This window comes from Brucella pituitosa, from assembly GCF_003049685.1.
In the GTDB taxonomy this organism is placed as follows: Bacteria; Pseudomonadota; Alphaproteobacteria; order Rhizobiales; family Rhizobiaceae; genus Brucella; species Brucella pituitosa.
Map to the genome: position 1 here is coordinate 1255858 of NZ_PYSY02000002.1, position 56236 is coordinate 1312093.

A 56236-nucleotide genomic window follows, 5' to 3' on the forward strand; every position below is an offset into this window, starting at 1 on the left:
TCTGATGATGATGCTTGCCAAGCCATCGGGCCTGTCGCTCGATATTGCCAATCTGGAAGTGCGCTTTCCGGGTCTCGCGTTGCCGGTTCTTTCCATTGAAAAATTCGACCTGATTGCTGGTGGTCATCTGGCAATTACGGGTGCATCCGGCTCGGGTAAAAGCACGCTGGTCAATGCCATAACGGGTCTCGAACCTGTTAAAGCCGGGAAAGTCGTGTGGGGTGAAACGGCAATCAGCAGCCTGTCTTCCTTCAGGCGCGATGCGTTTCGTGCGCGCAACATCGGTCTGGTGATGCAGGATTTTCACCTGTTTCCCGGCCTTTCGGCGCTCGCCAATGTGCTATTGCCGCTCAAGCTGAGTTTTGGGGTGAAGGCTGATGATCGCGCACGCGCTCTTCAATTGCTTCAAACAGTCGGAATAACCCGTCCCGATCAACATATCGAAACGCTGTCGCGCGGTGAGATGCAGCGCGTTGCTATCGCGCGTGCGCTTCTTTCTAAACCCGGCGTGATCGTGGCCGATGAGCCGACTGCAAGTCTTGATCAGAAAACCGGTGCCGATGTTGCCGAGCTCCTGGTGCGGCTCGCGACCGAAGAAAAGGCGACATTGGTTGTCGTCACGCATGATCCGCAGCTGATGCAATATTTGCAGCGCCGCATTCGCCTTGAAGGCGGAAAAATTGCAAGCGACAGCGCGGAGATGGAATTGTCATGATCGCATTCATTCTTGCCGATCTGCGCCGTTTCTGGAGTGGTGCCGTCGCCATCATCGTTCTGCTGGCTTTGTCGGTTGCATTAAGTTCGGTCGTAACTTTGCAGGAGAGGGCTGTGCGGCTTGGCACGGCGCGGGCATCTGACAAGTTTGACCTTGTGATCGGTGCTGCAGGAAGTGACACGCAGCTCACACTTTCGTCGGTCTTTTTGCAGCCATCGCCTCTGCCGCTGATGTCGGGTGCGATGCTGGGCAAACTTGCCAATGACAAGCGCGTGGCCTTCGCAGCACCCATAGGCTTTGGCGACAGCGCGATGGGCTTTCCAATTGTCGGCACGACAACCGGGCTTATTTCCGCCCTGTCACCGCAGCTCGCCGAAGGCACGATGTTCGCACGTCTGGGCGAGGCGGTTATCGGTTCGGCAGTTGATCTGCCAGTGGGTGCCAAAGTCAATCCAATGCATGGTACGGTTGAAACCGGCGGACATGCACATACCGAGGTCAGCTATCATGTAGCTGGCAAAATGGCTCCGACCGGCACTGCATGGGATCGGTCCATTCTGGTTCCCATTCGCACTGTCTGGCAGCTGCATGGCATGGAAGCTCATGAAGAGCACGAGCATGACGACCATGCTGAAAAGCCGGGTAATGGATTTGGTGTGCTTATCAATGAAAAGCCGCATGAGCATGATCACGAAATCGACGTCAACGCGCTGCTTGACGAGACTTTCGATGCCGATACCCCCGGTGTTCCGGCTATTCTTGTAAAGCCAAAGACCATTGCAGATGCCTATCGACTGCGACAGGAATATCGTTCTGATCGCACGTTGGCGATCTTCCCGGCAGAAGTTCTCACAAGGCTCTACTCAACATTGGGTGATGCCCGCAGCCTGCTGCTTGGTATCGCCATTGGTACGCAGGTGATTGTGGTTTTCGCCTTGTTGTTGGTTGCGGTGATGCATATAGGCGCGCGCAAACGTCAGATCGGTGCGCTGCGGGCGCTTGGTGCGCCGGTTCGCTCCATCATGGCGATTGTCTGGGGCGAGCTGTTTTTCCTGCTGCTGCTTGGAATCTTTCTCGGGCTGGCAATTGGTTATGCGGTCGCACACGCCATCACATCATGGCTCACCGCAACAACGGCGGTCAGGATGCCTGTGGAATTTGCGATGAGCGATATCTGGCTTGCGATAGGCTTTATCGCTGTTGCGGCGGTGGTTTCGCTGGTTCCGGCGTTAATGACGCTGCGCATGAGCCCGGCATCTGCTTTACGTGCGTGATCTAAAAAAGTGGCCGCAGCATCATTTCCAGACCAAGCAGCAGCAGACAGATCAGAAAACCGCGTCTGAACATGACGGGACTGATTTTCCTGCGAATGATTTGTCCGGCCCACATTCCAGCGAGTGCTGGAACAATCGCCATGGTGGAGATTGCGAGTTGATCAAAAACCAGCGCTCCTTGAACCCCGAGCCCTAAAGCCAGAGCAATTGTGGACACAGTGAAGGACAGGCCGAGCGCTTGAACGAGTTCGTCTTTTTCAAGTCCAAGTGCTTGCAGATAAGGCACTGCCGGAATCACAAACACGCCAGTCGCTCCCGCAATAAAGCCTGTGATCGCGCCCACGACTGGTGACAACCAGCTCTCAAGCTTCTGAGGAACCTTGAAGGGATGTGCCAGCAGTGTGAAGGCTGCATAGAGGCTGAGACAGGCACCCAATGTACCAGTCGTGATAGTGGTATCACCCTTCGTCAGCCAGGAAACGCCGAGCATTGTGCCGACAATGATTGCGAGCATCATCGGCCATAACCGTCTGACCAGCGCGACCGAATTTGGTCCGGCAATCATTTGCCAGACATTGGTCGTGAAAGACGGCACCAGCAGCAGGCTTGCCGCTGCCAGTGGTGAGATGAGGCTGCCCAGCACGCCCATTGCCAGTGTCGGCAAGCCCATGCCGGTGATGCCTTTGACAATACCGGCAGCAAAGAACGTGGCCGCAATCGTCAATATCAGTGTCGTTGATAAATCGAACATGGCTTTGCATGGACCATCTCAGGCACTGGAACAATGTGGAAGTTCCGCAACATGGCTTCGGCTGGTCCGAAGCCTAATTATACGATAGTCTTGCCTTATGCGCTTTGACCTGACTGACCTTCGTTTGTTTCTCGCTGTGGTAGATGCTGGCAGTATCACCCATGGTGCCGCCGATGTCGGCCTTTCTCTGGCGGCGGCCAGTGAGAGGCTGCGGGATATGGAAACACTCAGCGAAGTGATGTTGCTGGAACGTGGAAGACGCGGCGTCACGACAACCGAAGCTGGCAATGCGCTGGTCCATCATGCGCGTGCGATCCTGCATCAGATTGCGCAGATGCGGGGCGAGCTTGGCGAATATGCAAAAGGTCTGCGCGGGACAATCCGCGTTCTGGCCAACACTGCTGCGATGACGGAGTTTCTTCCGGCGCGGTTTGCTCCCTGGCTCGCACGCAACCCTCAGGCCGATATCGACCTGAAAGAGCGCCAGAGCGTTCAGATCGTCAGAAGTATCGCTGGAGGTTTTGCTGAAATCGGTATTCTGTCCGATGCCGTCGATACCAGCGGATTAGATCTGCAACCCTTTGCCATTGATCGGCTGGTGCTGGTCAGCGCGCGGGATCATCCGCTTGCCCTACGTAACAGCGTCCGGCTCGACGAATTGCTCGACCAGCACTTTATCGCTCTTGGTACAGGCGCGTTACAGGATCACATCGATGCACAGGCTTTAAAAATCGGCCTGCGGCTTAAAACGCGTATCAGATTGCGGACCTTTGAGGGTATCTGCCAGATGGCGGGCGAGGGCGTGGGCGTTGCCATCATACCGGAAACGGCGGCGCGGCGCTTCCGGCGATCTTCTTCGATAGCGATCATCAAGCTCTCCGACAGCTGGACAACACGCCAACTGGCAGTCTGTGTGCGAGATGAGACGACGTTAACGCCTCTGGCAAGGAGCCTGTTTGCACATCTGACCTCAGACAAGCGACAGGCCTGATGTCTTCTGCGAAACAACCGGACTTGGGGCTGTAACCAACCGCTTGCCGGTGTCTGCGCTGAAAAAATGCAGCTTATCGGTGGCTGCCGTCAATTGCATATGATCGCTGATCGGGATGTGAGGCGGAAAGGCTGCAGTTATCCGCTGCTCACCAACCATGCCATGTACAAGCCGCTGGGCACCAAGTTCTTCAACATGATCAAGCGTAAAACTAAGTGCATTCACACGGTCTTGTGCCGGAACAAGATCTTCCGCCCGGATGCCGACCGTCACCGGACCGGATGAGGGAATGCTGTCTGAAAGCTGTAAGGTCGCGTCATCGATCATCAGACGGTTGCCGTCGAGCCGGGCGTTGAGCAGGTTCATGGCTGGTGAGCCGATAAAGCTCGCAACAAAAGTCGAGGCCGGATTGTGATAAACCTCAAGCGGGGTTCCGATCTGCTCGATACTGCCCTTGTTCAACACGACAAGACGATGCGCGAGGGTCATGGCTTCGAGCTGGTCATGCGTTACATAGAGCGAGGTCGTGCCCAGTCGCCTTTGCAATCGCTTGATTTCACCGCGCATGGTAACGCGCAATTTGGCATCGAGATTGGATAGTGGTTCGTCAAAAAGGAAGACGGAAGGCTTGCGCACGATTGCGCGCCCCATGGCAACGCGCTGGCGCTGACCACCAGACAGAGCTTTCGGCTTGCGATCAAGATAGGGCTCGATTTCAAGCATACGTGCTACTTCTGCAACCCGCGCCTCGATTTCGGCTTTTGGCGTTTTGCGGTTACGCAAGCCATAGGCCATATTGTTATAAACGCTCATATGCGGGTAAAGCGCATAGTTCTGGAACACCATTGCGATGTCGCGATCAGCAGGTTCAACGTCGTTGACGGTGCGCCCGCCGATGCTGACTTCACCACCTGAAATGTCTTCAAGACCAGCGACCATACGCAGCAGCGTTGATTTTCCGCAGCCTGACGGCCCGACCAGAACGATGAATTCACCTGCACGGATATCGATGGAAACACCTTTTACGGCTTCCACTCCACCAGCATAGACCTTCTTGAGGTCCTTCATGATGATACCGGCCATTTTTCTCCATTTCCGCAAAGCAAAATGTCACGCGCTTTGCATCTTCAAATTCGAGTTTCCAACGCGGGGCTTAAGCGCTTAATACTTTCCCGATCCCGCTGTTCCAGCCAATCGGCGGTTGCTTTGCTGGCATTGCGCGCAGCATCTTCAATCGCTGCTCCCGCAAGCAGCGCGGATACGAGATTGGCGCTGAAATGATCGCCCGCGCCGATCGTGTTTTTAACAACCGCGCGTTTCATGGGGGTGACATTCCTTATTTGCTCGCCATCATGAATGGTGATGGCGCGCGCACCGTCGGTCATCACGAGATGCTTCAGGCGGGAACCGCAGAAATGCTGTGCTTTGTGCCAGAGCGCATTGTCATCCAATTCCGGAAAATCGCCTTTTGAGCCGATCATGAGATCCGCTGGTCGCGGCACGGAGGTCTCAGATAAGGGAAACTGAGACGCCACCAAACCTATTGAATCGAGCGCTTTAAGGATCGTCGCATCTGGGTTGAAGCAATTGATATAGGCAGCATCGGCTTTGACATCGCCATCAAGCCGAAACAATCGCATCGGCCCCTGGCTCGGTGTTAAAATCGTGCGTTCGCCTGAAGGCTCAAGCAAAATATCCGTGATATGAGTGCCGCTATCGCGTGTCAGTACATGCTGCATGTCGAAGCCGAGTTCTGAGAGCTCATCGCGGGCTGTTTCACCGAGCGCGTCATTGCCAAGCGAACTTACCAGCGCCACCTCATGTCCCAGTGCCAGAAATGGTGAACCGGTGAAATAGCCACCACCGCCGAGCCGTGTCTCACGCTTTCCCCACGAAATGCGTGAGCCGGACTTCAGCGGCCCGTCCAGCTCCCAGATCCGATCATGGTTGAGATGTGCGATTACCAGAACACGCGCCATTATTTCTCTCCTGTGCCAGCAGAGAATGCTTCAACGATGTAACGTTGCGCCAGAAGAAACATGCCGAGTACGGGCAATACGGAGAGAAGGCTGGTCGCCATCAGTGGTCCCCATGGGGTTTCAGCGCCGTCCACATCAGCAAACATGGCAATACCCGTGGTGAGTGTCTTTCGGCCGGTGTCTTCGAGGACGAGTTGCCCCCAAAGATAGATGTTCCACGCGCCCATGAAAGAAATCACGGAAAGAGCGGCAATGGCTGGCAGCACGTTGGGTATGGCCACATCCTTGAACTGCTTCCAGATACCGCAACCATCGATGCGCGCTGCTTCAAACATTTCGTCAGGAAGCGAGCGGAACGACTGTCTGAAATAGAAGACGTAAAAGCCGATATAGGGGATCGAAGGGATGATCATGGCCCAATAGGTATCGAAGGCCTGTATCTTCACCACCGCGATATAGGTGGGAATGATTGCGAGAACCGTCGGAAAGGACATGGTGGCAATCACCACCCAGAACAGGAAATGTTTGCCGCGAAATTCCATTCGGGCAAAGGCATAGCCTGCTGGAAGACTGATGATGAGCTTGCCCAGTGTGATGGCACCCGAGGTGATGACGGAATTAAACAACCACAACCAGATCGGATAACGATCCGCCGCAAGCTGGAAATTCGACAGGGTGATCTCTTCGGGCCAAAACCGCAGCGCTTTTTGCGCAATCAGTTCGTTTGGTGTGAAGGCAGATGTCACCATCCACAGCAATGGAAACAGCGTGATAAGTGACAGGACGATGAGAAGAATGTGAAGGGTGCCACGCTGCAGCGTGGCGCTGAAAGAATTGGCGGTCATTGGTAATGCACCCGCTTTTCGCCGAAGCGGAACTGCGCCCATGTGATGAGAAGAACCGCAACAATGATGACCATGGCGACGGCACTTGCTCTGCCGAATTGGAAGAACTGCAAGCCCTGTTGCCAGAGGAAGTAGAGAAGATTGGAGCTTCGGCCCGCTGGTCCGCCACCCGTTAGAACGTCAACAACGCCCACAATATCGTCGAGCACCGAAAATACCGTTGTGACCGAAATGAAAAACGCGGTCGGGGTAATCAGCGGCAGCTCAATGGTGAAGAAGCGCCGCCATGCGCCAGCGCCATCCAGCCGCGATGCCTCGCGCAAGGATTGCGGAACATTGGCAAGGGCTGCGATCCACAAAAGCATGTTGAGGCCAAAGCTCTTCCAGAAGGTGACGACCGAAACAGACAGAAGCGCAAGATCGGGGTCCATGTGCCACATTGATGTCGGCAAACCAAACCAGACGAGAACTTCATTGAAAAGCCCGTTGACGGGATTGAGCAACCACGACCAGGTCACGCCAGCGACCGAATAGGCCAATATGGTCGGCAGGAAGAAAGCCCCGCGATAGAAGCGTTCGAGTTTAGAGTCCTGCACAGCATGGATCATCACCGCGATGATGAGCGGCAGAATGATCTGTGCTGGAACCAGAATGATGCAGTAAAGCACCGTGTTCCAGGCCGCGAGCCGGAAATCGGCATCGGCAAATATGCTTTTATAATTGTCGAGCCCAACGAAGCTGACATCGGTTGAAAGCAGGTTCCAGTCGACAACCGACAGAACCGCCGAGGCTACAATCGGGCCATAAAGGAAAACAATCACGGAAAGGACGGCTGGCCCCGCGAATATCCACGGGGCCAGTTTTGTAAACAGAGGTTTCGACATTTCGCGTCAGGCATCCACCAGCACGGTTGCAAGTTCGTCGTGAGCCGATTTGAGGCCGGTTTTGATATCTGTCTCTTTCGTCAGCATTCGGGAAACCCATTTGCGCCAGATGTTCTGGCCTTCAAGACCGCGCTTGCCCGGCCAGATGGTTTCGGCGGTCAAACCATCGGTAAGCTGACCCGCAGCGGGTTTCATGAAGTCGTTGATGAGCGGAATATCGTGAACGGAAGTGTTGAGATAGCCAACTTCCGACCAGATCTTCTGTCCTTCAGGCGAGGCGCAGAATTCGAGGAACGCAAGCGAAGCCTTGGCCTGTTCGTCATTTTTTGCATAAACAGCGAGGAAATTTCCGCCGCTGTTCATGTTGCGGGCATGGCCCGGAATGCCAGGGAAGCGAGCGGTGATCGCTTTGGCATTGCCAAACGGGAAGCTGGCAGCGCGTGTCGAGCTTGTGGTGCAGATCGCAAGCGCGCCAGCTTCAAAAGCGGCATCCTGTTCTTTGCCGCTGACGGGTGTCCAGAGGCCCTGATGGGCTGGCTGGCAGAAAAGCTCCATGCCTTTTGCGGCCTCGTCGCTGTTGAGCGCAAGCTTGCCTGAAGGGTCGATGATGTATCCGCCTGCATTCTGGATGAAGGACTGGCTGGTCCATTCATTGTTGGAAAGAGCCAGCGCCGACCGATAGGTCGCGTGTTTGCCCTTGAGCTTTTCATCAAGCGTGCGCGCAGCGTTGTAGAGCCAGTCGGTATCCGGATATTCTGGAAGGTTTGGATCAAGACCGGCTTCCGCCCAAAGAGCGCTGTTGATGAAAGTGATTGGCGTGGACATTGCCCATGGCAGGCCGATCACGGCGTCGTCGATGGTGACCAGCGGCATCAGCGATGGAACGAAGTTCGCGATGATGGCCTTCGCCTTTGCTGCATCGATTTCGTTGAGATCGCGTGCGCCAAGGGTGCGGCGTGCGAAATATCCGAACTTCCAGCCTGTCACCATGATTGCTGGCGGCTTGCCCGCCGCGATACCGGCGAGTGCCTTGGCAGTCGCTGTTTCGTAATCACCATCGAAACGGTTGGTGACGGTAACGCCGGTCTTCAGCGCATTGAAAGCATCAACGACTTTCTGAAACGGTTTGTCTGGCCCCCAGATGCTGGAGATTTCAATTTTGGCATCGGCGGAAAAAGCCGAAGAAATGCCAAAGGTACTTGTGGCTGCCAATGCAGCGGAGGCCGTCAGAAAACTGCGCCTTGAAAGTTCTACCATGTCCGTCACTCCTGTGTCCGATTTGGGCACAAACTATCGGGCATGAATGACATGCGAATTGTGGGTTTCGTCCGGATTTTGCGATAACTGACCGTTTAATGACCATTTGCGTGAAACTTTGTCGTATTCCTGTGAGATAAGCCCTGTAGGCCAGTCGCAGCGCAACAATGACAGGGCCACAGAATGGCACAACGACCTATCCGCCCCTCGGACCGGCAGGACCGGATTCGTGATTGTCTCATCAGACTTGGTGACGCAACCTGCGCAGAACTGGCCGATATGTTTTCGGTTTCAGAAGAAACGATAAGGCGTGATCTCGCTTCGCTGGAGGAAAAGGGGCAGGCGATGCGCGTCCATGGCGGCGCACGAGCGGTAACGGCGAAAGGGCTGCCGCATATCGACCTGCGTATCGGGGCAGACCGCGAAGCCAAAGAGCGCATCGCGCGGCTTGCTCATGGAATGCTTAAACCGGGAATGTCGGTGTTTTTCAGCGGCGGTTCCACCGCATTGGCGACGGCTTGGGAAGCACGTCATGAACCGCCAATCATCGCTACTTCTTTGATGGTCGATATCATGATCGTTCTCGCTATGGGTGGTCAGACGGACCTCACGCTTTGTGGCGGGCAGTTCGACAAGCATTCCCGCGCTTCGTTCGGCTTTGAAGCTATGGAGATTATCTCACGTCGCGTTTTTGATATCGCCTTTATGGGCGCAAGCGGCTTTGATGTGGAGCGTGGTCTGTTGGGGCCTTCAGATCGCCATTTGCAATTGGCGCAGGTTGTGCGGCGTCAGACGAGAAAATTTGTCGTCCTCGCCAGCCATACAGCTCTGCAACGCTCGGACAAGTTTTCTATCCTGCCAACCTCTGGCATCGATCTTGTCATTACAGATCAGCCACCGCCGAGTGCGGTCTATGCCGCGCTGGAGAGAGCAGGTGTAGAGATAATCTATTGATTTCATGAAGAATGCCCGGACCGCAGAGGTCCGGGCAAATTCTTTACGACTGATAATGGCTCACCGGCTTTTCCGCATCCCTGGTTTTCACAAGCGAGACGATGACGCCTGTGCCAAGGATTGCGAAGGTAATGCCCAGCGACCAGGCAGGTGGGAACTTTTCCCAACCCATAAGATCCGCAATGAACATCTTCGAGCCGATGAAGATCAGCAGGATCGACAGCGCATATTTAAGATAGGCGAAGCGATGCAGGATGGCCGATAACGCAAAGAACAGCGCTCTGAGACCAAGAATTGCGAAGATATTCGACGTATAAACGATGAAGGGATCAGTGGTGATGGTGAACACTGCCGGGACAGAGTCGACCGCAAAGATCAAGTCGGCAACTTCGATCATGATGAGCGCCAGAAACAACGGCGTTGCGAAACGTACCATCTTGCCGGTCGAGCTGTCTTTTAATCGAACGAAGAAGGCATTGCCGTGCAACTCATCCGTAACGCGCATGTGTTTGCGGGCAAAGCGCAGCAGCGGATTGCGGCTCATATCCGGCTCGTCATCTTCACGTGAAAACAGCATCTTGATGCCGGTGATGATGAGGAACACCGCGAAGAGATAGAGAACCCAGTGATAGTTAGCGACGATTGTGGCGCCAAGGCCGATCATGATGCCACGCAGAACGATGACACCGAGAATGCCCCAGAAAAGGACGCGGTGCTGATATTTGCGCGGGATAGCGAAGAAGCTGAAAATCAGCGCGATGACAAAGATATTGTCGAGCGCCAGCGTCTTTTCGACCACGAAGGCGGTAAGATACTGCGCCGTCGCCTCGCCGCTTAACTGCCACCAGACGAAGCCGGAAAAAGCCAGTCCGAGTGTGATGTAGAAAGCCGACATTTTCAGGCTTTCAGCGATTCCGATCTCATGGTCTTCCTTGTTGAAGACGCCAAGATCAAGCACCAGCAAAGCCAGAACAATGCCGATAAACACCAGCCACATCCAGACCGGTGTTCCCATAAAAAGTGATGTAAAGAGTTCCATATCCGACCTCTGTTCAAAATATCACAAGGTCGGCTGGGAATTTCCGGGCTGACCTCGAGCGCGCTCGAAGTGGTCCGACATCACGGTTTGAAAAAACCGCCAGAGGGGCCCGGTCCACTCTCCAACAGTTAGTAAGCGAGATTTCAGTTTCAAGCCGGGTTTGGAATTTTTCTTTCAGCGGTCAGGATCGGGGTCTGCGACGGCTTTTGGATAGCCTGCAGCAGCTCACTTGGATCGATGGGTTTGTGAAGCAGCATATATCCGCTTGCGGAGGCTTCGCGCAGCCGTTCGGGTGATGTGTCGCCGGTGAGGATAATCACTGGCAGCTTACGCCCAAGATGCCTGAACAATTTGCTGGCTGCTTCTGTTCCGGTCATCTCGCCTTCAAGGCGATAGTCAACGATAATGAGATCCGCGGGCGAGTGTATGGCGGCCTCGTCAGTTTGCCAGGCGATAAATGTTTCATCCGCATTGCGTCCTGCATAGGCCCGATATCCCCAAACATCCACGAGACCGGACAGGGCATCCAATACGGTGCTTTCATCATCGACGATGAATATGTTTCCGCCGGTTTGAGGCAGGGTCTGTACAGTTTTTTCAGATCGGCGCTGGTCGGCGACGAGCGGAACCATGACCGAAAACATTGATCCCTTGCCCGGCTGTGACACCAGTCGAACCGGATGACCGAGCAGCTCTGCTGTTCGTTTCACGATGGACAAGCCAAGACCTAAGCCCTTGTCGCGATCCCGCTCAGGATTGTGAAGCTGCACGAACTCTTCGAAAACCGTGACCTGTTGGTTTGCCGAAATTCCCACGCCGGTATCAAATATCTGTATCTCGATACTATCGCCTCTGCGGCGACACCCGAAAAGAATCCGCCCGCTTTCGGTATAGCGAACGGCGTTGGTGATCAGATTGGCCAATATCTGCCGCAGCATCATCGGATCGCTGTCTGTATGATAGGCGCATTTCACCATCCTCCATTCCAGGCCCTTACTTTCAGCAAGGCCTGCGAACTCGTTGCGAAGGTTGTCGAACAGGTCGTCGATTGAAATGACATCCCGGTTGGGCGTTACGATCTGCGCGTCGAGACGCGAAACATCGAGCAGCGCATTGAGCAGATAGCTGAGATTGGCGACGACTTTTTTGATCTTTCCGGCAATGTTGCCGGCATCTGTTGCGTTGACATTTCCTCTGCTCGCAAGTGCCGCCAGTGTCGAATTGAAAAGGCCGAGCGCATGGACGGGCTGGCGTAAATCATGGCTGGCTGCTGCCAGAAAGCGTGTTTTGGCACGATCTGCCGCCGCCACTCTGTCTCGCTCGCTCTTGAGCTGATCGACAAGCGTCTCGTTTTCAAACCGTAACCGGATCGTTTCAGCCAGATCCCGGTGGGTTACACGACCGTGATGCAGGTTGATGATGACAAGGCAGGCGACGAGGAAAAGATAGGCATTGTAGACTTCGCCTTCCGCCAGAAGGCAATAGATTGTGCTCGGCAGCACTGTGGTAAACAGCGAACCGACAAGGACCGGCAGAAATGCAGACGAGGTGGGAACTGACCCGCATGTCAGCCCTGTCATGACGATCATCGCAAAGGCCAGCAGATGCGGCTCGTTCGACATGAAGCCGATCAATCCCAGCAAGCCCCAGTTCATGCCTGATAACCAGGAAAATCCGGCAGCGGTCCATGCCCATTTTGAATAGGAGCCCGACGTTTTGGGACGGCGAAAAAAGGCGCGTGTGACAATGACACGGGTAATTGTCAGCAGATAAACCGAAAGGCACCATGCAATGAGCCATGCATTGGGGACTTTGCCCCAGAAGATCAGAAGCGAGGGGATCGGTACGAAGATATTGGTCAGCAGCACCCCGGCCGAATGATTGTAAAGGATATTGACGAGCGCTTGCCTGATGCGCGCTTCATCGGCAGGATTAACGCTCGCAGATTTTTCGTCTTTTTCAGAGAGCGCTAATGCGACCATAATGCTATCCTGTATTCGCTTGTGGTTTTGAGGGGCATCTTTTCGATGAGGGTAAATTACCGGATTATCTTGGCTGACGATCACAGTATCGTCCGCGAAGGACTTAAACTGCTTCTTTCGACTATAAGCGAAACAGTTGTGGTTGGAGAAGTCGGAGATTGTTCTTCATTATTGGCTGTTCTGATGCAAACACCTTGCGATATGGTCTTGCTTGATCTTGGAATGCCGGGGTTTCATAGTTTCCAGTTTATTGAGCAATTGCGGACTACTTATCCGAAACTGAAGATCGTCATTCTGTCGGCTAACAGCGAGTCTCGGTCCATCAGGGCAGCGCTTGCCTCAGGTGCCGATGCCTATCTCACCAAAGATGGCGATCCGAGTGAACTGCTGACTACGGTTACCAATCTTCAGAACGGAAACAGTGGCGGTGCCGCACGTCAAGCCACCGCACTCAATCGACCGAACGGTCATGAGCCGGAACCCAATATCGGTATCCTGTCCCCCGTTCCCCTCACCAGACGAGAGCTGCAATTTCTGGCGCTCATCCCGCAAGGCGCTAAAACAAAAGAAATTGCAGATCGGCTTGGGATAAGTGTTTTCACCGCCCGCAAGCACCGCGAAAACCTTATGCGTAAACTCAACCTACATAGCAGTGTTGAACTGACAGCCTATGCCGTGCGCCTCGGATTGCCCTCCGCATAATCATTCTATTTGCGGCGCTGGCGTAGCCACCCTAACTGCCAGAGCCGTTATTCAAGCCGGAACATGTCTCTCAAAAGTGGAAACGTTTTTGTTCTTGATCGAAAGCTATCAATCGACCTGACGGGATGAAATACGGCACATGCCGTATTTTAGCAGTCGCATCAGGGGATTATGGTCCCGCTCAATCCGCTGACGGGTCGTCGGTGATGGTGATTGGGGCGGCAACCATGTTTCGTAAAGTTCTGATCTCAGGTGCTGCAATGCTGCTTGGATCGTTATTGTTTTGGAGCGGACGGGCCGTGGCAGATCAGTCGGGGCACTCGGATCGTGTCGATGCTGCAATTGTCTTTGCCGTCGATCGATCATCCCTGCCGGATTCTGACACTGTGCAGATGGTGCGTGCTGGACACGTTACGGCATTGCGTTCCTTGCACAATGTCATGACCAGCGGTCCGAACCAGTGTGTGGCAGTCACCTATCGCGAATGGTCTGAGGTGCAAAGGGAAGAGGTGGTTTTGCCATGGTCGCAAATTTGCAGTGAAGCGGATGCCGATGCAGCCGCCAGAACAATTGCGCTTTATGGTTATGATCGTTCTGAAACTGACCTCCTTCGTGAAAGAAGGTCGCTTTCGCTTTCGATAGATGCGGCTTTAGCCGAGCTGAAAGCTGCTTCCTGGGGCTCTAACAGAAGAATAGTCAACATATCGGCTGGGGACATCGTTGATACTATCCGACCGTCCGCAGCGACCATCAATATAATTGCCGTACAAAATGAATTTTCCGGGAGAGGTGGGAACCTAATCGCAAAGATTGCGTCATCGCCGGATTACGTTGCGGCGATTGAACGGAGCTTGATGTTTGAAGTCGGCGGCGACAGGGCGTTTTTTATGAAGCTTGAAGAACAAAGCATACGAACAGCCAAAACGGACATCGTGCCTTAAGAATCGCCGTCCGCAAGCCGTTTGATGCCGGACATATTGATAACCGTGAGTTTTTGACGTCCGCCGCGAACGAACCCTTTTGTCTCCCAGCTGCTGAGAATACGCGAAACCGTGTGAAGGGTTGTTCCGGTCATTTCGGCAATGTCCTGACGGGTGATCGGAAAATCGATGCGGATGCCGTCGTCTTCCTTCTTGCCCGCTTGCCGGGCAAGACGGAGAACAGCATGTGCAACGCGGCGTTCAACTTCCTCGGTCGACATTTCGCGAATGCGGGTGTGCGCTTCTTCAAGCCGCTTGCCGATGGTCTGGATCGCATTCATGGCAAGGCCGGGATTCTGCTCAACGAAATAGTCCCAAAGCTCCGTCGGCCAGGCCAGAACAATGCTTTCCGCAACAGCCATTGCGGTGCCGGGATAGTCGCTGCGTTGCAAAGCCTTGGCGAAGCCGAACAGATCGCCGGGATGAACCATACGAACAATGATCTGCTGTCCGTCCGGTGTTACCTGATTGACCTTGAGGCGACCGTGAAGCAGCAAAAAGAACAGGACGGCATCGTCGCCCTGCTCAAAAATGGTTTCGCCAGCAATGACACGCCGCGTTGAGGCGTAAGATACAAGCTTGTCCAGCTCGTCATCGCTCATTTTAGCGAATAACGATAGTTTTCTGACAAGCCCGCGATCTATCGTGGCCATCACGCACCCCCTACTAAAAATCCCCATCGTCGCTTTAGCACAGCAAGAGGAAGAAGGGATAGTCTCGGGGGCATAAAATAGGGCATTCAGGCATAAACCATCATATTGAGAATTCTTTCAGCCGTTTCAGAACGACGGCATACCAGCGACCGTCACGAACCAGACGAAAGCCCAGATTGTCGGGTGGTACACCCACGCTGCAGCCGCCTGTCTTGGGGTTGCGGATGAAAGAGCTCATGGCGGCGCGATGCTTGCCATTGACCACGTAAACACCGCAGACTGGTGTTTCCGCAACGACCTTGCCATAGGCATCGATATTCACACGACGATGGCAGGTCTGCGTCCATTCCCAGACATTACCGGCAACATCCGCAATGCCAAGTTCGTTTTCACCAAATGCCCCCGCAGAACGGACTTCAGGTCTGCGTTCGAGCTTGCGCGCGCTTTGCTGTTCGTAGTCTTTGAGCCATCTTAAAGCAGGATTGGTAGCATCATCATCCTCAATGCCAAGAGCGTTATCGGTAAAGCGGGAACCGGCAGCAAAAGCCCATTGCTCGTCGGTTGGCAGATGCCAGACTTCACCGGTCTTTTGCGACAGCCATTTTGCATAGTTTTCGGCGTCATCGTAGCTCACACCGACAATTGGTGCGTCCACGCTTAATCCGTCTCGATTATGCGGCAGCGCCTCAGCTGGCTGGCAACCGCCATCGGCAATGCAGCGCTCATAATCGGATGCGCTGACCTGATATTTCATGATCTCAAAAGACCGCGCGAGTTTACGCGTCGTCAGTGGCGCATCCACCGGATAGTTGTTTTTCTGAAAGTCACCATCGGCGCGATAGGTCATGCTGCGTGGAGCGACGACTATGGTCTGCGGACGTTCAAACTTTGTATCCTGAGACGTGCGGTCCACTCGCCCTGCAGCATCGACTACAAACAGACCAGCCACCACTGCCAGCAGAACGGCGGGCACAGCTACGGCCAAATCGCGCAGGTGCTTTTTCTTGTTACCTTTGGTCATTCGGTATCAGGGAGCCGTGTCCTTTTACAGATACGGCCCCGAGCCTTTCCTCATTCGATAATCACCAAAGAAGGTTCAGTTCGGGAGAACGCGCCTTCCGCTTGGGGAAGGCGCGATCTCTTTGTTACATGCCCGACGGTGCCAGAACCGAGGTCATCAGATCGTCATTCCATTCGCCGGTGACTTTGAAGTGCGCAGCCGCACCCAGTTCAAAGGCTTCGATCAGATTGTGGTTCACATAGGCATAGATGCCCGGTTGCTGGAACGTGTAGAAGGCTGCTGCGGCTGCACCGCCCGGAATGAACCATGTTTCCTGATCGAGATCTGGCGGCGTGTTGAACTTGCCGGTTGACCAGACATAGTCGCCGTGCCCGCCGATAAGATGCGGTCTGGTATCGCGATTGGCCTGCGAGTGAACGATCAGCACCTTCTCGCCAACCTTGGCGGTCATTGCCTTGTCGCCGGTCAATGCACCCACCGCACCGTTAAAGACAACATGTGTCGGGGTCAGGGTACGCATCACCTTTACGGTGTCCTCGTAGGAATCGCCCGGTGCGTCGTATTTCTTATACTGACCGGCCTCATCGCGCGGCACATAGAAGTCCTGCTCACCGACGTAATAAACCTTGTCGTATGAGAGCTTGTTGCCCTTGCCGTCGTGCAGTCCATCGCGTGGCAACACCATGATCGCCCCATTCATACCCGAGACAACGTGCCAAGGCACCATTCCGGAAGGTGCGCAGTGATAAACGAAGACGCCGGGCTTGGTTGCCTTGAAACGCAGGATCGTCTTTTCACCGGGGTTGATCTCGGTGAGCCCACCGCCACCCAATGCACCGGTTGCCGCATGGAAATCGATATTGTGCATGAGCGTGTTGGTTTCAGGATTGATGAGCGTCAGCTCAACATAGTCATCCTGATGCACCACCATCAGCGGGCCGGGAACCGTGCCATTGAAAGCCATGGCATGAACTTCAGTCCCCGCATCATCGATGACGATCTTCTTTTCTTCGATCACCATCGTAAACTCGATAACCTTCGGCCCACCCTCTGCGACCTGGCTGTGAGCGTGGACGAATGGCGGGTCCACCAGCTCCACTTTCTGCCGGGGAAGTGCTGCAATTTCCGCTGCACTGGCCTTCCGGATCGCGCCGTTACCCCAGGCGGATGTTGTTGCGAACACCGGCGCAAGCGCACCCGCGAGTGCTGCTCCTGCAAGTATTGTGCGGCGGTTGATCTGCATCTGGTCTGCCATCGATTCTCTCCTATACGATAGGACCGAGCGCTCTTTGCTCTGTCGTTGTATGTATAGGAGATCGGGCAGGTTCCTTCCTTGACCACAATCAACATAGATCATAAATCGATAAAATAATTATCGTTTATTTACAATGTGTTGAATGTAGTCCACCAAATTTGCGAGCGCTTATTTGCGATAGCACAAAGGACGATTACAGCCGACGCGTGTTGTCAGAAGTAAAACCAGCGATTGATAAATTTCAATCGCTGGTTTTCGTGAAGCGGTCGGAGCCGATGTTTATTATAAAGAGAGACCCGTGAAGCGAGACTGAACTTCCGGCAGTGCCATCTCCGGCATCCAGGGAGGTTCATATGTCAGCTCAATATTGGCACGTGAGACGCCGTCAACGGCTTCCACGCATGTTTGCACGGCTTCAATGAGAAATCCGGCAGCAGGACAGCCCGGTGTCGTCGTGGTCATCTGCACATTGACCGTTCCGTTGCCCACGATCTCAATATGGTAGATCATGCCCAGATCAACCAGATTAACGCCCAGCTCCGGATCGAGTATCAGCCGCAGCGCATCAAGAATGGCATATTCGAGTTGGCCATCGTTCTCGCTTTGCATGGATTTGTCCTCACGCTTCACCAACACGGATCATGATGCGGTAGGCGCTGCCGGTTTCATCAAAATTGCCGACCCATTCATGGCCGCGCCTTTCAAGCTCCGGAAACAGGAAGAGCGGTTCGCGATGCAGCAGAGCGAACAAGACCTGACCGCCTGTCATGCGTTCGAGTTCTGCCAGAATATGAACCATCGGTTCTGGTGGCTGCATGTCTGAGCAATCGAGATAATGCGAAGGTTCGGGCCAGATATCGGGTGAACTCACATTGTTGGAAAGCTGTATTTCCGGCACAGTTTCCTGCGACGGAGAAAACAGCGTTTGCCAGTCGCCTTCGCCGATTGGCTGCGGCTCTGCAAGGAAGCCTTTGCGTTCCATGACCGCAAAGAGCGGAACCGGCTTGAACGGCGTTATGAGCAAAAGGCTTTGGCCGGGCAGCAGATTTTCCGCGGCATCCATGATTGCCTGAAACGGCTCCACCCCGCTTTTAAGCAAGGGCCGCACATCCAGCTCACGATGAGCGATTTCCTGAATGGATAATGTCATTTCGACCTCCTGAACACGGGCGTACCGGCATGGATAAGGTTGGGTAGGGTCACGCCGTTGGGCAGGCGCAAACTGGTCGGTACGTCCAGAAGCCGCCGGGCGCGGAAAAAGTGAATGCTCAAAGCCAGAATAGCGATGAGGCTGAGTGCAGATGACAGTCTGAAAATGATTGGATAGTTGAAGATCAGTGCCAATGTGCCAAACCCGACGCTCCCATAATAAAGGATGAACCAGTGGCGGGCATTTTGCTCACGCACCATGTCCTGAACGCGCGGTGTCTGCACGCGGCCCATAACGGGGCCATAACATTCGAGCCAGGTGAGAAACGGAACGATCTTGTAAAGCTGTGCGAGGCTGAGGCCTGAAAGCCAGCCGAAGACAAAGAGATAAATGAGCGCCGAGACCATCTGATCGGTCATGCCGGTTGAGAGCATTGTCAGGGCGAGTGCCATGGAAATCAGCAATGCTGCAAACGCGGAGATACTGGCAGTGCTGTTTAATTCAATGACTTTGCGTTTGCGCTGCCGATAGATCGCGCGCACGTCGAGAGCATAAAGAATAATGCAAGCGATGCCCGGAATAAGCGCGATGGATAATGCGATCTCCGGCTGACCGATACCGAAAGCAAAAACTGCGATGCTGAGGCCAAGGATCATCAATGCGACGAGGCCGAACCACCACAAAAGTCTGGTTCGTTTCGTGTTGCTGTCAGGCGAAAGCATGAACATGGTGAGCAACCGGTAGCTCACGCCCATCGCGGTGAAAGTCATCCAGCCGCCAAGTGCAAGCGCTACATGGATGGATATGGTCGAACCGCTGATATCAAGGGCCAGCACCTGATCGGTCACGCCTGAAAGGACGAAAGTATAAAGCCCCCCGAGGCAGGCGACGATCAGCAGGCAGCTGATGCCGACGACAACAAAGCGTGTAGGTAGCGATATAGGTCGTGCTTTCCAGATGGTCACTCCGAGCATCAGAACGATCAGCGAAAAGCCTGCGATCAAAAGCAGTCCAGATATGGGAAGCAGCCAGATCGTATCGTCGAGCAGCCCGGCCATTCCTGCGAAGCCTGAAAGCAGTCCGAGCAGCCCGGTGAGCAACAACAAAAGTGCTGGCAGCTGTGCGGAACTTCCCCAAAGGGGTTTTGCAACCAGAACAGGCACAAACTGCAGCAGCGCGCCGCTCATCAGCAATGCCAGCCAGCCGATAGCGATGATGTGGACGAGGATGAGAGTTTCCGGTGCCCGAATTCCGTGGAACGGATAGCCAAAGCCGCCTGCCATCAGTCCAACCCCGATTATGAGGAAGGTGAGGGAGGCTGCAAAATAGGACAAAGTCCAGCGGGAAAGCGCGGCACCGATCATCTCAACCCTTCATGAAAAAAGGTTAGTGATTGCCGCAAGTGCATTCATGGTCTGAACCATGGAGCTTGCGTCGTGCAATTTCGACACGCCAGATAGGGCCGGTCTCTTTATAGACCCACGAAAAGTCGCCGGGATTGCGGGCTTCGAGCTGGCGACGCAAAGGCACTGGATCGTGATCGTTGACAATCTCCAGCGCATCGCCCGGCTCAAGCGCATCGATCATGGAAAAGATCGTCGCATGTCGCGTGATGGGCGGAATGGTGCGCACGTCGATGACAGGATTTACCGAAACAGGTTCGATTGACATTATAGTTTTCCAAGGCCGTCACTGTCGAAAGATGATGACGACAGCCAGCGCCATCATGAGAGCTATTCTAATCTGGATGATGCGATGCTGCTTTGATGCATCTCAAACAAGACAACGATTTCCCGTATTTCCAGTAAAAAATGCGAAGCGGTTTTGCGTCGGATAATGCGTAAAAAAATAGTTACAGGGGTTCCAACGTTTCAGTCTTAACTGGAGCTGTCGTAATGGCTTTCTGACAGATCTGCCTTGTTCTGGATCAATCCCTGTTCGCAACTAGAGCATGTCTCCCAAAAGTGGGAACCGGTTTTGGGATAAAGACATGCATAAAAACAATCAGATAGAGCATTTCCTATGATTCATCATAGAATGGAAGTGCTCTATTGACCAAAGAACAGCACGATAGCGATCACGATAGATGCTGCAACTGCTGAAAGCGTGCCCGCACCCTGCAAGGCCCCCATACGATAGAGAACCAATGAAAAGCCAATGATTGCGGGCGTGGCAACCATGAGTCCGATCTGTGCATCCGTCATTGAAACATTCCTTGCGTTGAAAAGGAACGATGCATCCGCGCACATGATTTTTCTTTGTCACAACGCAAAGAAGATGGGGGATGAGCGGGCTAGGCAAGATCCATGCTTGGAACAGAAGACACTGCCTTCGCGGCAACAATTTCAGATGAAGAACCGGCGGACAACCTCCTGCTCTGGATTCTCGTCTGGAGCGAGCTTATCACTTTTGCAATTTTACTGATCGCCTTCATGGTTATGTCGATCATCAATTCCGAAGGCGTTATACAGTTGCGGGCGCATCTCAGCCCGGGTCTGGCTGCAACCAACACCGTTGTGCTGCTGATAAGTGGCTGGCAGGCCGCAATCGCTGTGCGACAACGACATAATGCAAAGGCGGTAAGACGCCCGCTCCTGGGAGCGGCATTTTTCGGTCTTGCTTTCGTGGTCGTCAAACTCGTCGAATATTCACACGAAATCCAATTCGTAGGCGATGAAGCTGTGGGGGCATTTTTCGAACTTTACTTTCTTCTCACCGGCTTTCACCTCATGCACGTTCTGTTCGGATCAATCATTCTGGCGCTGGTCGCATGGCGACCGTCTGCTTCCAATGTTCTGCTCATCACAACGCTCTGGCACGCGATTGATCTCGTCTGGCTGGTGATGTTCCCGGTGCTTTATCTTGCGTGAGGCTATCAAATGAAAAGTGACGAACACCCGTCCCTCAACCGCACGCTTCTCATTTTGCTGGCACTTGCAATGAGTGGTGCGCTGATCGCCGGGTTCAGCGGCGACATGCTTACAGCAATTGTTGTTGTGCTGATTCTTGCCTTTGCAAAAGGCTGGTTCGTCATCCTCGACTTCATGGAAATGCGCGGCACCAAAGGTGCATTGAAGCCTGTCTTGCTGATGTGGCCCGCCGTTCTGCTCACACTGGCGCTGGTGCGTTCTGTCGCAGTGAGCCTCCTCCTCTGAACAACTGCTCCGGTCTTTGTTTTTACGCATTATCCGACGCAAAACCGCTTCGCACTTTTGGCTCGGAAATGCTCCGGTCTTTGCCAAAACGCAAAGACGTCTTTTCTCTGCCCGATAGAAGGATGCAGTCCCGTGATGCTGGCGAGGGGATTGACCAGCCGCACTATCGACGGGGGATTTGATGCCGGGGCTCCGCCTTCGGCCAATGAAAGGACGAAGGGGATGGCAGAACGCCTAACCAAGACCGGCGCCCGAAACGTCTTCTACGGCGGTTCTATTTTCTTTTTCGCGATCTTCGTGGGACTGACGGCGCACAGCCACTACTACATGAAAACCACATCCACGGATGAATCGACGCTCACCGAAGGGGTCGCGCGAGGCAAACACGTCTGGGAGAAAAATTCCTGCATCAACTGCCACACGCTGCTGGGTGAGGGCGCTTACTTTGCTCCTGAACTCGGCAATGTCTGGAAGCGTTATGGCGGTGTAGATGACCCCGAAGGCGCACGCGAGACGATGAAAGCCTGGATGCAGGCGCAGCCTACGGGAATTGAGGGGCGTCGTCAGATGCCGCAGTTCAACCTGAGCGAACAGGAACTCAACGATCTGGCTGATTTCCTGGAATGGACCAGCCGCATCAAGACGCAGGACTGGCCGCCCAATGAGGCAGGCTAAGGCGCGGGATGAACGGAGTTTTATGATATGAAATATGAAAGCCAAAAGGTTGCGATGCTCTATTTCTACGGAGCACTCGTCCTGTTCGTAGCCCAGGTCGCGTTCGGTGTGTTGGCCGGGACAATCTATGTCCTGCCCAATACGCTCTCCGAGCTTCTGCCCTTCAACATTGTCCGCATGATCCACACCAATGCGCTGGTCGTCTGGCTGCTGATGGGCTTCATGGGCTCGACCTATTATCTGCTGCCTGAAGAGACAGAGACTGAGCTCTATAGCACCAAGCTTGCCGTCATCCAGTTCTGGATGTTCTTTGTCGCAGCAGGTGTTGCGGTGGTGGGTTATCTCTTCAAGATCCATGAAGGCCGTGAGTTTCTCGAACAGCCATTCATCATCAAGGTTGGTATTCTCGTCGTCTGTCTCACGTTTATGTTCAACATTACGATGACAGCATTGAAGGGCCGGAAGACGACAGTTACCAACATTCTACTGTTTGGTCTGTGGGGACTGTCTCTGTTCTTCCTCTTTGCCTTCTATAACCCGGTCAATCTCGCCATCGACAAGCTCTACTGGTGGTATGTTATCCATCTGTGGGTTGAAGGCGTGTGGGAACTCATCATGGCGTCGATCCTCGCCTTCCTGATGATCAAGCTCAACGGTATCGACCGCGAAGTTGTCGAAAAATGGCTTTACGTCATTGTCGGTCTGGCGCTGTTCTCCGGCATTCTTGGAACAGGTCACCACTATTACTGGATCGGCGCGCCGGGCTACTGGCAGTGGATCGGTTCGCTGTTCTCGACGCTGGAAGTCGCTCCATTCTTCACTATGGTTATGTTTACCTTCGTGATGACATGGAAGGCCGGCCGCAAACATCCAAACCGTGCGGCATTACTCTGGTCGATCGGTTGTTCGGTGATGGCCTTCTTTGGTGCAGGCGTATGGGGCTTTCTGCACACGCTGTCTTCGGTCAACTATTACACCCACGGCACACAGCTTACCGCCGCCCACGGCCACCTCGCCTTCTTCGGCGCTTATGTCATGCTTAATCTCGCAGTCATGGCCTATGCGATCCCCGAGCTGCGCGGGCGTGCGCCTTACAATCAGATGCTCTCCATGGTGAGTTTTTGGGCCATGTGCACGGCGATGTCCGTCATGACCTTTGCGCTCACTTTTGCAGGCGTGGTGCAGACCCATCTGCAGCGTGTTCTGGGCGAGAGCTTCATGGTCGTGCAGGATCAGCTGGCACTTTTCTACTGGATACGTCTCGGCTCCGGCGTCGTGGTGGTGATCTCGGCTTTCATGTTCATCTGGGCCGTGCTGGTTCCGGGTAAGGAACGCCGCGAAAGCACCTCTGGCTTCGTACAGCCCGCTGAATAATCGATGCAAAAGCCCTGCCAGAAGGTGGGGCTTTTTCACTTAAACAAATAGGAAGACGGCCATGAATAGCGTTCTCAAGAATATAGAAACAATTGATACATCCATCCCCGCTTACAGCCCATCCGGCAATGAATGCGCCCTGTTTGAACTGGCATGGAAACGAAAGCTGCCACTGCTTCTTAAAGGTCCGACTGGCTGCGGCAAGACGCGGTTTGTAAGCCACATGGCAGCGAGGCTCGGCTTGCCGCTCTCGACGGTTTCCTGTCATGACGATCTGGCGGCGGCCGATCTGACCGGACGTTATCTGTTAAAAGGCGGAGACACCCATTGGGTTGATGGACCTTTGACCCGCGCCGTGCGTGAAGGCGGCATCTGCTATCTCGACGAGATTGTTGAAGCGCGCAAGGATGTGGCCGTGGTCCTGCATCCGCTGACCGACGACCGCCGCATTCTGCCACTGGAGCGTACCGGCGAGCTGCTTGAAGCGCCGGATCGCTTCATGCTCGTCGTGTCTTATAATCCGGGTTACCAAAACCTGCTCAAATCCCTGAAGCCAAGTACGCGTCAGCGTTTCGTGGCAATTGAGTTCGATTTCTTGCCCAAAGAACAGGAAATTGCGGTGGTGAGTGCCGAAAGCGGCCTTGAGGCGCATAAAGTGGTGCCGCTTGTAGCACTTGCCCATCGTCTGCGCGGGCTTAAGGGCCACGATCTGGAAGAAGGTGTTTCAACACGTCTGCTGGTCTACTGCGCGTCATTGATTGATGCTGGCATGCCGCAGCGCGAGGCCGCGCGTGCGGCGATGATCGAACCGCTGACCGATGAGCCGGATGTGAAGGCGGCACTGCTCGAAATCGCCGATGCAATGTTGAAATAGGCGGGCACATCATGCTGGATTTTCTGGAGCTTGAAGAAACAGTTGGCCGCGCCTGGCATCGGCTTATCGGCAAGACCGGATCATGGCCGCAATATCCCGATCAGGCCGTGAAGCTTGCCGATATTCGTCAGCGACTTGCGATTTGCTTCCGCGGTTTTGGTGGCGATGTCGCCGTGCAGATTGCCCCAGCCCGTGCCCGAACCTCCGGGCATCGGTTGGGCTTACGGCAGCGTATGGCTTTGGGCGAGGAGAAACTAAACCACCCCCTGCGCGATGAAGCGACATTGATGTTGCCGCCCGAAATTGCGCTCTTTCCTGATCGCACACTGAATTACGATCTCTATGTCTGGCTTGCGGGCTATATGGCGATCATGCCAACTGATCTGGAAGCCATGCCTGATGATCCGTTACGCCGCGACCTCGTGGTTCTCGATATGGCAGCGGAAACGGCGGCAAAAGCCTGCGAATTATTTCCGGGGCTGGAAGATCGCTATGCGCGGCTTTGTGATGCGATACTGGAAGCACGGCCGAATAGACGGCTCAATCAACTCGAACAGCTTGTCGAAGAGCGTATTCTTTCACTGCTGAAAGACGGCGCTAGTCTGCCGGATTTCAGTCTTCCAGCCATTTTCCCGCATCGTGCTCCTGCGGGCTATCTGCCGATCCTTCCCGTTCCGCTTTGGCCGGGGCTTATCCGGCGCGATGAAACAGCATCCCGCGCAGCGGAAGACGAACCCGTCCGCAACTCGCAGGCTGAAGGTGCTGAAACCGGTCGTCAGATAGCGCAGCGCGAGAAGCAGGACGCACGACTTACCGACAGAAGCCCGTTCATTCTCAATCGCTTTGAGAAAATTCTCGCCATGGCGGAAATGGTCAGCGTTGACCGACCTTCGGATGACAGTGATGAGCAGAATGCAAAATCCGCCGATGAACTCGATGATCTGACATTGGGCGAGCGCAGGGGCAGGCCTGCTGCCCGCTTTCGCTTCGATCTTGATCTGCCGCCGGAAGCGGTTGATCGCAGCCTGCTGACTGCCAAGCTTACCTATCCGGAATGGGATTATCGCAAAGCAACTTATCTTCAGGATCATTGCAGCGTTCTGGCAGCGCCGGTGCAGGAGCGTGAAGACGCGCTGGCACTGGATGACGAAGCGCGAAGTCTTGTACGGCGAGTGCGGCGTCAGTTCGAAATCCTGCGGCCCGGTCGCGAAATGATGCGTGCGCAGCTTGATGGCAATGATCTTGATCTCGATGCGGTGGTGCGTTCGCGCTGTGATTTTGCGGCTGGCGGGCAGGGCAGCGAGCGGGTGCATCTGATGAGCCGCCCGCAGGCCAATGATCTGGCCGTAACGCTTCTGGTCGATGTTTCGCTTTCAACCGATGCATGGGTGGATAATCGCCGCGTGCTTGACGTGGAGAAAGAGGCGCTTCTGGTTCTGGCCAATGGCATTGCTGCTTGTGGCGACCGCTGTTCGATCCTGACTTTCACGTCACGGCGACGCTCCTGGGTGCGGGTTGAAACTGTGAAGGATTTCGATGAGGCTTTCAGCCCAACGGTTGAGCATCGCATTGCAGCTCTGAAGCCGGGCTTTTACACCCGCATGGGTGCTGCCATGCGCCATTCAACGGCAAAACTCAGCGAACAGCACAACCGAAAAAAGCTTCTGCTGCTTTTAACTGATGGCAAACCGAATGATGTCGATCATTATGAAGGACGCTTTGCACTGGAAGATACACGCCGGGCTGTGAGTGAAGCGCGCGCCAAGGGCGTTAATGTCTTTGCAGTGACGGTTGACCGCGAGGCCAATGCTTATCTGCCTGCACTTTTCGGACATGGTGGCTTTGCAATGGTTGCAAAACTTGCGAAATTGCCAGTTGCTCTGCCCGCGATCTATCGAATGCTCGCGGGCTAGTTTTCAGCAAAATCACTATGCCGGAAGCTTCCGGCGTCAACTTCTGTTTAATGAGGAAAAAGCAAATGACTACACAGCCGATCCTCGCAGCAGTTCTTGCCGACAAAGACGTATCCGTTGATCTGCTTTTGGCAGAAGTTACTGCGCAGAGTGAGGCTTGTGGATTGAAGGTCGCAGGCTTCTTGCAGCACCGCAGCTCTGATGCAGACGATTGCTGCCGTGAAATTGTCATTGAACGGATCGGCACCGGCGTCAGGCATCTCATCTCTCAGCCGCTCGGTTCAGGATCGCGCGGCTGCCGCCTTGATCCCGCAGCACTTGCAGATGTCGCTGGTCCCTTGCTTGCCGAGATCGATGCAGGCGTCGATTTACTGATCCTCAATCGCTTCGGCAAAAGTGAAGCCGAAGGTCATGGCTTTCGTGCGGTCATTGAGGCTGCTTATTCAAAGCAGATTCCGGTGCTGACCGTTGTGCGTGATGCTTATGTGGGTGACTGGCGCGACTTTGCAGGTGATTGCGGTGTGTTGCTGTCGCCCGACAGGACGGCTCTTGCAGCGTGGCTGGAAAGCGCCGTCTCGCTCAAAGTTCTATCAGCTGCCAGCTAACGTTCCTCAGCTATGCATGACGGACGCGGTTTTGTGTCGGCTGACCCAGGCCGCACCAATGCCGCCATGCAGAAACCCGTTGGAAAGCGGGACGGCTGGATAGATCGCCTGCAATCGGGCAAGGCCTTCTTCAGTATCGATACGTTCGTACAGCACATCGTCATGCACTTTTGCGACAGCAACCATATCGCAATCCTGCGGCGACAGCCTGAACCGGGCAACGCCCGCGGCTTTCAGGTCAGGCATGTCTTCAATGAGTGCCTGACACGTATGCGACAGTGTCTGCACCCCATTCAGGGCAAGGAACGACTGGCTATCGAGTGTTTTGACTGGCAGACCGTCCGGCTCCTCGGCACAAACAAACTGACAATTGTCTTTGATGTGTCCTTTAGAGCGTGCATGGGCGCAACGCGCTGAAATGGCGAGTGGTACGCGACCGAAAGTGAAGATTTCGAAGGCAACATCTGGCGCTCCCTTGATGATTTCACGAATTGAAGCCAACGGAAGTTCCGGTGGCAGGCAGATGGATTGTGCGCCGCGCTGAGCCAGAACCTTGGCGGTGGCGGCGTTGTAAACATTGACCAGTGGGCCAACCATGTGCGGCTTGCCAGCCAGCAGGCCCAATGCCGACAGGTCGTTGGCTTCGACCGGAAAGAGCGATTGTTCGGCGGTCTGCCGGACATGCTTTGCTTCGCGTTCAAGCATGACGAGTGCAAGCGAGCCGAGGCTGATTGTCTTGCCTGCCTGTTCCAGACGCTCGATCACATCTGCCATGTAGGGATCGATGAAATGGAATCGTTTGGAGCAAACGATTTCACCGAGCGTGACGTGATCGACCGGAGCTTCATCGGCAATGCGGAAATAGAAATCGCGCCATTTCGGGCCGTCCCAGAGAAAGAGAACAGGCCCGAGGCTAAGGCTGGGATTACAGCTTGAAACTGGCATGGCTATCTCCAGCGTTTTTCATAGGCGCCCGATGTGGTCTGCTGACCCTCACTCAATGCGCGCAGTCGTGAAAGCAGGGCCGCCCGTTTTTCGGGTCCGGCGGCAAGTGTTTGACGAAGTGTCGATACCACTTCCGCGACATAGGCTTTGCCGCGCTGTCGTCCTTCGATTTTCAAGGCTGAAACACCGGCCGCACGGAGTTCGTCTATGTGGTTCATCACATCAAGAGAAACCGGGTCTTCAAAGGCGTAGCCTTCTTCATCACCGATGTTGAAGCGCCCTTTGCAAAGGGTCGGATAGCCTGCGGCTTCGCCTGCCGGAAAGCGATTGATGGTGTAATCGCCGAGTTCCGAAACGAGTTCGGCACCTTCGTTCCGATACCGCACATGGCTTGCAGGCGAGCAGACACCGTTCATATTGGGTGAGCGTCCGGTGGCGTAGGATGAAAGGGAGCAGCGCCCTTCGGCCATGACGCATAAGCCACCAAAGACGAAGACTTCCATTTCGCAGGCGATCTTGCGTCCGAGCTTCGCGATATCGGGGATCGTCAGCACACGCGGCAGTACCACGCGCTTTGCCTTGAAGGCATCAATCAGAAAGCTGATCGCGTCGGCATTGGAAGCCGAAGCCTGTACTGAAACATGCAGCCGCTGCTGCGGGTGGCGCTCAGCCGTATAGGCCATGAGGCCAAAATCAGCGAGGATCACTGCATCGGCACCCAATGCCGAGGCGTCATCAACGGCCTTGTACCAGAGTTGCTCATCGCCTGCGCGCATGAAGGTGTTGATGGCGACGAAGATCTGTGTGCGCCGCGCATGGGCGAAATTGATCGCTTCCCGCAACTCCTCACGGCTGAAGTTGAGCCCCGGAAAATTGCGTGCGTTGGTTTCATCGCGGAAGCCGCAATAAACTGCATCCGCTCCGGCTTGCACGGCTTCGCGAAATGCGGAGGGTGTTCCGGCAGGACAGATCAGTTCCATGAGCGAGCATCCTCTTTTGTGTCGGCGGCGAGCGCTCTGTCGCGAACAAAACCTGCGATGGTCCGTACCACCGGCGCGAAAGGCCCCGCCCCTTTTCCAAGGTCGGCTGGCAGGTCGACATTGCAATCATCCAGCGCATTGCGCAGGGCAAGCATGGCTTCCATATCGCCAGTCACCGTGATGTCGCGCGAAAAGAACAAGGCATCGCCGTCGAGCTTGCCTTCGAGAAGGGCAAGCAGCATCACGAGTGGGCCTTCGATAGCGGCATCGGTCACAAATTCTGCGCTGCTGCGCAGTACCGAAATGCGCGGGGCCCCTGGTTCAACCAGAAAAGCGAGGGGCAAATCCGATGGTCTGAACCCAAACCGTTTGTTGACGTGCTCCCCTAACCGTTCAAACAGGCCGGGATGTGCGCGGATAACCTGAAAGAACACGCGAGAAACGATCGGGCTGAGCAGAAATGGCGGAACAAACCGAACCGGGGCGACCACGGCGGGCGGAATTTTCATCATGATTTTGCTCCAGACACTTCTATGCGCACCTGCTTTGTGACGTCTTCACAAGGACTAGGTGATTCAAGCCCGCAAGAGTTTGATCTGGATCAAAGACGGCAGAAGAATTGCGTATTCAAAGTGAGGCATGAAAAATGCCTCATCACTGCCTTCCTCTTATGACGATCTACAGAGTTTCGTGTCGGAACTTGAAATGCGCGGAGATCTTGTCCGCATCCGGCGTCCGGTTTCGCTCGTGCATGAGATCACCGAGATTCATAAGCGTGTTTTCACAGCCGATGGCCCGGCCTTGCTGTTTGAAAAGCCGGTCGATGCCGAGGGCAAAGTGCAAACCATTCCGCTTCTCGCCAATCTCTTTGGTGCCAAGCGGCGGATTGCCTGGGGGCTTGGTCGCACGCCTGAGGAGCTGCCTGCTTTGGCCAATCTGTTGGCCGAGCTGCGAGCGCCAACCCCGCCGCGTTCAGCAGGCGAAATATGGAGCAAGCTGCCTTTGGCAAAAGCCGCTATGGCAATGCGACCACGTCGTGTCACGCGTGCGCCGGTGCATGAAGTCGTGCATGAAGGTGAGGCGATTGATCTCGGCATGTTGCCGATACAATGGTGCTGGCCGGGAGAGCCTGCGCCGCTGGTGACATGGCCTCTGGTCATCACCTGTGCGCCAGATGATCCCTCTGACATTAATATCGGCATCTACCGGATGCAGAAGCTTGGGCCAGACAGGCTGATCATGCGTTGGCTGGCGCATCGCGGTGGTGCCCGGCATCATCGTATGTGGCAAAAAGCGGGGAAAGATATGCCGGTTGCCGTTGCAATCGGGGCCGATCCGGCAGCAATTCTGGCGGCTGTCATGCCCTTGCCGGAAGGGATGAGCGAGCTTGCATTTTCGGGCCTTTTGTCGGGACGAAGGCCTGCGATCGCAGAGGGGCGCACGGTGCCACTCACTGTGCCAGCCAATGCGGAAATTGTGCTTGAAGGTTTTGTATCGGCGAGCGAAACCGCGCCAGAAGGTCCCTATGGTGATCACACCGGCTATTATAACAGCGTTGAAGAATTTCCGATTATGCGTCTTAGCGCAATCACCATGCGCAAGAACCCGATCTATCTTTCCACTTACACGGGGCGACCGCCTGACGAGCCTTCAAAGCTCGGCGAAGTGATGAACCAGCTGTTTGTGCCGGTTGTGCGCAAGCAGTTTCCAGAGATTACCGATCTCTGGCTGCCGCCTGCCGCCTGTTCCTATCGCGCAATGGTAGTGGCAATCGACAAGCGATACCCGGGGCAAGCGCGCAGGGTCATGATGGGGCTTTGGTCGATGCTGCCGCAATTCAGTTACACTAAGCTTATCATCGCCGTCGATCCCGACATTGATGTGCGCAATTGGGATGATGTGCTCTGGGCACTTTCGACACGCTTTGATGCGAGCCGTGATCTGGTGACGCTCGATCAAACGCCGGTGGATTATCTCGATTTCGCGTCCCCGCGCTCAGGGCTTGGCGGCAAGCTCGGGCTTGATGCGACCAATAAGATCGGGGCGGAAACGGATCGCGAATGGGGCAACGTCCTTTCCATGAATGAAGAGACCATTGCGCGGGTGGACGCAATGTGGGGCGAATTGGGCATTGACCGGGAGACGAGACGATGAAGCGTGTAGTCGTGGGTGTGTCCGGCGCGTCTGGATCATTGATTTCGTTGAAAATACTGGAATGTCTGAACAGGATGCAGGGCGTTGAAACGCATCTTGTCATATCGCAGGCGGCAGAGCGGACACTGCGCTATGAGCTGGGCCCGAACGGCTATTCAATGCTGCATCGGCTGGCAGAAAAGACCTATTCGATCGAGGACGTGGGAGCTGCGATTGCCAGCGGATCGGTTCCGACCGCCGGTATGATCGTGGCGCCCTGTTCCATGCGCACGTTAGCATCCATCGCCCACGGGTTCAGCGATAGTCTGCTGACGCGCGCGGCCGATGTGCAGTTGAAAGAGCGGCGCAGGCTGCTTTTGATCACGCGCGAGACACCGCTGCATCTGGTCCACTTGCGCAATATGTGTACGGTCACCGAAATGGGTGCAATCGTGATGCCGCCGGTACCGGCCTTTTATCTGCATCCACAAACGGTAGAAGATGTTGCCCAACAGATCGCAGCGCGCGCCATTGATCTGATGGGGCTTGGTGAGCAACAGGCTGAAAGCTGGTGCGGATCAGCTTAATTTTGGATGCCTGTCAACGAGCGCCTGGCGGCGTTGCTGCAGCTCTTCGATCTGCTGCTCCAGCGAAAGAATCTCGTCATCAAGCTTGTCAACGCGTTCCTCGATGTGGGAATAGGCCTCCTTGAGCAACAGCTTGGCTTCCGTTTTGTTGGAGGCACTTGGCGTGTCGCCACGCAGCGGCTTATTGGCCGTTTCGGGCAGGAAGAATGCCGTGATGAGACCCACAACGGCTGCACACATCAAATAATAGGCGGGCAAATAGATATTATTTGTTGCCTCGACGAGCCATGCGGCAACAGTTGGGGTCAGACCCGCAACAATGATCGAAATATTAAAGGCTGCCGCAAGCGCGCTATAGCGAATGCGTGCCGGGAACAGTGCTGGCAGTGTCGATGCCATGATGCCGGTCAGACAGTTGAGCAATATCGCCAATATCAGCAAGCCGGCAAAAATAGTCGCAATGTGTCCGCTGGCAATAAGATGGAAGGCTGGCAGGGCAAATAGCAGCAAGCCGACGCTGCCGATGATCAGGAACGGCCTGCGGCCAAACCGGTCACTGAGAAAACCGACAACGGGCTGCACGAACAGCATTCCGATCATCACCACGATGATGATGAGAACCCCACGATCTTCGGAATAGCCGAGGCTCTGGGAGAGATAGGTCGGCATATAGGTGAGCAGCATGTAATAGGTGACATTCGTCACCAGAACCATGCCGATACAAACGCACAATGCACGCCAATATTTGTTGATGATCTCTTTGAAGGACACCATCGGACGATCTTCGATGGCATCGCGATCTGCTTTTTCCAGTGCTTCAAGCTGTTGTGTGAAAGCAGGTGTTTCCTCTGCGGCATGGCGAAGATAAAGCCCGATCAAGCCGAGCGGGGCGGCGAGATAGAATGGAATACGCCAGCCCCAATCCAGAAAGTCTTGTTCTCCGACCATCGTGCTGAGAAACACGACGAGGCCTGCACCGAGCACAAAGCCTGCAATGGAGCCGAAGTCGAGCCAGCTACCGAGGAAGCCGCGACGACGGTCTGGCGCGTATTCTGCGACGAAGATCGCAGCGCCCGTATATTCGCCGCCTACGGAAAAGCCCTGTGCCAGCTTGCAAAGCAGCAGAAGGATCGGGGCCCAGATGCCGATTGTGGCATAGGACGGGATAAGGCCGATACAGAAAGTGCTGGCAGCCATGATGATGATTGTGAGTGACAAAACCTTTTGTCGCCCGAAACGGTCGCCCATGACGCCAAAGAACAGGCCACCGAGAGGGCGCACCAGAAAGGGCACAGAGAATGTAGCGAGAGCTGCAATGGTCTGAATGCCGGGTGCTGCATTGGGAAAGAAAACCTGCCCCAAAGCATAGGCTACGAAGCCATAGACGCCGAAATCGAACCACTCCATCGCATTGCCCAGGGCCGCTGCAGTAATGGCTTTTTTGAGTTTCGTGTTGTCGATGACCTTAATATCGTGAATTTGTAATGGTGTAGCCTGAGATGAGCTGCTTGCAGCATCGCTTTGCGCCATTCGCCACCGCCTTCTTGCGTTTGGTTTTAATATTACTCCACGCAACAGAATAGCGGCCCTGCAGTATAGAACATGCATCGGCCACTTTTCTGTTAAGTGAATGTGTGCGGAGTAACGAGTTGGCGTCTGCTTTGGTTCCGATAAAGCTTATAAATAGTCGGCAAAGAGGGTAAACAGGTTGCTTTATGCTGGCCCAAGCATGATGAAGGTTTCGCTTTTGCTGACCCCTTGAAGCGAGCGGATTGTCGAAATCACTTCATTGAGCTCAGAGATGGTCGAGACTTCCAGTTCGGCGATCACATCCCAGATGCCATTGGTGTTGAATACGCCGGTCAGGCCGGGAACGCGTTTGATTGCGCTGATCGTTGCTTTCAGTGACGAGCCCGACATTTCGATGAGCATGAACGCACGGATCTGATCCTTGCCGATGTCATCGCGAACGCGGACCGTGAAGCCTTTGATGTCGCCATTGGCAATCAGCCGGTCGAGACGCTTTTGCGCTGTGGCACGTGCAACGCCTAGGAGTTCCGCGAGCTGTGGAACAGAAGCGCGACCGTTGATGCGGAGCTCAGTGACCAGTCTCTTGTCCAGCTCATCCATGGCAGTGACTTTCTTAAAAGTAAGTTAGGCTGACGATATCGTCACTATTTTATAAAAATAATCACTTTATATTCTTTTTTGTCAATCTGATTGCAGATAATGATTTTGATAAGGGGAATGCAAATGCAGCTTCTAATACGAACGAAGTGATAGGAGCATTGTGCAAATCCCTGTTCAGGCCGGTTACAAGGTCGCGAAAACAGCGTTAATATAGCTCCAAAACGGGGCTCTCGTAGGGGAACCTTCAACATGAAATTTGCAAAACTTTTTTCCACAGCCCTTGTGGCGCTTGGCATCTGTGTTTCCTTAAACACAGCCAAAGCCGACGATCTGGAAAAGATTCAGAGCAAGGGCAAGATGACGATTGCCCTTTCGGGTGTGTTCCCTCCGTTCAGCTTTGTCGATGAGAGCAATAAGGTTGTCGGCTTTGACGTCGATATCGGCTCGGAAATCGCACGTCGCCTGAAGGCAGAACCAGAAATCGTTACCACGGCCTGGGACGGCATCATTGCAGGTCTCGTGACTGGTCGTTACGACACGATCGTTGGCTCGATGGGCATCACGGAAGAACGCAAGAAGGCAATCAACTTCGTCGGACCTTACTATCGTTCGGGCCTGGCGCTGTTCATTCGCAAGGGTGATACGGTCAAGTCGCTCAACGAACTGGAAGGCAAGACAATCGGTGTGACGCTGGGCGAAACCTCTGAAAAATGGGTTCGTGAGCAGGGCAAATATGAAGTCCGCACCTATAAGGGCCTGCCTGAAATGCTTCTCGATCTTGGTTCGGGTCGTATCGATGCCGTTGTCGCCGATGACGTTCCTGTGCTTGTCGCAATAGGCAAGAGCAATGCGCCGATTGAACAGGTGAAGGACGATCAGCTGCCGCGTTACGATATCGGTATTGCGGTTCGCAAGAACAATCCGGAGCTTCAGGCTGCCATGCAGAAGGCGCTCGACGATATGATGGCTGATGGCACATATAAGGCCATTTCTGAAAAATGGATTGGTGCGGATATCCGCTAATTCGAACTGTTTCGGGTGAGGGCAGCAAAGTGAGCTGCCCTTATCTGATCAATAGTCCCTAAACTCTGCTTTACAGCTTCTCACCAGCCCTTTGGCTGAGAGACATATGCGCCATAGGAGATGTTTTCCTGATGGAGCAGAAAGGTTGAAGGATGGATATCGCACTTATCGGGCGGATTTTTCCCTTCATTGTTGAATCGGCCTGGATCACAGTCCAACTGACTATCGTATCGCTGCTGATTGGCCTCGTTATTGCCAGCCTTCTCGTCATGGCGCGCTTCTCGCGCTATGCGCCTATTCGCTGGATCGCTATCGGCTATATCAGCATCATGCGCGGTACACCGCTTCTGGTGCAGCTGTTCCTTGTGTTTTTTGGCGGCCCGCAGTTTGGTTTTGAATTTACCCCGTTTGTGGCGGGTGTCATCACGATGGGCTTCAACATCGGCGCCTATATGTCTGAAGGGATGCGCGGAGCAATTCTGGCGGTCGATAAAGGCCAGAATGAAGCGGCGCGTTCGCTGGGCTTTGGCAGGGCCGGGACCATGCGGCTTTTCATCCTGCCGCAGGCGGCTCCGCTGATGATCCGTTCGCTTGGCGTTAATACGGTCATCCTGACCAAGAGCACCGCGCTCGTCTCGACAATCGGCGTGGTTGAACTGACCTATACCGCTCAGCGCTTTGTCACTTCGACATACAAGCCATTTGAGGTTTTTGCGATTGCCGGTGCCGCTTACATCGTCATCATCGCTATCATTTCACTGATCATCCGCGGTTTTGAAATCTTTTTCAATGCTGACAGGAGGGCGGAAGCATGAGCCTGGATTTCACCGTTGTTCCGTCTTATCTCGAACTGATGCTGATCGGTCTGCTCTGGACCGTTCTGATAACCATACTTGCGGGTGTGATCAGCATTGTGCTCGGTATTCTGATCGCGATCATCACGCTTCATGCGCCCAAAATTATCAGCCTGCCTGTGCGTGGTGTTGTTTTCCTTTTCATGGGAACGCCCCTGCTGTTGCAGCTCTATCTGCTCTATTATGGCCTTTCGCAGATCGGGATCATGGTGCCGGCATTCTGGACCGGCGTGTTCGGTCTTGGTATGCATTATGCGGCCTATAATGCCGATATTTTCCGTGCATCGCTTGAGACTGTCGACGAAGGACAGATGGAAGCCGCCCGGTCGCTCGGCTTCGGCCATGGTGCATCGCTACGCTATTTCATTATCCCGCAGGCGATCCTCACGGCTCTGCCGCAGGTTGGCAATAACAGCATCATTCTGCTCAAGGACACAGCCGTCCTCTCCGTGCTCGGCATCACAGAACTGGTGTTGAATGCGCAACGCGCCATCAGCGAGACCTATCGCCCCTTTGAGTTCTACTTCGTTGCAGCCGTACTCTATTACCTCGTCAATCTCTTGATGGAATGGGGTTTGAGCAAAGCGGCCAAGAAAGCGGAAGCTATCCGATGAACACACAGACCCCCATGATCGAGTTGCGTCAGATCAGGAAATCCTATGGCGAGCATGAGGTGCTGAAAGGCATCGACCTGACCGTCGCGCGAGGCAAGATCGTTTCCATTATCGGCCCCAGCGGATCAGGTAAAAGCACGCTTTTGCGTTCGATCAACATGCTGGAAGAAACATCAAGCGGTGAAATCTGGCTTGATGGGCATCAGGTCAATCGCCCGCTTAAAGGCCGCGCTTTTGAAAAACACATCAACCATATCCGTCAGGAAATGGGGATGGTTTTCCAGCAGTTTAACCTCTTTCCGCATTTGACGGTTCTGCAGAACATCATGGTCGGACCGATGAAGCTTAAGGGCCTGTCACGAGCCGATGCATTGGAACGCGCCAACAATCTGCTCGCCAAGGTCGGTCTTGTCGACAAGGGCAACGCCTATCCGGCACGTCTTTCCGGCGGTCAGAAGCAGCGCGTTGCGATTGCTCGCGCTCTGGCGATGCAGCCCAAGGTCATGCTTTTTGATGAAGCAACCTCTGCGCTCGATCCGGAGCTAGTTGAGGAAGTCAATCAGGTCATGAAGCAGCTCGCAAATGAGCACATGACCATGTTGATCGTAACGCATGAAATGCGCTTTGCGGCGGAAGTCTCCGATCATGTGATGTTCATGGACGGTGGTGTGGTGGTTGAACAGGGTGTGCCGCAGCAGGTTCTGTCCAATCCAACCGAGGAACGGACCCGAGCCTTCTTGAGAAAACATCTTTCGCACTAGTCGCCTGATCCAACGCGAACGGCATCGTAATACTTATATTCTGCAGCGTATTTCTATCATCTCGGAATACGCTCTAATCGACGGAGATTAGATTTCATGACTGCGAATGTTTCAAACGGCGCGCAAAACGCCGTAACGACGGCGCACAACCATATTAATGCGCAGCATGTCGAAGAGCTGGCCCTGCGCATGGTCGGTTGGAGCAGCGAAACCGGCACTCCCGGTGAAGCCGAATTTTCCGAGCGTCTCGTTGGCTTGTTGAAGGAAATTCCATATTTCCAGCAAAACCCGGACAATATTCGCACCGTTGCCAGCCATGGCGATCCGCTGACGCATAATGTGGTCGCGCTGGTCCGTGGTAACGGCAAACGCACGCTTGCACTCGCAGGCCATTTCGATACGGTCGCGACTGATAATTATCACGAGCTGAAGTCGCTTGCATGCGACAGCCGCAACCTCAAAGATGCGCTTATCAAGGATCTGTCGAAGCGCGCCCGTTCCGCTCAGGAAGAACGCGCGCTTGAAGATTTGCTCAGCGGCGATTTCCTTCCCGGTCGTGGCTTGCTTGATATGAAAAGCGGTCTTGCCGTGGGCATTGCATGCGCGGAGAAATTCGCGGCTGACCCGGATCGCAGCGGCAATCTGCTGCTGGTTTTCACACCGGACGAAGAGCGCGAAAGCCGCGGCATGCGCTCAATGCGCAACGCGCTGCCGACGATTGCCCGTGATTTCGACATTGAAATCTCGGCAGCGATCAATCTCGACGTGACGTCCGATCAGGGCGACGGAAAAGAAGGTCGTGCGGTTTATGCTGGGACCATCGGAAAGCTGCTGCCCTTTGCGCTGGTTATCGGATTGAGTTCCCATGCAAGCTATCCTTATGAAGGTGTCAGCGCGCAGGCGATGGCCGCTAGCATTCTGGCGCGCTTTGAAGGCAATGCAGCGCTTGCCGATCGCGATGAAAATGATATCTCGCCGCCACCGATCTGCCTTGAGGCGAAAGACCTCCGCGATGGCTATGAAGTGACGACGCCGGAGCGCTTCTGGATCGCACTTAACTGGCTTTACCACGCCATGACTGCCGACGAGCTGTTCAGCCGTTTCCAAAATGAAGTGCTGGCGGGCGCGAAAGAGGCTGTCGAACGCTTTGCAGCACAATCAGAAGCTTTCGGCCAGTTGATCGGCAAGCGTGCAGGCGCAATTCCGGCTGCACCAAAGCTCATCACTTTCGAGCAGTTGCGTGCAATGGCTGCCGTTGTTGCTGGTGAACAGTTTGAAGCGCTTTACAGTGCGCAGGAAAAGCGTCTTGCCGATATCGACAATCCGCTATCGGTCAGCCGTCAGTTGACCGAGTGGCTTGTCGGCGTTGCGCATCTGTCAGGTCCGGCAGTTGTGGTTGGTTTTGCAGGTCTGCATTATCCGGCAAGCCATCTCGACGATGCTCAGGCCAATGATCGCGCTTTTAAGCAGGCTATCGACACAACGATGCAGACTTTTGCGGCCTTCCCGGATCAGTCGCTTGTCTGGAAGCCGCATTTCCAGGGCATCTCAGACATGAGCTTCCTGGGGCAGGCAACGCTTGGTCAGGACATCGTGTCGAACAATACACCTGTTGCCCGCCTTGTCGATCATCCAGCGGGCGACGCTTTGCGTTTTCCGGTGGTTAATATCGGCCCATGGGGACGTGAGTTCCATCAGAAGCTGGAGCGCGTACACGCGCCTTATGCCTTTGAAGTGTTGCCGCAGATCGTTTCGATGATCGCGGAAAATTTCCTCGTAACCAAGGCCTGAGCCAGCAGCGCTCTGCTGAAATATGTTGGATAAAGGTTCATATCAATGACCAATGAAAAGCTGAACATTGTTCCCTTCGTCAGTGTCGATCACATGATGAAGCTCGTGCTCACCGTGGGTGTCGAAACCTTCCTCAAGGAGCTGGCCGAGGTGATCGAGGAAGATTTCCGCCGTTGGGAGCAGTTCGACAAGACGCCGCGCGTCGCTTCGCATTCTGATGAAGGCGTCATCGAGTTGATGCCAACGAGCGATGGCACGCTTTATGGCTTCAAATATGTGAACGGCCATCCGAAGAACACCAGGGAAGGTCGCCAGACCGTCACCGCCTTTGGTGTGCTGGCCGATGTTGGCAATGGCTATCCAATGCTGCTGACCGAAATGACGATCCTGACGGCATTGCGCACGGCGGCTATGTCGGCGGTTGCTGCGAAACATCTTGCCCGACCTGATTCAAAGACCATGACGATTATTGGCAATGGCGCACAGAGCGAGTTTCAGGCGCTGGCGTTCAAAGCTATTCTGGGGATCGAAAATCTGCGTCTGTTTGATATTGATCGCTCGGCAAGTGAACGTTGCGCACGCAATCTGAGCGACAATGGCCTTTCGATTACGATCCACGCCACTTCGCAGGAAGCCGTTGAAGGTGCCGACATCATCACGACTGTCACAGCCGACAAGCAATATGCGACCATTCTGAGCGACAACATGGTTGGACCCGGCGTGCATATCAACGCAGTTGGCGGCGATTGCCCTGGCAAGACTGAGCTCAACAAGGATATCCTGTTGCGCTCCGACATTTTTGTCGAGTACCCGCCGCAGACCCGCATTGAAGGTGAAATCCAGCAGCTTGAAGCCGATTATCCGGTCAAGGAACTATGGGAAGTTATCACGGGTGCTGTTGCAGGCCGTGCATCAGACCGTGCCATTACCTTGTTTGACAGTGTCGGTTTCGCAATCGAAGATTTTTCTGCGCTGCGTTATGTGCGCAGCAAACTGCAGGAAACAGGTCTCTATGTCGAACTCGACATGCTTGCTGACCCGGATGAGCCGCGCGATCTCTACGGTATGCTGCTCCGGTGTGAAAAGGCACTGAAAAAAGCGGCCTGATTATTGGCAAGGCCGGTGGCGGGAACCACCGGCCCTTTTATACGCTGCTGAGCAGGATGCTGGTTTCACTGTTCAGCACGCCTTCGATTGTTCGCACTTCGCGCAAGACGCGATCGAACTCATGAAGGCTTTCCGCATGGATTTCTGCCACCAGATCCCACGATCCATTGGTCGTATGCAGGGTGCGTATCTGCGGCAGTCCGCGCAAGAGCTTGATGACTTTGGTCGTTGATCGGCCTTGCACCTCAATCAACATGATCGCGTGCACCACACCATCATCGTAATCCTGCCGAACCCGGATCGTGAAGCCAAGTGCGGCACCTGTTTCGAGCAGGCGGTCGAGCCGTACCTGAACTGTGCCGCGTGAAACGCCAAGGATTGTAGCCAGTTTCGAAAGCGGCGCGCGTCCGTCCTCCCGCAGAATGGCAATGAGTTTATGATCCAGTTCATCAAAAATATGCATAGCATTTTTTACATTCTGACTGTGCAAATTGCCAGAATTTTTACAAATGACCCAGCAGTTTTACAGTTTTAACTGACTTTATGCCATCTTACTCTGCTTCTCGAAGTGCTGATGGAGGAGAGTGTGAGCATGTTTGAGAGCCGACAAAGTGGCCTGATAGAGCAACTCAAATTCTTGCTGAATTCGTTTCCGTTGGTGAAGCGATAGGCGCTTTACATCTTTGTTTTTACGCATGTCTTTTGCGGCATGCTTTAGCAGTGAGAATAGTCTGAGAATGAGCGGACCATCTGTCCAGAGCCCAAAATCGGTCGTTATGATCCGACCGCACCACTTCACCCCCAATGCGCAGACCGCAAAGGACAATGCGTTTCAGTCCGTTGATGAGCGCCGCTCTGCTGAGATGGTTGCAAAAGCAGCCTTCGACGAAGTGACGGACATGGCCGAGGGATTGGCCGATGCGGGCGTGACGGTGCATCTCTTTGAAGACGAAACCCACGCGCTGCCTGATTCCGTTTTTCCAAATAACTGGTTTTCCACCCATTCGGGCGGACATGTCGCTATTTATCCGATGTTCTCGGAAAGCCGTCAGAAAGAACGTCGTCCCGACGTCATCGAAATGTTGAAGCGTGATTATCGCGTTCAGGATGTCATTGATTATTCGGGTCTCGAGCGCGATCACTTCTATCTCGAAGGCACGGGTGCCATGGTGCTCGACCATATTGGACGTGTTGCCTATGCAGCCCGCTCCAACCGCACCAACGAAGTTGCGCTTGAGCGTTTCTGCACGCATTTCAATTTTGAGCCGATGGTATTCGATGCGCTCGATTCGTCAGGCAAGCCGATTTATCACACCAATGTTCTGATGTGCATTGGCACTGATTACGCGTTGGTCGGCACCGATATGATTACCGATCCGGCCCGTCGTCAGGAGATCGTCGATCGCCTGCAGGAAACAGGCCGCACAGTTATTCATCTCACCGCTGAACAGATCGGCGAATTTGCCGGTAATGCCATTGAGCTTGAAGGCCGGGATGGCCGCGTTCTGGCCCTTTCTGCCCGCGCTTTTGCCGCTTTAAGCAAAGCCCAGATCGAGACAATCGAGCAGACTGCAAAGCTTTTGCCTTTCGCTGTGCCGACGATTGAGCTGGCAGGTGGATCGGTACGCTGCATGCTCGCAGGCATTCATCTCTCACGCCGCACAACAAACGGCACACATTTGCTTTACGCAACAACAAGAGCCGGGTAGATAGGCTCCAGCTAAATTGAGGGTAACCTTTCATGTCTTCTAACAGACCCGTTTATGAGTTTAATTCGATCATCGTCCGTGAACCTTCGCGCTCGGTGGTAAATGGCCTTCGCGCGCTGGATACCGGCAACCCGACCTATGAAGGCGTGAAGGCTGAGCACGATGCTTATATCGCTGCCATGCGCGCCGCAGGCGTAGAGGTTACGATCCTTCCAGCACTTGAAGATTTCCCAGATTCCATTTTCGTCGAAGACCCGGCACTCGTCTTCACCGAAGGTGCAATTCTGCTCCGTCCAGGTGCGCTTACGCGCGTTGGTGAAACAGCTGTCATCGAACCGACGCTGCGCCAGATGTTTGATACGGTTGTTGAACTGCCGGAACCAGGCTTTGCTGATGGCGGCGACGTTCTGACGACACAGAAGAGTGTCATGATCGGCCTTTCCGCCCGTACCGACAAAGCGGGCGCAGCAGCACTTATCGCCAGCCTCGATAAGATTGGTCGCAAGGGTGAGGTTGTCTCGACCCCTGAAGGCGTCCTTCATTTCAAAACCGACTGCTCGCTGGTCGATGAAGAAACCGTTCTTTCCACGAGCCGTCTCGCGAAGTCCGGCGTATTTTCTGGTCTTCGCCAGCTGATCGTTCCAGAAGGTGAAGAAGCTGCTGCCAATGCGCTGCGCGTCAATGACGTCGTGATGGTTGGCTCCGATTTCCCACGCACCATCGAGTTGCTGGAGAAGAGCGGTTATAACGTGGTTCCGCTCAAGACCACGGAGATCGGCAAGATCGATGCTGGCCTCTCCTGCATGTCGCTTCGCTGGTATCGCAAGTAATTCTGACGGCTCAGGGGCATCCGCTCCTGAGCCGTTTTTGTATGCGCATTCCCTGTGCTTGCTATCATTACAGGCAAGCCAACAAAAATATAAGGAGAACGGGAACATGGTGGATTTTAAAGGGAAAATTGCTGGTGCGATCGCACTTGCTGTATTGGCCAGCGGTGCTGCTCAGGCTGAAGGAAAGCTTCGTCTGGGTATGACGCCAGAGCCTTATATGCCTTTCACGCAGGTCAATGCGGCTGGTGAATGGGAAGGGCTGGAAGCAGACCTTTCACGCGCTTTGTGCGAAAAGCTCGCAGACAAGTGCGAATTCAAGTCGATGGCATGGGACGGTCTCATTCCGTCGCTCACCGAAAACAAGGTCGATTTCATCATCGGTGCTTTCTCCGTGACTGATGAACGCCGTAAGGTCGTCGATTTCAGCACGCCGTACTACACTGAAGGTACGGTCGTCGCTGGCGCCAAGTCGGATACAGATAAGGTTGGCACTGTCGCAGCAAGCGACGGTTCCGGTGAAGTCGTTGATCAGGCAGCGCTCTCAGGCAAGATCGTCGGTGTCCAGACATCGAGTGTCCAGTCGGCTTATATGACCAAGTATCTGCCAGATGTTTCGATCAAGAGCTATGACACGGCTGATAACTCGGTTGCCGATCTGGTTGCGGGTCGCGTCGATTATGTTCTGGCACCAGATCTTTTCGTTCAGAACTTCCTGAAGACGTCGCAGGGCGAAGACTACGAGGTCAAGCTCGTGACGCCTAAGAGCGTCGTACTGGGCGAAGGCGTCGCCTATGCAGTTCGTAAGGGCGACACAGCAACGCTTGAAAAAGTCGATGCAGCCCTTGCTGAACTCGACAAGGACGGCACTCTCAAGTCGCTGGTCGACAAGTGGATTTTTGAGAAGAAGTAACTCGATCCAATGCGAACGCCGCCAGCGGCGTTCGCTCATCGAGGTGCTGTGACCTCCACATTTCACAAAATGCTTTGCGCTTTTCATAAAATGGAACGGTAGCAGACCGCAGCTCATAAGAGTTGTACCGAGCAGTCGTTCTATAAAGCGCTGGGCTTTTTTGATCGGATTAATCTGCATGGATTCTTATTGGCAACTGTTGGCCTGGGGAAGTGAGGGCTGGGGAGACGAGTTCGCGCATGGGCTTATGATGACCTTGCAGGTCTCGGCCGTAGCATTCGCAGTCTCGTTTCTTTTCGGGCTCACTGGTGCCTCCGGTAAGCTTTCGCGTAATCGCTATACAAAAGCGATCGCAGATTTTTATACGACTGTGGTTCGCGCCCTGCCTGAACTGCTCGTTATCCTGCTGTTGTATTTCTCCGTTGCGACGGGTGCCGAACACCTTCTGAAAGCAACAGGCCTTGTTGGAAACGATTTCCAGTTCAGCGCCTTCTGGGCTGCGATCATTGCACTGGCTTTCGTCAATGGTGCGTTCATGACGGAAGTGCTGCGCGCTTCCTATCTTGCCATTCCACGCGGTCAGATCGAAGCTGCTCTCTCCATCGGAATGCGCAGACGCCAGATATTCACCCGCGTCACCTTCCCGCAAATGATGCGTCATGCGGTGCCCGGCATCGGCAATCTGTGGTTATCGATCACCAAGGAAAGCGCGATCATATCGGTGTTGGGTTCGTTCCATGAACTCCTTTACACCGGCTATCGTGCAGCTGCCTCCACCAAGCAGTACATCTTCTTTTATGGCCTCACGGCATTCCTGTTTCTGGCGATCACGCTGGTCTCGGTCATTGTGATTGCGCAGCTTGAAAAGCGCCTTAGCCGGGGGCACGGATAATGGAAACGATTACAAAAATCGTTGAGTTCCTACCGCCTCTCATCAAGGCAATGCCGCTTACGCTGCTTTTGACGGCGACCGCAGGTGTTATTGGTCTCATTTTCGGTACGCTTAGCGCGCTGGCACGGCTTTCAAACAGCCGCATTCTGAAATGGCCGGCTTTTGTCTACACGTTCATTTTCCGTGGCACGCCGCTTCTGGTTCAGCTTTATCTGATCTATTACGGGCTTGGGCAGATCCTGCCGGGCACATGGGTCAGACACAGCTTCCTCTGGCCATATATGCGTGATGGTCTTTGGTATGCGGTGTTTGCGCTGAGCCTCAATCAGGGTGCTTATAATGCCGAGGTTATTCGCGGCGCTATCAAGTCGATTCCGCGCGGTCAGATTGAAGCGGCACTTTCCATCGGCATGAGCCGGTTCAAGATTTTGCGCCGCATCACCCTGCCGCTGGCCTTCCGTCATTGTATGCCGGTTCTGACCAGCGATCTGATCATCCTGCTCAAATCCACCTCGCTCGCTTCCACAATCACGATCATGGAAGTGATGGGAACCGCACGCGCATTACAGCGCAGTTCCTTGTCGATCTTTGAGCCGCTGATCGCGGCAGGCATTCTCTATTTCACAGTTGTGTTCATCCTCACCCGGATCATGAACGGGGTCGAACGGCGCATGAGTGGCTCACGCGCCTCGATGGTCTGATCTGTTTCAGGAGCAATTCAAAATGACTTCCATGGCACTGGCCGTCAAAAATATTCACAAGAGCTTCGCAGGCGTCGAAGTTCTCAAAGGCATCTCCTTTGAAGCGAAGAAAGGCGATGTCATATCGCTGATCGGCAGCAGTGGTTCTGGGAAGAGTACATTGCTGCGCTGCATCAACTATCTGGAAACACCGGATGAAGGCGAGATCGCGGTTGCGGGTGAAGTGATCCGCACCAAGATCGGGCGCGATGGAAAATCGCATGCCGCCGACCCGCGTCAGCTTGAACATATCCGCACTCGTCTCGGCATGGTTTTTCAGAGCTTCAATCTCTGGTCTCATCGCACCATCCTTGAGAATATCATCGAAGGACCGATCCATGTTCTGGGCATGTCGAAGGCGGAGGCGCTGGCCGAGGCCGAAGTTCTGATGGAAAAGGTGGGCATCACGCCTAAGCGCGATCAGTATCCGAGCCAGCTTTCCGGTGGTCAGCAGCAACGTGCCGCGATAGCGCGCGCGCTCGCAATGAAGCCTGAAGTGATGCTGTTCGACGAACCGACTTCCGCACTTGATCCAGAGCTTGTGACGGAAGTGCTGCAGGTTATCAAAAAGCTTGCCAAAGAAGGCCGGACAATGGTGATGGTGACGCATGAAATGGCGCTGGCACGCGAAATTTCGAGCGAAGTCATCTTTCTGCATCAGGGACTGGTTGAAGAGCGCGGTTCGCCTGATATCGTGATGCGCAATCCGCAGTCACCGCGTTTGCGCCAGTTCCTGCATATGAGTTGAGGGGGAGATCATGACGGACAATAAACTGAGTGCATTCGGCGATGAACTGAAAGCTATCCGCAGACATCTGCATAGTATTCCGGAGCTGGGCCTGGAGGAAGTTGAGACTTCCGATTATATCGCCTCGACGCTCGAAAAATGGGGCTATGAGTTAAGTCGTGGCCTTGCGAAGACTGGCATCGTTGCCTCTTTGCGCCGTGGCAATTCAAACCGTTCCATCGGTTTCCGCGCTGATTTTGATGCGCTGCCAATTCTGGAAGAAACTGGCCTGCCTTATGCGAGCAGGAACGCAGGCAAGATGCATGCGTGTGGCCATGATGGCCATACGGCAATGCTGCTGGGTGCTGCGTGGTCGCTTGCGCAGGATCAGGATTTTTCGGGAACCGTTCATTTCATCTTCCAGCCTGCCGAAGAAAACTTCGGTGGTGCGCAGATCATGATTGAGGAAGGGCTGTTCGAGCGCTTTCCTTGCGATCAGGTTTTTGCCCTGCATAACTGGCCGGGTCTTCAAGCTGGCAAGTTTGCCTCGAAGGCCGGTCCGATTGCGGCGTCCATCGATGCTCTGACGCTGACGGTCAAGGGCAGCGGCGGGCACGGGGCAGAACCGGAAAAAACCGTTGATCCGATCATTGTGGCCTCAAGCATCGTGATGGCTTTGCAAACAATCGTCGCCCGTAATGTTTCGCCGCATCAGGCAAGTGTCATCACAGTTGGCGCATTTAATTCCGGTGCAGTGTGCAACGTTATTCCCGATACGGCCAAGCTTGAAATCTCGATGCGTGCGACGGATCCGGCTATCCGCAAAACTTTGCGCGATAAGGTCGAGCAGGTGGCAAAGATGCAGGCGGCAAGCTATGGTGCTGATGTCAGTTTCGATTGGATGACCGGCTACCCGGCAACCATCAATGATGCGGCCGCATTCGAGCAGGCGAAGGCCACGGTGACGCAGCATTATGGCCAAGATGCTTTTGAAGAACTGGATAAGCCATTCATGGGCAGCGAAGACTTTTCCTTCATGCTGGAAAAGACTGCTGGTGCCTATCTCCTGATCGGAAATGGCGAAAGCTCCGGCTTGCATACGTCGAAGTATAATTTCAATGATGAAATACTGGAGCGCGGCGTATCCTTCTTCCATAATCTGGCTAAGGACAGCCTGAAGGTCTAGATTTCAATGAGAGGCGCGGGTTTCTTGCGCCTCTTTTCCGAAAACCGCTTCACACTTTTCGGGATGCGGTTTGGTTTCAGAGGGAAATGCGCTTCAAATCCTTGTCGAGAGCGAGAAGCTCGGGCAGGGGCGTTCCAGAGCCAAGGTTTGGTGCAGCGCGTCCCATCACATCGGCGGGCACGACGCAAGCCGCGCGGATGGCCTCTTCAAGCGGCACACCGACTTGCTGAACCAGATTGGCAAGACAGCCAACCATATCGATATGGGCGCCTGCAAGAGAACCGGCTGCATTGACGAGTGCGCCATCGCGCACTTCGATTTGTTCGCCGTAAAGCTCGAAATGATCCGGCCCCCCAATTGTGGACATGGCGTCAGATACAAGGAACATGTGGTCACGCTTTGGCCGTGCACGCCATGCAATGCCGACCATTTCCCATGTCACATGATGTCCGTCGACAATGATGCCGATGAAAGCGTCGCTGCCAATTGCAGTGCCAACCACGCCCGGCTCACGCGAGGTCATTGGCGGCATGGCATTGTAGAGATGGGTAAAGCAGCTGATGCCGGCTTCAAGCCCTGCTTTTGCCTCAGCGGTCGTGCCATTGGTATGGCCTGCCGAAACGACTACACCCATATCGACGATCTGGCGAATGGTGTCGCTTGGCACCATTTCGGGCGCAAGCGTGAGCATCACCGGCACATCGGCCTTGCGCAGAATTTTCAACGCTTCAAGCGTGGATGCATCCATAGGGCGGATGAATTCGACCCGATGCGTGCCCTTGCGGACAGGATTCAAATGCGGGCCTTCGATATGCAGGCCGAAGAAGCCGTCCATTTCCTTGCATTCGACGGCGGCATGAGCCGCCTGAATGATACGCTCCGGTTCACAGGTGATCAGCGTCGGAAGTACCCAGCCGGTGCCGCGTTTGCGCAGCGTCGTAATGATATGCGCAATGCCTTTCGCGCTGGTGTCCGAATTCAGCATGACGCCGCCCGCACCATTGACCTGCAAATCAATGCAGGCAGGCATCAGGACATGTGGCGTCAAGTCCGGGGTCTCATTCGATTTGCGCGGACGCAGGCGGTGGATAGCCGCAGTGCCGATCTCGGCCACGAGACCAGTCTGAAGCTGTCCGTTCAGAAACACATAATCGGGGGCGACAAGACGGTTCATTGGCGTGCTCCTGCCTTGTTGAGGGCGTAAAGCGCAACGCCGCGTGCACCCGAACTGTCGCCGAAACGTGCAGTCCTGATGGCGGGTATGCGGGTTGGACCAAGCTTTTGCTTTTCGAATGCTTTCGATACGCGTTCGGAGACGCCATCCATGTTGGAAAGACCGCCACCAAGCACAATGCAATCGGGGTCGACAACCATCTGCATGGTCAGAAGCGATTCCGCCATCAGTTCGGCCCAGTCATCGAGAACCTGTTCTGCCGCAGCGTCCCCGTTAGATGCACGCAGTGTCAGTTCCTGATTGGAAATTGTCTCGCCAAGTTTGATCTTTGCAATATCGGCAAGACCTGTGCCGGAAACGTAGCGCTCCATGCAGCCCGTCTTGCCGCAACCGCAAGGGATCAAGGGCAGGTTCTGCTGGCTTAAAATACGTGCTGGCATGCCCGTATGACCGATTTCCAGTGCCAGGCCATTATAGCGCGGCGGAATATCGCCATTAATCACAAGTCCAGCACCCATGCCGGTGCCGACAATGAGACCAATCACAACGTCGCCGCCTTCGCCTGCGCCGCCATGCACTTCCGAATAAGCGAAAGCCATACAGTCGTTCATCAGCGGGAAGCTGCGTCCAAAGCGCGCCAAGAGTGCTGCACCCACATCACGACCGGTGATCGGAATATTGGAGGCAAAGCCGTGGCCAGTGGCTGGATCGATCCAGCCGGGCAGGCTTATACCAACAGGCAGTTTCGGATTGTCTGCAGTTTCGATCAGCCATTCAATCTGCGTCGAAAGCCCATCGATAAAGGCTTCAAAATCGCCGATAGGTGTCGGAATCCGTCGCGTCCGAACGGTTTCCATATTCGCGTCGAACAGGCGGCCCTCAATTTTGGTGCCGCCCAGATCAATGGCGCCGCAGATCATGCTGACCTCATGCTTCATGCTTTAAAGGGGTAAATCTTAACCCCGGAAACGACACGTGTCAGGTTGCCTTGATCGATAAATGGATTGTCGATGTTGAGATCGAGTTCCGCTGACCAGCGGGCAGACCAGATTTGCGCCAAAAGCACATAAAGCACAGCATCCCAACGGCTGTCACCCCGATGATTGGCACCAGTCAGCTCAAGCGGCAGGTCACAGCCTTCACCGCCAACAGTTGTAACCGTTGTGAGCGGGAACTGCTGAGCGATTTCATGCGCGATATCGAGATCGTAGCGTGCGGTATGCTGATCCGGATGGATGAAGACCACGACGCGAGTGTTGCCAACGACTGAAGCCTTCGGGCCGTGACGGAAGCCAAGCGTGCTGTCCCAATTGGTCATGACCTGCCCTGCGGTCAGCTCCAGCACCTTGAGCGCGCTTTCACGTGCGACGCCGGTCAGTGCACCCGAACCAAGGAAAATGGCCCGTTCAGGATGCGGTGCGGGAGTTGCGTCAAGCTGGGCGATTGCCTTTGCAGCTGCAGCCGAAAGGTGGCCAAGTTTTGCGCTCACATCAGCCGTATCGTCGATGCAGGCGAGCGCCGACAGAAGCATGGTGGTATAACTCGAAGTCATAGCAAAGGCACGATCATGGGTTGCTTCAGGCAACACAATGACACGTTGTTCACCCGGACCTTTTGCCGGACGGACGGCCAATGCGCTTTCACCATTGCAGGTGATGTTGAGGCGATGGACTTTAGGGAAATGCTCATCCAGCAGGTCAAGCGTTGCGATGGTTTCCGAGCTGTTGCCGCTACGGCCAAACTGCACGACGAGGAGTTCTGCATCGTCGGAAAGCGTTTCAGACGGATTGGAAACGATATCGGTGGTCGCAATAGCTGCCAGTGAAATTGCGCCAGTCTTTGCCGAGGCCAAGGCCTGACCGATAAAGGCCGACGTGCCTGCACCACTGAACACGATATGTTTGATGCCCTTGGCGGCGATCCATTCACGGATTTCAGCCGACTGCGCGGCAAGCGGCTCTGCCCATGCCTGCCAGATACCCGGCTGCGCATGAATTTCCTGCCAGGTGTGGCTTGTTTCCAGCTTAGTCATTAACGCCGTCCTCTTGAGTACTGATGACACGCACGCCACGTTCGCGGATGCGGTTGGCTATTTCATGGTTCGGCTCAAGATCGGTCACGATTGCTGAGATCCGATCCATTGCGCAAATACGATGCAGTCGTGGTTTGCTGAATTTGGTCTTGTCGGCCAGCACAATAACGCGGCCCGAAGCCTCAATCATTGCACGGTTCTGATGGGCTTCGTCTTCAAGAAATGTGCTGACGCCGGTTTCCGGATCGACACTGTCGGCACCCATGACGAAAGTGTCGAAACGCATTTCAGAGAGAGCTGCATCAACCAGTCGTCCGGTCACGGACATGGTTTCGCGGCGAATGCTGCCACCGGTCAGCATCACCTGATGCTGCTTGTGGCTGAGCACAGTTTGCGCGACATCAAGACTGCGGGTCATGATGACAAGCGGCGCAAGATTGCCAAGATGCGCTGCAAGACGTTCAGCGCTGGAACCATTGTCAAAGAGTACAGACGTATCGCCTTCAAGCAGGTGAACTGCCTTACGCCCGATCATATCCTTGGCGTCGAAGTTAACCGCGCGTCGATCAACCGGATTGGATTCAACGCCAAATGGTGTGAGGGCAGGTTTTTGGGCAAGCGACAAAGCGAGATCGATACGAAAATCGGCAAGACCGGCATAGCCAAAGCGCTGACAGAAACGGATAAGGGTCGGCTCCGACGTGCCGAGCTGGTTGCACAACTCGCGCGCCGTGGAGCGGATAAAGCCGACCGGATCAGTTTCGATCAACCGGCATATGCCGCGCAGCTTCGGAGTGAGGTCCGGTGCCGCAGCCTGCACAGTCTGATAGAGATCCTCGGTCGGTTGCAACTCATACCCTTCCCAAAACGTGTTCCCAGTTTTGGGTGACATGCTTCTGCGCCAGTTTTTTATTTGAAAGAATTTTTTACTTCAACACAAATATTGCGTTCCAAATGTCTATTTAAACGTAAATTTTGTTAGCTGCGCTGAAGTGTTGCGCGCAATTCTGCGACTTTGCCCGCGGCTGTTCGGGTGGCACCGGGAGCGGCGAAGCCGAAATGCAACAATGTCGGATCGGCAGTCAGCGGTGCACTACATGACGCGTGGATTTCGGTGATATCTGGCAGGGCCGCAAGGATTGTGGGTAGCGTGTCGATATTAACGCCAGAGCCTGGCATGATGACGATCTCGTCTCCGGCTACTTTTTGCATCGTCGCCAATCTTTCCAGACCGGATATGGCTTTTTGTGCACCACCGGAAGAGAGAATGCGGCTAATGCCAAGTCGTTTGGCAATTTGCACCGCTTCCACGGCATCTGGTGTCAGATCGATTGAGCGGTGTAGCGCGATATCAAGGCCATCCGCTGCTTTGACCAGTCGTTGGAGCGCAGATTGGTCGAGTCTGCCATCGGGCAGATTGGCGCCAATCACCACACCGGCGAGGCCAAGGGTGCGTGCTGCCGCAATCTCGGCTTCCATGATCTCCAATTCAACTTCGGTCCAGATGAAGCTTCCCGCGCGTGGGCGTATCATCACCATGATCGGAATAGGAGCTTTTGCGGAGAGCTGCATGAGGCCAATGGATGGCGTCAGTCCGCCAATGGCAAGTGCCGAGCAGAGCTCGATACGATCAGCGCCGCCTTCGATTGCGGCGGCCAAGCCTTCCGCATCATCGACACAGACTTCCAGCAATATTCTATTCAAGCACATTCTCACTTTGTCAGTTTGTTTGTGCTCGACCTTAGTCAGAACCGCCACACCAGCCAAGCCTGTAATCGCTCGCATGGTGGTTACAGTTATGACTGAACTACTCTATAGCATGTCGCCCAAAAGTGGGAACCGGTTTTGGGATAAAGACATGCTTGAAAACAAAGACTTAAAGCGTGTCACATGGATATGATAAAATGCGACACGCTTTAGCCGAAGTTGCGCTTGTCTGACGGATAGCTGTAATAAAGTGGAAAAATCAGCCCATAAGGAATGATAGCGATTTCCGTTGCAGGTTCTCGTTCGGGGCCTTTATAGGCCCCGGACCGGTTTTGTCGTCTGGCTTGGCTTTCACTGGACAGGGCAACAATAATCGATCCCCAGACAATGAAGGGAAGCAAGGCTATCGCGATATAAACATAGCTTGTGTAATCCATCCCACCATGATGACCCGGCTTATTTGGCTGAACAAGAAATCCGCTTCTCAAAGGCAGATCGTTTTTAGCTTTGTTTTCTCAAATCTTCTGCTGGCAGCTATTCAGCGGCAACCATGGCAACGCCCGCGTCGATCGTGAAATGGGTTGGACGCAGCGAGAGATAGCCATTGCGGATTTCAAGAACATGCGAATAGACGCTTTCGCCGTTTTCCAGTGTCGGCAGCTTTTCTTCATGCATGATGCTGATGACGATGGCGTCGGGGCAACGTGTCTTGAGTGCGGTGTGAAAACGCAGTTTTGATGCAGGGTCAAGCGCGCCTGTAGCTTCATCAAGATAGATGATTGCAGGCTTGTGCAGCAGGATGCGCGCCAGCACCAGCTTCTGCTTCTGTCCGCCTGAAAGCACCATGTCCCATGGAGAGCCGTCGGCATCTGGATCGTTCATGCGTTCGATAAATTCGCCAAGCCCTGCTTCATGGAGAACCACAGCGATAGACAGATCGTTGAAGTCGTTCGCGTCATCCGGGAGGCAGACAAGCTGCTTGAGCGACACGGACGGAAACTTGGCTTCCTGCGGCGCATAAACCGACTTAGCCTTCTGCGGATAGATGATATCGCCAGTGCCATAAGCCCAAAGCCCGTTGAGCGCCTTGATGAAAGAGGTTTTACCTGAACCGGATTCACCGCGCATATAGACCCAGTCACCGCTGCGGATATTGATCACACCGGAACGCAGGAAAGGTGCTTCACTGTCAGGTCCCTGCATCAGCGTGAGGTTGCGAACAGAAAGACCAAAACGAGGATGCTGCTTGGAGAAGGTGAAGCGGTTGACGCCAGAACTTGCGTAAAACTCGCTCGGTTCCTGAACATTGTCGATAGCTTGCGCAAGACCTGTAACGCGACCGGCATTGGCGCGCAGATTGGCAATCGCTGGCATGACCTGAATGAACCACGAGCAGTCATTGATCATGGCGGCTACAAGCTCAGCGCCTGTAACATAATTGCGGAAGCTGACAGCGCCGCTCATATAGGGCACGAGGCCCGGAATATAAGCGATGATCCGGTTCGACATGAAGCCATAGGCCTGTGAGAAGGCGAGATAGGCGGCATCGAAACGATTGAGCTTGTTCCATGTGCCATCAACATCCTTGTAAAGACGCTTGTTGACGGAACGCTGCACAGCTTCGCCTTCAGAAGCCGAAATCTGGAAGCTGCGACGCAGAAGTGTCGTCCACTCACCACGATAGGAGCCTTCTGCTTTCTGCATGCCGAGGTTGAGGCGTTCAAGCTGACGGCCGATCTTGATCGCGATCAGCGTGCCAATCGGTACATAAATAATGATTGCCGTGAAGGCGAGAATGGCACCGCCATAGGAGCCAAGGAATTCCAACCCGGTTACTTCGGTGGAGATTTCGAGCAGCTTCTGCCCGACAAAAAATGCGGAAAGCACCACGCCGACAACACCCATGACAAGGCCAATGGCCCCGCCCGTCATGCCTTTGATGGATTCCTGCAAACGCTGGTCGACATTGTCGGGAAGGTTTGCGCCTTTCCCCTGCTGCAGATGAAAATGCGTGTGATTGCTATCAAGCAGAGCGCTGGAGAAGCTGTCGTTAAGCCACTTGCGCCATTTGCGATGCAATGTCGTGGACAGGAGGTGCCGAAAGCCGACCAGCATCACATCCTTGGCCAGCATCAGCAGGATCAAAATGCCTGCATTCATGGCAATCGCCATCAGCGGATTTTGAACCGGTGCACTTTTGACATTGACGATTGAGTTCATCAGCAAGCCGGAGGCTTCGGCCACCCAAACGGTGGTCTTGCTGATAAAGGCTGTGAAGATGAAGATGGCAATCGTGAGGCTCCAGGCTTCCTTCCAGCGTTCGGATACCCAGTAGGCGCGCATAAGGCCCCAGAAAGATGTCATCTGGGACACGGCAGAGCTGTTCCTTGGCTGCAAGGATTGCTGATTTATCTGCCGTGTTGTTTCCAATATGCACCTCGTATCGATATGGCCTGCCACTGCGATTGTAACGCTTTGTAACAGATTGCAACAAACTGTGGTTAACGAAGTGTTAATAGTCAACACAAATGGCGATCACATTTGCAGGCGTGTTTTGAAACACATCGCAAGGAGCTGAAATCATTGTGCTAATGAGAACGACCAATTTGTGTGAAATCCGGGTTTTACGCATGGTGTTGCGTGCGGGTCACGCTCATTCTGGCGTACAATTTCGAGAATTTGCCGAAGCAGCATCTCGCAAGTCAACGCAAATCAGTATCATTTCGTGATCGGGAGCCGTCCAATAGTCAGGCTTATCGTGATATCTGACTGTCATAATCAACTATATTAAATGTGTTTGATCCCAATCAAAGAGATTGAAAGAGAGTCGGTCTAAATCTCCATCAGCGCGGTTCTTCGGGCACCATCGTGATGCCGCAGAAACCGGCCTATGGAGATGAAATTAGATGCGTAAGTTTGCTATCCCGTTCGCAGCATTCGGACTTTGCTTTGCGATGGCTGCTCCCGCTTTGGCCGAGAATATTGAGGTTCACATGCTCAATAAGGGTGCTGAAGGTGCAATGGTTTTTGAGCCTGCCTACATCAAAGCCAATCCCGGTGACACGATTACCTTCGTTCCAGTCGACAAGGGACACAATGTCGAGTCGATCAAGGACATGATCCCCGCAGCTGCGGAAAAGTTTAAAAGCAAGATCAACGAGAACTATGTTCTGTCCGTCACTGAGCCAGGTGCGTATTTCGTCAAGTGCACGCCGCATTACGCCATGGGCATGGTCGCTCTGATCGTTGTCGGTGACAATCCGGCCAATCTTGAAGAGATCGTTGCTGCCAAAAAGCCAAAGCCCGTTCAGGCGCGTCTCGAAAAGGCCATTGCCAGCGCGAAATAATGGGCTTCAAATATGCAGCGGTGCTGCATAAATCCCCCTACCGCTAGAGCGCAGATATGCTTGATCAGAATAAATTGCGCTCTGGCTGCGGTTCCATGATGAGGACGTCATGACAATAAAGGAAGGCCTGCTGGCCACCCCCGCAGCCTCAATTGCCCAAACAGCCCCCACAGCAACGCCTCCCGAACGCCGTGGCGCGATTGCCCGCGGTTACAAAAAGACCGGCCCGGCAATCTTCAGCTATGGATTTCGCCCGTTCTTTCTGGGTGGGGCAATATGGGCCGTTCTGGCCATGCTGCTCTGGATACTCTCTCTCACATTCGGCCTGTCGGTTGGCGGCGCTTATGGTGCGCTCAACTGGCACGCTCATGAGATGGTGTTTGGCTTCTCATCGGCAATTCTCGCCGGATTTCTTTTGACTGCTGTCCCCAACTGGACTGGCCGTCTGCCCGTTTCAGGAACGTCGCTTGCCCTGCTTTTCGGTGTCTGGCTTGCTGGACGACTGGTCTTTCTGGTTCCCGACTTTGTTAATCTCTATGCTGCAATCGGTATCGAAAGTCTCTTTCTGCCTTTGCTTCTGTTTATCGCCTCACGAGAAATCATTGCCGGTCATCAGTGGAAGAACCTTAAGGTCCTGATTGGCGTCTCCATTGTCATGCTGGCCAATTTTTGTTTCCACTATCTGGCGATCACGAATGGCGATATTGCCGCTGCCAATCGCGCCGGTGTCAGTGCTTATGTCTTGTTGGTGATGCTGATCGGCGGACGGATTATTCCAAGCTTCACGCGCAACTGGCTTAATCGCATGGGCGCCAAGCGCTTTCCGGTGCCGTTCAATCGCTATGATGGCTTCGCCATTCTGGTCGGTGCCATTGCATGCGTGAGCTGGATTGCTGCGCCTGAACATTCATTGACCGCTATCATCGCAATCATTGCAGCGGTCCTGCATCTTGTGCGGCTATATCGTTGGCGCGGATGGAGCGTGGCGAAAGACAAGCTCGTGCTCATCCTGCACATTGCCTATCTCTT

General features: G+C 54.3%; 60 protein-coding genes (2 of these 60 running past the window's edge). 31 read left to right on the forward strand and 29 right to left on the reverse strand.

Translation table 11 applies throughout. The features are described from left to right. The 3 genes in view from C9380_RS18175 to C9380_RS18185 are tightly spaced (each overlapping or abutting the next) and all read left to right on the forward strand, a layout consistent with a single transcriptional unit that may run on beyond the window. Window positions 1-5, forward strand: the end of a protein-coding gene (locus C9380_RS18175; RefSeq protein WP_100557596.1) for a hypothetical protein. It extends 457 nt beyond the left edge of the window; the window shows 5 of its 462 coding nt (coding positions 458-462); its start codon lies beyond the left edge, outside the window; the stop codon is at window positions 3-5. Next, complete coding sequence (locus C9380_RS18180; RefSeq protein ID WP_128094216.1) at window positions 5-715, forward strand: ABC transporter ATP-binding protein; 711 nt, start codon at window positions 5-7, stop codon at window positions 713-715. Before C9380_RS18175 ends, C9380_RS18180 begins: the two co-directional genes overlap by 1 nt. Next, window positions 712-1989 carry an ABC transporter permease gene (locus tag C9380_RS18185; RefSeq protein WP_128094217.1) on the forward strand — a complete coding sequence of 426 codons (1278 nt, stop codon included), beginning with the start codon at window positions 712-714 and terminating at the stop codon, window positions 1987-1989. Before C9380_RS18180 ends, C9380_RS18185 begins: the two co-directional genes overlap by 4 nt. Window position 1990: 1 nt before the next feature. Here C9380_RS18185 and C9380_RS18190 read toward each other — a convergent pair whose 3' ends face one another. Then, the gene (locus tag C9380_RS18190) at window positions 1991-2740 is read right to left on the reverse strand and encodes a sulfite exporter TauE/SafE family protein (protein WP_128094218.1); all 750 of its coding nucleotides are present in this window, start codon (window positions 2738-2740) and stop codon (window positions 1991-1993) included. Window positions 2741-2837: 97 nt separating this feature from the next. On the opposite strand from C9380_RS18190, the gene C9380_RS18195 reads away from it, so the two are divergent. Next, window positions 2838-3731: a LysR family transcriptional regulator gene (locus C9380_RS18195; RefSeq protein WP_128094219.1), complete on the forward strand. Its 894-nt coding sequence runs from the start codon at window positions 2838-2840 to the stop codon at window positions 3729-3731. On the opposite strand, the gene C9380_RS18200 is transcribed toward C9380_RS18195, so the two are convergent. From C9380_RS18200 to C9380_RS18220, 5 genes are read right to left on the reverse strand one after another with little or no spacing between them, the layout of a single operon-like run. Beyond that, entirely contained in the window at window positions 3711-4814 is a 1104-nt protein-coding gene (locus tag C9380_RS18200) for a sn-glycerol-3-phosphate import ATP-binding protein UgpC (protein WP_128094220.1), read from the reverse strand. The genes C9380_RS18195 and C9380_RS18200 overlap by 21 nt on opposite strands. A 44-nt stretch (window positions 4815-4858) precedes the next feature. Continuing rightward, window positions 4859-5710 carry a PfkB family carbohydrate kinase gene (locus C9380_RS18205; protein ID WP_128094221.1) on the reverse strand — a complete coding sequence of 284 codons (852 nt, stop codon included), beginning with the start codon at window positions 5708-5710 and terminating at the stop codon, window positions 4859-4861. Next, the gene (locus C9380_RS18210) at window positions 5710-6555 is read right to left on the reverse strand and encodes a carbohydrate ABC transporter permease (RefSeq protein ID WP_105534855.1); all 846 of its coding nucleotides are present in this window, start codon (window positions 6553-6555) and stop codon (window positions 5710-5712) included. The genes C9380_RS18205 and C9380_RS18210 overlap by 1 nt, the downstream gene beginning before the upstream one ends. Beyond that, the gene (locus tag C9380_RS18215) at window positions 6552-7439 is read right to left on the reverse strand and encodes a carbohydrate ABC transporter permease (protein ID WP_105706561.1); all 888 of its coding nucleotides are present in this window, start codon (window positions 7437-7439) and stop codon (window positions 6552-6554) included. Before C9380_RS18215 ends, C9380_RS18210 begins: the two co-directional genes overlap by 4 nt. Window positions 7440-7445: 6 nt before the next feature. Continuing rightward, window positions 7446-8696, reverse strand: coding sequence for an extracellular solute-binding protein (locus C9380_RS18220; protein ID WP_128094222.1), 1251 nt, complete (start codon window positions 8694-8696; stop codon window positions 7446-7448). 183 nt (window positions 8697-8879) lie between these two features. On the opposite strand from C9380_RS18220, the gene C9380_RS18225 reads away from it, so the two are divergent. Continuing rightward, on the forward strand, window positions 8880-9650 hold the full coding sequence (locus tag C9380_RS18225; RefSeq protein WP_128094223.1) for a DeoR/GlpR family DNA-binding transcription regulator: 771 nt from the start codon (window positions 8880-8882) through the stop codon (window positions 9648-9650). A gap of 43 nt (window positions 9651-9693) precedes the next feature. Here C9380_RS18225 and C9380_RS18230 read toward each other — a convergent pair whose 3' ends face one another. Continuing rightward, complete coding sequence (locus tag C9380_RS18230) at window positions 9694-10689, reverse strand: TerC family protein (protein ID WP_024895635.1); 996 nt, start codon at window positions 10687-10689, stop codon at window positions 9694-9696. A 149-nt stretch (window positions 10690-10838) separates the two neighbouring features. Next, on the reverse strand, window positions 10839-12671 hold the full coding sequence (locus C9380_RS18235; RefSeq protein ID WP_128094224.1) for an ATP-binding response regulator: 1833 nt from the start codon (window positions 12669-12671) through the stop codon (window positions 10839-10841). A gap of 69 nt (window positions 12672-12740) precedes the next feature. On the opposite strand from C9380_RS18235, the gene C9380_RS18240 reads away from it, so the two are divergent. Both C9380_RS18240 and C9380_RS18245 read left to right on the forward strand, forming a co-directional pair. Further along, window positions 12741-13373 (forward strand): response regulator, encoded by a 633-nt coding sequence (locus C9380_RS18240; RefSeq protein WP_244430427.1) that lies wholly within the window; start codon window positions 12741-12743, stop codon window positions 13371-13373. 227 nt (window positions 13374-13600) lie between these two features. Further along, a complete protein-coding gene (locus tag C9380_RS18245) occupies window positions 13601-14314 on the forward strand; it encodes a DUF1194 domain-containing protein (protein ID WP_164844680.1) in 714 nt (237 codons plus the stop codon). Here the strand turns inward: C9380_RS18245 and C9380_RS18250 are convergent. From C9380_RS18250 to C9380_RS26920, 8 genes are all read right to left on the reverse strand, one after another. Then, window positions 14311-15006: a Crp/Fnr family transcriptional regulator gene (locus tag C9380_RS18250; RefSeq protein WP_024895631.1), complete on the reverse strand. Its 696-nt coding sequence runs from the start codon at window positions 15004-15006 to the stop codon at window positions 14311-14313. The two genes, C9380_RS18245 and C9380_RS18250, sit on opposite strands and share 4 nt — an antisense overlap. 100 nt (window positions 15007-15106) lie before the next feature. Then, window positions 15107-16027, reverse strand: a complete 921-nt coding sequence (locus C9380_RS18255; RefSeq protein WP_105534863.1) for an SUMF1/EgtB/PvdO family nonheme iron enzyme — start codon at window positions 16025-16027, stop codon at window positions 15107-15109. 124 nt (window positions 16028-16151) lie between these two features. After that, on the reverse strand, window positions 16152-17282 hold the full coding sequence (nirK, locus tag C9380_RS18260; RefSeq protein ID WP_128094226.1) for a copper-containing nitrite reductase: 1131 nt from the start codon (window positions 17280-17282) through the stop codon (window positions 16152-16154). A gap of 282 nt (window positions 17283-17564) precedes the next feature. Then, on the reverse strand, window positions 17565-17891 hold the full coding sequence (locus tag C9380_RS18265) for a metal-sulfur cluster assembly factor (protein WP_024895628.1): 327 nt from the start codon (window positions 17889-17891) through the stop codon (window positions 17565-17567). A 10-nt stretch (window positions 17892-17901) separates the two neighbouring features. Beyond that, window positions 17902-18432 (reverse strand): DUF2249 domain-containing protein, encoded by a 531-nt coding sequence (locus tag C9380_RS18270; RefSeq protein WP_100557610.1) that lies wholly within the window; start codon window positions 18430-18432, stop codon window positions 17902-17904. Further along, entirely contained in the window at window positions 18429-19796 is a 1368-nt protein-coding gene (locus C9380_RS18275) for a hypothetical protein (RefSeq protein WP_105706575.1), read from the reverse strand. Before C9380_RS18275 ends, C9380_RS18270 begins: the two co-directional genes overlap by 4 nt. A gap of 22 nt (window positions 19797-19818) precedes the next feature. Further along, complete coding sequence (locus C9380_RS18280) at window positions 19819-20103, reverse strand: DUF2249 domain-containing protein (RefSeq protein WP_024895625.1); 285 nt, start codon at window positions 20101-20103, stop codon at window positions 19819-19821. A gap of 377 nt (window positions 20104-20480) precedes the next feature. Beyond that, window positions 20481-20636, reverse strand: coding sequence for a hypothetical protein (locus C9380_RS26920; protein WP_007877560.1), 156 nt, complete (start codon window positions 20634-20636; stop codon window positions 20481-20483). A 102-nt stretch (window positions 20637-20738) separates the two neighbouring features. On the opposite strand from C9380_RS26920, the gene C9380_RS18285 reads away from it, so the two are divergent. The 7 genes from C9380_RS18285 to C9380_RS18315 all read left to right on the forward strand — a co-directional run bounded on the left by C9380_RS18285 (window position 20739) and on the right by C9380_RS18315 (window position 27028). Further along, window positions 20739-21302, forward strand: coding sequence for a cytochrome c oxidase subunit 3 (locus C9380_RS18285; protein ID WP_105706577.1), 564 nt, complete (start codon window positions 20739-20741; stop codon window positions 21300-21302). Between the two features lie 9 nt (window positions 21303-21311). Beyond that, on the forward strand, window positions 21312-21587 hold the full coding sequence (locus tag C9380_RS18290; RefSeq protein ID WP_105706579.1) for a cytochrome C oxidase subunit IV family protein: 276 nt from the start codon (window positions 21312-21314) through the stop codon (window positions 21585-21587). Between the two features lie 222 nt (window positions 21588-21809). Then, window positions 21810-22262, forward strand: a complete 453-nt coding sequence (locus tag C9380_RS18295) for a c-type cytochrome (RefSeq protein ID WP_024895622.1) — start codon at window positions 21810-21812, stop codon at window positions 22260-22262. 27 nt (window positions 22263-22289) lie between these two features. Further along, the gene (locus C9380_RS18300; RefSeq protein WP_128094227.1) at window positions 22290-23636 is read left to right on the forward strand and encodes a nitric-oxide reductase large subunit; all 1347 of its coding nucleotides are present in this window, start codon (window positions 22290-22292) and stop codon (window positions 23634-23636) included. A gap of 61 nt (window positions 23637-23697) precedes the next feature. Then, window positions 23698-24510, forward strand: a complete 813-nt coding sequence (locus tag C9380_RS18305; protein WP_128094228.1) for a CbbQ/NirQ/NorQ/GpvN family protein — start codon at window positions 23698-23700, stop codon at window positions 24508-24510. A gap of 11 nt (window positions 24511-24521) precedes the next feature. Further along, entirely contained in the window at window positions 24522-26423 is a 1902-nt protein-coding gene (locus C9380_RS18310; RefSeq protein ID WP_128094229.1) for a nitric oxide reductase activation protein NorD, read from the forward strand. A gap of 65 nt (window positions 26424-26488) precedes the next feature. After that, complete coding sequence (locus C9380_RS18315) at window positions 26489-27028, forward strand: DUF2478 domain-containing protein (protein ID WP_128094230.1); 540 nt, start codon at window positions 26489-26491, stop codon at window positions 27026-27028. A 6-nt stretch (window positions 27029-27034) separates the two neighbouring features. Here C9380_RS18315 and C9380_RS18320 read toward each other — a convergent pair whose 3' ends face one another. From C9380_RS18320 to ubiT, 3 genes are read right to left on the reverse strand one after another with little or no spacing between them, the layout of a single operon-like run. Continuing rightward, window positions 27035-27973 (reverse strand): U32 family peptidase, encoded by a 939-nt coding sequence (locus C9380_RS18320; protein ID WP_111786690.1) that lies wholly within the window; start codon window positions 27971-27973, stop codon window positions 27035-27037. A 2-nt stretch (window positions 27974-27975) separates the two neighbouring features. Continuing rightward, the gene (gene ubiU / locus C9380_RS18325; protein ID WP_105534870.1) at window positions 27976-28953 is read right to left on the reverse strand and encodes a ubiquinone anaerobic biosynthesis protein UbiU; all 978 of its coding nucleotides are present in this window, start codon (window positions 28951-28953) and stop codon (window positions 27976-27978) included. Next, window positions 28944-29465, reverse strand: a complete 522-nt coding sequence (ubiT, locus tag C9380_RS18330) for a ubiquinone anaerobic biosynthesis accessory factor UbiT (protein WP_105534871.1) — start codon at window positions 29463-29465, stop codon at window positions 28944-28946. The genes ubiU and ubiT overlap by 10 nt, the downstream gene beginning before the upstream one ends. 127 nt (window positions 29466-29592) lie before the next feature. On the opposite strand from ubiT, the gene C9380_RS18335 reads away from it, so the two are divergent. Both C9380_RS18335 and C9380_RS18340 read left to right on the forward strand, forming a co-directional pair. Beyond that, window positions 29593-31107 (forward strand): UbiD family decarboxylase, encoded by a 1515-nt coding sequence (locus tag C9380_RS18335; protein ID WP_128094231.1) that lies wholly within the window; start codon window positions 29593-29595, stop codon window positions 31105-31107. Then, window positions 31104-31673 (forward strand): UbiX family flavin prenyltransferase, encoded by a 570-nt coding sequence (locus C9380_RS18340; protein WP_024895607.1) that lies wholly within the window; start codon window positions 31104-31106, stop codon window positions 31671-31673. Before C9380_RS18335 ends, C9380_RS18340 begins: the two co-directional genes overlap by 4 nt. Here C9380_RS18340 and proP read toward each other — a convergent pair. Both proP and C9380_RS18350 read right to left on the reverse strand, forming a co-directional pair. Then, window positions 31665-33203, reverse strand: a complete 1539-nt coding sequence (gene proP, locus C9380_RS18345; protein ID WP_024895606.1) for a glycine betaine/L-proline transporter ProP — start codon at window positions 33201-33203, stop codon at window positions 31665-31667. The genes C9380_RS18340 and proP overlap by 9 nt on opposite strands. A gap of 183 nt (window positions 33204-33386) precedes the next feature. Then, on the reverse strand, window positions 33387-33803 hold the full coding sequence (locus C9380_RS18350) for an Lrp/AsnC family transcriptional regulator (RefSeq protein WP_100557622.1): 417 nt from the start codon (window positions 33801-33803) through the stop codon (window positions 33387-33389). A gap of 249 nt (window positions 33804-34052) precedes the next feature. On the opposite strand from C9380_RS18350, the gene C9380_RS18355 reads away from it, so the two are divergent. The 6 genes from C9380_RS18355 (at window position 34053) to ocd (ending at window position 39953) form a co-directional block, all read left to right on the forward strand. Further along, entirely contained in the window at window positions 34053-34826 is a 774-nt protein-coding gene (locus tag C9380_RS18355) for an ABC transporter substrate-binding protein (protein ID WP_024895604.1), read from the forward strand. A 152-nt stretch (window positions 34827-34978) separates the two neighbouring features. Further along, window positions 34979-35641 (forward strand): amino acid ABC transporter permease, encoded by a 663-nt coding sequence (locus tag C9380_RS18360; protein ID WP_128094232.1) that lies wholly within the window; start codon window positions 34979-34981, stop codon window positions 35639-35641. Next, window positions 35638-36294 carry an amino acid ABC transporter permease gene (locus C9380_RS18365; protein ID WP_100557623.1) on the forward strand — a complete coding sequence of 219 codons (657 nt, stop codon included), beginning with the start codon at window positions 35638-35640 and terminating at the stop codon, window positions 36292-36294. Before C9380_RS18360 ends, C9380_RS18365 begins: the two co-directional genes overlap by 4 nt. Beyond that, the gene (locus C9380_RS18370; RefSeq protein ID WP_024895601.1) at window positions 36291-37055 is read left to right on the forward strand and encodes an amino acid ABC transporter ATP-binding protein; all 765 of its coding nucleotides are present in this window, start codon (window positions 36291-36293) and stop codon (window positions 37053-37055) included. The genes C9380_RS18365 and C9380_RS18370 overlap by 4 nt, the downstream gene beginning before the upstream one ends. A gap of 189 nt (window positions 37056-37244) precedes the next feature. Continuing rightward, entirely contained in the window at window positions 37245-38846 is a 1602-nt protein-coding gene (locus tag C9380_RS18375; protein WP_374844446.1) for a M20/M25/M40 family metallo-hydrolase, read from the forward strand. A 45-nt stretch (window positions 38847-38891) separates the two neighbouring features. Further along, entirely contained in the window at window positions 38892-39953 is a 1062-nt protein-coding gene (gene ocd, locus C9380_RS18380) for an ornithine cyclodeaminase (protein WP_128094234.1), read from the forward strand. A gap of 37 nt (window positions 39954-39990) precedes the next feature. On the opposite strand, the gene C9380_RS18385 is transcribed toward ocd, so the two are convergent. Then, window positions 39991-40416, reverse strand: a complete 426-nt coding sequence (locus C9380_RS18385; RefSeq protein WP_024895598.1) for an Lrp/AsnC family transcriptional regulator — start codon at window positions 40414-40416, stop codon at window positions 39991-39993. Window positions 40417-40690: 274 nt separating this feature from the next. On the opposite strand from C9380_RS18385, the gene ctlX reads away from it, so the two are divergent. From ctlX to C9380_RS18420, 7 genes are all read left to right on the forward strand, one after another. Then, a complete protein-coding gene (gene ctlX, locus C9380_RS18390) occupies window positions 40691-41662 on the forward strand; it encodes a citrulline utilization hydrolase CtlX (RefSeq protein ID WP_128094235.1) in 972 nt (323 codons plus the stop codon). 32 nt (window positions 41663-41694) lie between these two features. After that, window positions 41695-42492: a dimethylarginine dimethylaminohydrolase family protein gene (locus C9380_RS18395; RefSeq protein WP_024895596.1), complete on the forward strand. Its 798-nt coding sequence runs from the start codon at window positions 41695-41697 to the stop codon at window positions 42490-42492. Between the two features lie 106 nt (window positions 42493-42598). Then, a complete protein-coding gene (locus C9380_RS18400) occupies window positions 42599-43402 on the forward strand; it encodes a transporter substrate-binding domain-containing protein (RefSeq protein ID WP_024895595.1) in 804 nt (267 codons plus the stop codon). Window positions 43403-43580: 178 nt separating this feature from the next. Continuing rightward, the gene (locus C9380_RS18405) at window positions 43581-44294 is read left to right on the forward strand and encodes an ABC transporter permease (RefSeq protein WP_024895594.1); all 714 of its coding nucleotides are present in this window, start codon (window positions 43581-43583) and stop codon (window positions 44292-44294) included. Next, window positions 44294-44995: an ABC transporter permease gene (locus C9380_RS18410; RefSeq protein ID WP_024895593.1), complete on the forward strand. Its 702-nt coding sequence runs from the start codon at window positions 44294-44296 to the stop codon at window positions 44993-44995. Before C9380_RS18405 ends, C9380_RS18410 begins: the two co-directional genes overlap by 1 nt. Window positions 44996-45017: 22 nt before the next feature. Further along, window positions 45018-45782 carry an ABC transporter ATP-binding protein gene (locus C9380_RS18415; protein ID WP_100557626.1) on the forward strand — a complete coding sequence of 255 codons (765 nt, stop codon included), beginning with the start codon at window positions 45018-45020 and terminating at the stop codon, window positions 45780-45782. Between the two features lie 10 nt (window positions 45783-45792). Further along, complete coding sequence (locus tag C9380_RS18420; protein WP_128094236.1) at window positions 45793-46947, forward strand: M20 aminoacylase family protein; 1155 nt, start codon at window positions 45793-45795, stop codon at window positions 46945-46947. Window positions 46948-47023: 76 nt separating this feature from the next. On the opposite strand, the gene nagA is transcribed toward C9380_RS18420, so the two are convergent. From nagA to C9380_RS18455, 7 genes are all read right to left on the reverse strand, one after another. Then, window positions 47024-48121 carry an N-acetylglucosamine-6-phosphate deacetylase gene (nagA, locus tag C9380_RS18425; RefSeq protein ID WP_105706581.1) on the reverse strand — a complete coding sequence of 366 codons (1098 nt, stop codon included), beginning with the start codon at window positions 48119-48121 and terminating at the stop codon, window positions 47024-47026. Further along, window positions 48118-49041, reverse strand: coding sequence for an ROK family protein (locus C9380_RS18430; protein ID WP_247877587.1), 924 nt, complete (start codon window positions 49039-49041; stop codon window positions 48118-48120). The genes nagA and C9380_RS18430 overlap by 4 nt, the downstream gene beginning before the upstream one ends. A 14-nt stretch (window positions 49042-49055) precedes the next feature. Next, complete coding sequence (locus C9380_RS18435; protein WP_105706583.1) at window positions 49056-50153, reverse strand: SIS domain-containing protein; 1098 nt, start codon at window positions 50151-50153, stop codon at window positions 49056-49058. Beyond that, the gene (locus C9380_RS18440) at window positions 50146-51045 is read right to left on the reverse strand and encodes a DeoR/GlpR family DNA-binding transcription regulator (RefSeq protein ID WP_247877586.1); all 900 of its coding nucleotides are present in this window, start codon (window positions 51043-51045) and stop codon (window positions 50146-50148) included. The genes C9380_RS18435 and C9380_RS18440 overlap by 8 nt, the downstream gene beginning before the upstream one ends. 86 nt (window positions 51046-51131) lie before the next feature. After that, complete coding sequence (locus tag C9380_RS18445; protein ID WP_128094238.1) at window positions 51132-51857, reverse strand: copper homeostasis protein CutC; 726 nt, start codon at window positions 51855-51857, stop codon at window positions 51132-51134. A 212-nt stretch (window positions 51858-52069) separates the two neighbouring features. Next, window positions 52070-52297 carry a hypothetical protein gene (locus C9380_RS18450; RefSeq protein WP_100558059.1) on the reverse strand — a complete coding sequence of 76 codons (228 nt, stop codon included), beginning with the start codon at window positions 52295-52297 and terminating at the stop codon, window positions 52070-52072. Between the two features lie 97 nt (window positions 52298-52394). Next, window positions 52395-54233 carry an ABC transporter ATP-binding protein/permease gene (locus tag C9380_RS18455; protein WP_128094239.1) on the reverse strand — a complete coding sequence of 613 codons (1839 nt, stop codon included), beginning with the start codon at window positions 54231-54233 and terminating at the stop codon, window positions 52395-52397. Window positions 54234-54766: 533 nt separating this feature from the next. On the opposite strand from C9380_RS18455, the gene C9380_RS18460 reads away from it, so the two are divergent. After that, window positions 54767-55207 (forward strand): pseudoazurin, encoded by a 441-nt coding sequence (locus tag C9380_RS18460; protein WP_024895584.1) that lies wholly within the window; start codon window positions 54767-54769, stop codon window positions 55205-55207. A 109-nt stretch (window positions 55208-55316) separates the two neighbouring features. Further along, window positions 55317-56236 carry the 5' portion of an NnrS family protein gene (locus C9380_RS18465; protein WP_100557633.1) on the forward strand. Its footprint extends 349 nt past the window's final position, so the window shows 920 of its 1269 coding nt (coding positions 1-920); the start codon lies at window positions 55317-55319; the stop codon falls past the right edge of the window.

Coding starts and splice junctions, on each gene's coding strand:
- C9380_RS18190 (WP_128094218.1), bottom strand. CDS start 2,740: ATGTTCGATTTATCAACGACACTGATATTGACGATTGCGGCCACGTTC.
- nagA (WP_105706581.1), bottom strand. CDS start 48,121: ATGAACCGTCTTGTCGCCCCCGATTATGTGTTTCTGAACGGACAGCTT.
- C9380_RS18420 (WP_128094236.1), top strand. CDS start 45,793: ATGACGGACAATAAACTGAGTGCATTCGGCGATGAACTGAAAGCTATC.
- C9380_RS18335 (WP_128094231.1), top strand. CDS start 29,593: ATGAAAAATGCCTCATCACTGCCTTCCTCTTATGACGATCTACAGAGT.
- C9380_RS18200 (WP_128094220.1), bottom strand. CDS start 4,814: ATGGCCGGTATCATCATGAAGGACCTCAAGAAGGTCTATGCTGGTGGA.
- C9380_RS18460 (WP_024895584.1), top strand. CDS start 54,767: ATGCGTAAGTTTGCTATCCCGTTCGCAGCATTCGGACTTTGCTTTGCG.
- C9380_RS18375 (WP_374844446.1), top strand. CDS start 37,245: ATGGTCGGTTGGAGCAGCGAAACCGGCACTCCCGGTGAAGCCGAATTT.
- ubiT (WP_105534871.1), bottom strand. CDS start 29,465: ATGATGAAAATTCCGCCCGCCGTGGTCGCCCCGGTTCGGTTTGTTCCG.
- C9380_RS18305 (WP_128094228.1), top strand. CDS start 23,698: ATGAATAGCGTTCTCAAGAATATAGAAACAATTGATACATCCATCCCC.
- C9380_RS18215 (WP_105706561.1), bottom strand. CDS start 7,439: ATGTCGAAACCTCTGTTTACAAAACTGGCCCCGTGGATATTCGCGGGG.
- C9380_RS18195 (WP_128094219.1), top strand. CDS start 2,838: ATGCGCTTTGACCTGACTGACCTTCGTTTGTTTCTCGCTGTGGTAGAT.
- C9380_RS18340 (WP_024895607.1), top strand. CDS start 31,104: ATGAAGCGTGTAGTCGTGGGTGTGTCCGGCGCGTCTGGATCATTGATT.
- C9380_RS18350 (WP_100557622.1), bottom strand. CDS start 33,803: ATGGATGAGCTGGACAAGAGACTGGTCACTGAGCTCCGCATCAACGGT.
- C9380_RS18280 (WP_024895625.1), bottom strand. CDS start 20,103: ATGTCAATCGAACCTGTTTCGGTAAATCCTGTCATCGACGTGCGCACC.
- C9380_RS18285 (WP_105706577.1), top strand. CDS start 20,739: ATGCTTGGAACAGAAGACACTGCCTTCGCGGCAACAATTTCAGATGAA.
- C9380_RS18180 (WP_128094216.1), top strand. CDS start 5: ATGATGATGCTTGCCAAGCCATCGGGCCTGTCGCTCGATATTGCCAAT.
- C9380_RS18385 (WP_024895598.1), bottom strand. CDS start 40,416: ATGCATATTTTTGATGAACTGGATCATAAACTCATTGCCATTCTGCGG.
- C9380_RS18395 (WP_024895596.1), top strand. CDS start 41,695: ATGTCTTCTAACAGACCCGTTTATGAGTTTAATTCGATCATCGTCCGT.
- C9380_RS18185 (WP_128094217.1), top strand. CDS start 712: ATGATCGCATTCATTCTTGCCGATCTGCGCCGTTTCTGGAGTGGTGCC.
- C9380_RS18450 (WP_100558059.1), bottom strand. CDS start 52,297: ATGGATTACACAAGCTATGTTTATATCGCGATAGCCTTGCTTCCCTTC.
- C9380_RS18220 (WP_128094222.1), bottom strand. CDS start 8,696: ATGGTAGAACTTTCAAGGCGCAGTTTTCTGACGGCCTCCGCTGCATTG.
- C9380_RS18290 (WP_105706579.1), top strand. CDS start 21,312: ATGAAAAGTGACGAACACCCGTCCCTCAACCGCACGCTTCTCATTTTG.
- C9380_RS18275 (WP_105706575.1), bottom strand. CDS start 19,796: ATGATCGGTGCCGCGCTTTCCCGCTGGACTTTGTCCTATTTTGCAGCC.
- ocd (WP_128094234.1), top strand. CDS start 38,892: ATGACCAATGAAAAGCTGAACATTGTTCCCTTCGTCAGTGTCGATCAC.
- ctlX (WP_128094235.1), top strand. CDS start 40,691: ATGAGCGGACCATCTGTCCAGAGCCCAAAATCGGTCGTTATGATCCGA.
- C9380_RS18300 (WP_128094227.1), top strand. CDS start 22,290: ATGAAATATGAAAGCCAAAAGGTTGCGATGCTCTATTTCTACGGAGCA.
- C9380_RS18230 (WP_024895635.1), bottom strand. CDS start 10,689: ATGGAACTCTTTACATCACTTTTTATGGGAACACCGGTCTGGATGTGG.
- C9380_RS18255 (WP_105534863.1), bottom strand. CDS start 16,027: ATGACCAAAGGTAACAAGAAAAAGCACCTGCGCGATTTGGCCGTAGCT.
- C9380_RS18400 (WP_024895595.1), top strand. CDS start 42,599: ATGGTGGATTTTAAAGGGAAAATTGCTGGTGCGATCGCACTTGCTGTA.
- C9380_RS18235 (WP_128094224.1), bottom strand. CDS start 12,671: ATGGTCGCATTAGCGCTCTCTGAAAAAGACGAAAAATCTGCGAGCGTT.
- C9380_RS18310 (WP_128094229.1), top strand. CDS start 24,522: ATGCTGGATTTTCTGGAGCTTGAAGAAACAGTTGGCCGCGCCTGGCAT.
- proP (WP_024895606.1), bottom strand. CDS start 33,203: ATGGCGCAAAGCGATGCTGCAAGCAGCTCATCTCAGGCTACACCATTA.
- C9380_RS18265 (WP_024895628.1), bottom strand. CDS start 17,891: ATGCAAAGCGAGAACGATGGCCAACTCGAATATGCCATTCTTGATGCG.
- C9380_RS26920 (WP_007877560.1), bottom strand. CDS start 20,636: ATGACGGATGCACAGATCGGACTCATGGTTGCCACGCCCGCAATCATT.
- C9380_RS18360 (WP_128094232.1), top strand. CDS start 34,979: ATGGATATCGCACTTATCGGGCGGATTTTTCCCTTCATTGTTGAATCG.
- C9380_RS18440 (WP_247877586.1), bottom strand. CDS start 51,045: ATGTCACCCAAAACTGGGAACACGTTTTGGGAAGGGTATGAGTTGCAA.
- C9380_RS18210 (WP_105534855.1), bottom strand. CDS start 6,555: ATGACCGCCAATTCTTTCAGCGCCACGCTGCAGCGTGGCACCCTTCAC.
- C9380_RS18250 (WP_024895631.1), bottom strand. CDS start 15,006: ATGGCCACGATAGATCGCGGGCTTGTCAGAAAACTATCGTTATTCGCT.
- C9380_RS18270 (WP_100557610.1), bottom strand. CDS start 18,432: ATGACATTATCCATTCAGGAAATCGCTCATCGTGAGCTGGATGTGCGG.
- C9380_RS18245 (WP_164844680.1), top strand. CDS start 13,601: ATGTTTCGTAAAGTTCTGATCTCAGGTGCTGCAATGCTGCTTGGATCG.
- C9380_RS18225 (WP_128094223.1), top strand. CDS start 8,880: ATGGCACAACGACCTATCCGCCCCTCGGACCGGCAGGACCGGATTCGT.
- ubiU (WP_105534870.1), bottom strand. CDS start 28,953: ATGGAACTGATCTGTCCTGCCGGAACACCCTCCGCATTTCGCGAAGCC.
- C9380_RS18405 (WP_024895594.1), top strand. CDS start 43,581: ATGGATTCTTATTGGCAACTGTTGGCCTGGGGAAGTGAGGGCTGGGGA.
- C9380_RS18365 (WP_100557623.1), top strand. CDS start 35,638: ATGAGCCTGGATTTCACCGTTGTTCCGTCTTATCTCGAACTGATGCTG.
- C9380_RS18320 (WP_111786690.1), bottom strand. CDS start 27,973: ATGCCAGTTTCAAGCTGTAATCCCAGCCTTAGCCTCGGGCCTGTTCTC.
- C9380_RS18295 (WP_024895622.1), top strand. CDS start 21,810: ATGGCAGAACGCCTAACCAAGACCGGCGCCCGAAACGTCTTCTACGGC.
- C9380_RS18355 (WP_024895604.1), top strand. CDS start 34,053: ATGAAATTTGCAAAACTTTTTTCCACAGCCCTTGTGGCGCTTGGCATC.
- C9380_RS18205 (WP_128094221.1), bottom strand. CDS start 5,710: ATGGCGCGTGTTCTGGTAATCGCACATCTCAACCATGATCGGATCTGG.
- C9380_RS18410 (WP_024895593.1), top strand. CDS start 44,294: ATGGAAACGATTACAAAAATCGTTGAGTTCCTACCGCCTCTCATCAAG.
- C9380_RS18415 (WP_100557626.1), top strand. CDS start 45,018: ATGACTTCCATGGCACTGGCCGTCAAAAATATTCACAAGAGCTTCGCA.
- C9380_RS18370 (WP_024895601.1), top strand. CDS start 36,291: ATGAACACACAGACCCCCATGATCGAGTTGCGTCAGATCAGGAAATCC.
- nirK (WP_128094226.1), bottom strand. CDS start 17,282: ATGGCAGACCAGATGCAGATCAACCGCCGCACAATACTTGCAGGAGCA.
- C9380_RS18435 (WP_105706583.1), bottom strand. CDS start 50,153: ATGACTAAGCTGGAAACAAGCCACACCTGGCAGGAAATTCATGCGCAG.
- C9380_RS18315 (WP_128094230.1), top strand. CDS start 26,489: ATGACTACACAGCCGATCCTCGCAGCAGTTCTTGCCGACAAAGACGTA.
- C9380_RS18430 (WP_247877587.1), bottom strand. CDS start 49,041: ATGATCTGCGGCGCCATTGATCTGGGCGGCACCAAAATTGAGGGCCGC.